Origin of the sequence: Clostridium hydrogenum, from assembly GCF_021432385.1 — a bacterium.
Classification (GTDB): Bacteria; Bacillota; Clostridia; order Clostridiales; family Clostridiaceae; genus Clostridium_S; species Clostridium_S hydrogenum.
Genome location: NZ_JAEACT010000003.1, coordinates 980,418 through 1,038,088, shown reverse-complemented (window position 1 = coordinate 1,038,088; position 57,671 = coordinate 980,418). Strand labels below are relative to the sequence as shown.

General features: G+C 30.8%; 41 protein-coding genes and 1 other annotated feature (1 of these 42 only partly in view). Of the genes, 38 read left to right on the top strand and 3 right to left on the bottom strand.

All coding sequences use genetic code 11. The annotated features are described in order from the left end of the window. The 27 genes from CUEA01_RS25195 to CUEA01_RS17645 all read left to right on the top strand — a co-directional run. Positions 1-227 carry the end of an O-antigen ligase family protein gene (locus CUEA01_RS25195; protein WP_234123165.1) on the top strand. The gene continues 1,021 nt to the left of window position 1, outside the view, so the window shows 227 of its 1,248 coding nt (coding positions 1,022-1,248); its start codon lies beyond the left edge, outside the window; the stop codon is at positions 225-227. 92 nt (positions 228-319) lie between these two features. Beyond that, the gene (locus CUEA01_RS17770) at positions 320-1,345 is read left to right on the top strand and encodes an acyltransferase family protein (RefSeq protein WP_234123164.1); all 1,026 of its coding nucleotides are present in this window, start codon (positions 320-322) and stop codon (positions 1,343-1,345) included. A 114-nt stretch (positions 1,346-1,459) separates the two neighbouring features. Continuing rightward, positions 1,460-2,788: an oligosaccharide flippase family protein gene (locus CUEA01_RS17765; protein WP_234123163.1), complete on the top strand. Its 1,329-nt coding sequence runs from the start codon at positions 1,460-1,462 to the stop codon at positions 2,786-2,788. Continuing rightward, on the top strand, positions 2,763-3,584 hold the full coding sequence (locus tag CUEA01_RS17760) for a hypothetical protein (protein WP_234123161.1): 822 nt from the start codon (positions 2,763-2,765) through the stop codon (positions 3,582-3,584). The genes CUEA01_RS17765 and CUEA01_RS17760 overlap by 26 nt, the downstream gene beginning before the upstream one ends. Before the next feature lie 23 nt (positions 3,585-3,607). Continuing rightward, positions 3,608-4,720 carry a glycosyltransferase family 4 protein gene (locus tag CUEA01_RS17755; protein WP_234123159.1) on the top strand — a complete coding sequence of 371 codons (1,113 nt, stop codon included), beginning with the start codon at positions 3,608-3,610 and terminating at the stop codon, positions 4,718-4,720. 7 nt (positions 4,721-4,727) lie between these two features. Next, positions 4,728-5,849, top strand: coding sequence for a glycosyltransferase family 4 protein (locus CUEA01_RS17750; RefSeq protein ID WP_234123158.1), 1,122 nt, complete (start codon positions 4,728-4,730; stop codon positions 5,847-5,849). Between the two features lie 45 nt (positions 5,850-5,894). Next, on the top strand, positions 5,895-6,824 hold the full coding sequence (locus CUEA01_RS17745) for a glycosyltransferase family protein (protein ID WP_234123156.1): 930 nt from the start codon (positions 5,895-5,897) through the stop codon (positions 6,822-6,824). Positions 6,825-7,030: 206 nt separating this feature from the next. After that, positions 7,031-7,897 carry a glucose-1-phosphate thymidylyltransferase RfbA gene (rfbA, locus tag CUEA01_RS17740; RefSeq protein WP_234123154.1) on the top strand — a complete coding sequence of 289 codons (867 nt, stop codon included), beginning with the start codon at positions 7,031-7,033 and terminating at the stop codon, positions 7,895-7,897. Between the two features lie 144 nt (positions 7,898-8,041). Next, positions 8,042-9,730 carry an ATP-binding protein gene (locus CUEA01_RS17735; RefSeq protein ID WP_234123152.1) on the top strand — a complete coding sequence of 563 codons (1,689 nt, stop codon included), beginning with the start codon at positions 8,042-8,044 and terminating at the stop codon, positions 9,728-9,730. Positions 9,731-10,244: 514 nt separating this feature from the next. Next, positions 10,245-11,297 (top strand): dTDP-glucose 4,6-dehydratase, encoded by a 1,053-nt coding sequence (gene rfbB / locus CUEA01_RS17730; protein WP_234123151.1) that lies wholly within the window; start codon positions 10,245-10,247, stop codon positions 11,295-11,297. A 235-nt stretch (positions 11,298-11,532) separates the two neighbouring features. Further along, positions 11,533-11,892 carry a four helix bundle protein gene (locus CUEA01_RS17725; RefSeq protein ID WP_234123149.1) on the top strand — a complete coding sequence of 120 codons (360 nt, stop codon included), beginning with the start codon at positions 11,533-11,535 and terminating at the stop codon, positions 11,890-11,892. Positions 11,893-12,100: 208 nt separating this feature from the next. After that, positions 12,101-13,000 carry a dTDP-4-dehydrorhamnose reductase gene (rfbD, locus tag CUEA01_RS17720; RefSeq protein WP_234123147.1) on the top strand — a complete coding sequence of 300 codons (900 nt, stop codon included), beginning with the start codon at positions 12,101-12,103 and terminating at the stop codon, positions 12,998-13,000. 214 nt (positions 13,001-13,214) lie between these two features. After that, positions 13,215-13,772, top strand: coding sequence for a dTDP-4-dehydrorhamnose 3,5-epimerase (rfbC, locus tag CUEA01_RS17715; RefSeq protein ID WP_234123145.1), 558 nt, complete (start codon positions 13,215-13,217; stop codon positions 13,770-13,772). A 198-nt stretch (positions 13,773-13,970) separates the two neighbouring features. Beyond that, positions 13,971-14,873 carry an Rpn family recombination-promoting nuclease/putative transposase gene (locus CUEA01_RS17710; protein WP_329604002.1) on the top strand — a complete coding sequence of 301 codons (903 nt, stop codon included), beginning with the start codon at positions 13,971-13,973 and terminating at the stop codon, positions 14,871-14,873. 807 nt (positions 14,874-15,680) lie between these two features. Further along, complete coding sequence (locus tag CUEA01_RS17705) at positions 15,681-15,965, top strand: hypothetical protein (RefSeq protein WP_234123144.1); 285 nt, start codon at positions 15,681-15,683, stop codon at positions 15,963-15,965. Beyond that, a complete protein-coding gene (locus CUEA01_RS17700) occupies positions 15,931-16,245 on the top strand; it encodes a DUF2442 domain-containing protein (RefSeq protein WP_234123143.1) in 315 nt (104 codons plus the stop codon). The genes CUEA01_RS17705 and CUEA01_RS17700 overlap by 35 nt, the downstream gene beginning before the upstream one ends. A 358-nt stretch (positions 16,246-16,603) precedes the next feature. After that, on the top strand, positions 16,604-16,834 hold the full coding sequence (locus tag CUEA01_RS17695) for a hypothetical protein (protein WP_234123142.1): 231 nt from the start codon (positions 16,604-16,606) through the stop codon (positions 16,832-16,834). A gap of 671 nt (positions 16,835-17,505) precedes the next feature. After that, on the top strand, positions 17,506-17,991 hold the full coding sequence (locus tag CUEA01_RS17690) for a VanZ family protein (protein WP_234123141.1): 486 nt from the start codon (positions 17,506-17,508) through the stop codon (positions 17,989-17,991). A gap of 13 nt (positions 17,992-18,004) precedes the next feature. Then, positions 18,005-19,099, top strand: a complete 1,095-nt coding sequence (locus CUEA01_RS17685; RefSeq protein WP_234123140.1) for a hypothetical protein — start codon at positions 18,005-18,007, stop codon at positions 19,097-19,099. A gap of 112 nt (positions 19,100-19,211) precedes the next feature. After that, the gene (locus tag CUEA01_RS17680) at positions 19,212-19,781 is read left to right on the top strand and encodes a hypothetical protein (protein ID WP_234123139.1); all 570 of its coding nucleotides are present in this window, start codon (positions 19,212-19,214) and stop codon (positions 19,779-19,781) included. A gap of 34 nt (positions 19,782-19,815) precedes the next feature. Beyond that, a complete protein-coding gene (locus CUEA01_RS17675; RefSeq protein ID WP_234123137.1) occupies positions 19,816-20,304 on the top strand; it encodes a hypothetical protein in 489 nt (162 codons plus the stop codon). Between the two features lie 15 nt (positions 20,305-20,319). Further along, complete coding sequence (locus CUEA01_RS17670) at positions 20,320-21,198, top strand: SLAP domain-containing protein (protein WP_234123135.1); 879 nt, start codon at positions 20,320-20,322, stop codon at positions 21,196-21,198. A 163-nt stretch (positions 21,199-21,361) separates the two neighbouring features. Then, a complete protein-coding gene (locus CUEA01_RS17665) occupies positions 21,362-22,933 on the top strand; it encodes a DUF5050 domain-containing protein (protein ID WP_234123133.1) in 1,572 nt (523 codons plus the stop codon). 16 nt (positions 22,934-22,949) lie between these two features. Next, positions 22,950-23,627 (top strand): Ig-like domain-containing protein, encoded by a 678-nt coding sequence (locus CUEA01_RS17660; RefSeq protein WP_234123132.1) that lies wholly within the window; start codon positions 22,950-22,952, stop codon positions 23,625-23,627. 17 nt (positions 23,628-23,644) lie between these two features. After that, positions 23,645-25,192 (top strand): leucine-rich repeat domain-containing protein, encoded by a 1,548-nt coding sequence (locus tag CUEA01_RS17655; protein WP_234123130.1) that lies wholly within the window; start codon positions 23,645-23,647, stop codon positions 25,190-25,192. 20 nt (positions 25,193-25,212) lie between these two features. After that, positions 25,213-29,052 carry a DUF5050 domain-containing protein gene (locus tag CUEA01_RS17650; RefSeq protein ID WP_234123129.1) on the top strand — a complete coding sequence of 1,280 codons (3,840 nt, stop codon included), beginning with the start codon at positions 25,213-25,215 and terminating at the stop codon, positions 29,050-29,052. A 301-nt stretch (positions 29,053-29,353) separates the two neighbouring features. Beyond that, positions 29,354-31,156 carry a penicillin-binding transpeptidase domain-containing protein gene (locus tag CUEA01_RS17645; protein WP_234123382.1) on the top strand — a complete coding sequence of 601 codons (1,803 nt, stop codon included), beginning with the start codon at positions 29,354-29,356 and terminating at the stop codon, positions 31,154-31,156. A 217-nt stretch (positions 31,157-31,373) separates the two neighbouring features. Here the strand turns inward: CUEA01_RS17645 and CUEA01_RS17640 are convergent, their stop codons facing one another. Together CUEA01_RS17640 and CUEA01_RS17635 are read right to left on the bottom strand one after the other, a co-directional pair. After that, positions 31,374-32,234: a polysaccharide deacetylase family protein gene (locus CUEA01_RS17640; RefSeq protein ID WP_234123117.1), complete on the bottom strand. Its 861-nt coding sequence runs from the start codon at positions 32,232-32,234 to the stop codon at positions 31,374-31,376. 17 nt (positions 32,235-32,251) lie between these two features. Then, complete coding sequence (locus CUEA01_RS17635) at positions 32,252-33,274, bottom strand: DUF5050 domain-containing protein (RefSeq protein ID WP_234123115.1); 1,023 nt, start codon at positions 33,272-33,274, stop codon at positions 32,252-32,254. 492 nt (positions 33,275-33,766) lie between these two features. Between CUEA01_RS17635 and CUEA01_RS17630 the strand changes: the two genes are divergently transcribed. The 3 genes from CUEA01_RS17630 (at position 33,767) to CUEA01_RS17620 (ending at position 40,845) form a co-directional block, all read left to right on the top strand. Next, positions 33,767-35,725, top strand: coding sequence for a transglutaminase domain-containing protein (locus tag CUEA01_RS17630; protein WP_234123113.1), 1,959 nt, complete (start codon positions 33,767-33,769; stop codon positions 35,723-35,725). A gap of 570 nt (positions 35,726-36,295) precedes the next feature. Then, positions 36,296-36,516 (top strand) — a binding site (T-box leader). A gap of 41 nt (positions 36,517-36,557) precedes the next feature. Then, positions 36,558-39,665, top strand: a complete 3,108-nt coding sequence (gene ileS, locus CUEA01_RS17625; RefSeq protein ID WP_234123112.1) for an isoleucine--tRNA ligase — start codon at positions 36,558-36,560, stop codon at positions 39,663-39,665. Positions 39,666-39,837: 172 nt separating this feature from the next. Then, entirely contained in the window at positions 39,838-40,845 is a 1,008-nt protein-coding gene (locus CUEA01_RS17620; RefSeq protein ID WP_234123110.1) for a LacI family DNA-binding transcriptional regulator, read from the top strand. Between the two features lie 114 nt (positions 40,846-40,959). On the opposite strand, the gene CUEA01_RS17615 is transcribed toward CUEA01_RS17620, so the two are convergent. Continuing rightward, on the bottom strand, positions 40,960-41,652 hold the full coding sequence (locus CUEA01_RS17615) for an HD-GYP domain-containing protein (protein ID WP_234123109.1): 693 nt from the start codon (positions 41,650-41,652) through the stop codon (positions 40,960-40,962). A 210-nt stretch (positions 41,653-41,862) separates the two neighbouring features. On the opposite strand from CUEA01_RS17615, the gene CUEA01_RS17610 reads away from it, so the two are divergent. The 8 genes from CUEA01_RS17610 (at position 41,863) to pepT (ending at position 57,280) form a co-directional block, all read left to right on the top strand. Then, the gene (locus CUEA01_RS17610) at positions 41,863-45,918 is read left to right on the top strand and encodes an AAA domain-containing protein (protein WP_234123108.1); all 4,056 of its coding nucleotides are present in this window, start codon (positions 41,863-41,865) and stop codon (positions 45,916-45,918) included. Between the two features lie 248 nt (positions 45,919-46,166). Beyond that, complete coding sequence (locus CUEA01_RS17605; protein ID WP_234123106.1) at positions 46,167-47,159, top strand: IS1595 family transposase; 993 nt, start codon at positions 46,167-46,169, stop codon at positions 47,157-47,159. Positions 47,160-47,566: 407 nt separating this feature from the next. Then, positions 47,567-48,127, top strand: a complete 561-nt coding sequence (locus tag CUEA01_RS17600) for a nucleotide exchange factor GrpE (RefSeq protein ID WP_234123104.1) — start codon at positions 47,567-47,569, stop codon at positions 48,125-48,127. Between the two features lie 21 nt (positions 48,128-48,148). Next, positions 48,149-49,804, top strand: a complete 1,656-nt coding sequence (locus CUEA01_RS17595; RefSeq protein WP_234123102.1) for an Hsp70 family protein — start codon at positions 48,149-48,151, stop codon at positions 49,802-49,804. Between the two features lie 20 nt (positions 49,805-49,824). Beyond that, positions 49,825-51,918: an Hsp70 family protein gene (locus tag CUEA01_RS17590; protein ID WP_234123100.1), complete on the top strand. Its 2,094-nt coding sequence runs from the start codon at positions 49,825-49,827 to the stop codon at positions 51,916-51,918. A 10-nt stretch (positions 51,919-51,928) separates the two neighbouring features. Beyond that, the gene (locus CUEA01_RS17585) at positions 51,929-54,868 is read left to right on the top strand and encodes a double zinc ribbon domain-containing protein (RefSeq protein WP_234123099.1); all 2,940 of its coding nucleotides are present in this window, start codon (positions 51,929-51,931) and stop codon (positions 54,866-54,868) included. A 7-nt stretch (positions 54,869-54,875) separates the two neighbouring features. Continuing rightward, on the top strand, positions 54,876-56,012 hold the full coding sequence (locus tag CUEA01_RS17580) for an HD-GYP domain-containing protein (protein WP_234123098.1): 1,137 nt from the start codon (positions 54,876-54,878) through the stop codon (positions 56,010-56,012). 41 nt (positions 56,013-56,053) lie between these two features. Then, positions 56,054-57,280 (top strand): peptidase T, encoded by a 1,227-nt coding sequence (pepT, locus tag CUEA01_RS17575; protein WP_234123097.1) that lies wholly within the window; start codon positions 56,054-56,056, stop codon positions 57,278-57,280. Positions 57,281-57,671 lie beyond the last annotated feature (391 nt).

Sequence of the window (57,671 nt, the reverse complement as noted above, 5' to 3'; positions counted from 1 at the left end):
TAGATATGGGAGTAATAGGTGTTCTCATTTTTTCTATATTTTTTGTTTATATTATATTTAATATTTTCAAAATAAAAAGTAGGTATAAAATGCCAGTTTTGGGATTTTGTATTGCTACTATAGTAATGACATTATTTACTCCTAATTTTATTTGGAGATTGGATGATGGCTTAAGTTTTGCAATTCTTATGGCTATAACATTTAGGTTTAAAACATTTAAAAGTTAGTGATTTTACCGTTTGCTAGAGCGAAATACAAAGTATATTAATGTGTTGTTTTAAATTAGTTTAACAAAATAATTATTATGGGGTTAAAAATTATGCAAAATAAAAGAATTGAGTGGATTGATGTTGCTAAAGGTATAGCTATGCTATTAGTAATACTTGGGCATACATCAATACCAAATAGTAATTTAAAGTTAATATTATCATTTCATATGCCATTATTTTTCTTTTTATCAGGATATACTTTTAAATTAAAAGGTAATTTTTTAACGTATTTAAAGAAAAAAATAAAGAGTCTTTTGATTCCTTATTTTGTGTTTTCAGTTTTGACATATATTTTTTGGGTAGTAGTAGAAAGAAGAATAATGAAAAATTCAATAGGAATAAATATATTTAAACCAATGTTAGGAATTTTTTATGCCAATAACATTCACAATTATATGATTTTTGATGGTGTACTATGGTTTATACCTTGTTTATTTGTTACTGAAATGTTGTTTTATTTCATAAGTAGATTCGTAAGGGGAAAGTTAGGACTTTTAGTAGTATTGTTAGCTTTTATATTTATTGGATTTATTGATAGTAAATATATGGTTTATATGTTGCCATGGGGAATCGATATTGCCTTTACTGCAATTATTTTTTATGGATTTGGTTACATAGTAAATGGATTAAAATATAATTTTGTTAATGCAAAGATTTTAACCAAAATAATAGTTGCGATAATAAGCTCGCTTTTGCTAATTTATACAAGCGAGGCAAATACAGTTGTGTATATGTATAATAATGAATATGGAAAGTATTTTTATTTTCTTATATCAGCTTTTAGTGGTATTATGGTATGTGTGCTTTTGGCTAATATTATAAATAAATCCACAATATTAAGTTATATAGGTGCTAATAGTTTCATAATATTGGCATTGCATCCCAAGACTTTAGAACTTTTAAAACTTATTTTTAATAAAATTTTTAAGATAAATACAAATACCTCTTTATTATGGGGATGTATATTTACTATTTTTAGTTTACTTATAATTATGCCGTTTATTTACATTATAAATAAATATTTTTCGTTTATATTAGGTAAACAAAAAACAATGCAACAGGATTTGAAACAATGAAATGAATTTTTTATTTTATCATACTAAAAAATTAAGTGCTATTAATAAACATTTATAATAACGTATTAATTATATAATGTTAACTATATTAATGATTAGATGAGGAAATGTAATATGAAAGTTATAAAAAATAAATACCTATTCAACACAGCACTTAACTTTGTTTTTAGATTAATAAATATGAGTATAACATATTTAACAATCCCATTAACTCTAAAATATTTAAATAACGAAAGGTATGGTATATGGCAAACTATCTTAACTATTATATCATGGGCGGCGTTATCTAATTTTGGAATAGGAAATGGATTGAGAAATAAAGTTACCAAATGTGTTACAGAAAATGATAATAAAAGATTAAAAGAATACATATCAAATGCATATATTTATATTACTGTAATATCTATTGTTATTTTCGTGGTCGGAATATTTGCAACATTTTTTATAAATACGAATGCAGTGTTTAGAGGTAACACTTTATCAAGATACGAGATAATAATTAGCTTAGTAATTGTTATAGTTAATTTTTGCATAAATTTCATTTTGGGCTTAAGTAGTTCAATTGCATTTGGAATACATAAAAGTTCATTAGTTAATTTATTTCAGACAATAACAAGTTTATTAACATTAGCAGGGTTAATAATATTAAGAAAATTTACAAATGCAAGTTTAATAAATATTGCTATTTTATATTTAGTAGCAAATTCATTTTCAAATATTGTTTTTACAGCTGTAATTGTAATAGATAAGAAATTTAGACCAAGTATTAAATATCACAACAAAGAGGTAGGTAGGGATCTTATAGGTATAGGGTTAGAATTTTTTATTTTACAGATTGCAACGTTGGTTTTATTTTCAACAGATAATTTTATCATATCAAGCTTTATAGGGGCAGAGAAAGTAACAGCATATTCAATAACAGCCAAACTATTTCAGGTTATTTCTACTATTTATTCAATTTTATTAATACAATTATGGTCTTCTGTGGCAGAAGCTACTATTAAAGAAAATTTTAATTGGATAAAAAATGCTATCTGCAAATTGCTATTTTTACTTATACCAACAGCTATTGTGATTATTGGTATATTGATTAAATTTAATCTTATAACTAAATTATGGCTTGGGAAAAACTTGGTTGTCGATAATAAGTTAATATATTTGTGTGCTTTTTATGCATGGTTAATATGCTTTAATGGAATATTTGTAAATGTACAGAATGGTATGGGAAAAATACGAATACAAACTATATCAGCTATAATATCATGTTTAGTAAATATACCATTAGCTATAATTCTAATTAAGGTGTTTAATTTAGGAACAATTGGAGTAATGCTTTCTAACATTATATGTTTATTGATAAGTACAGTAATGTGCTCGATTGATGTATATATAAAAATTAAAAGAAGGGTTAATAAAAATGAAAATTGCAATAAATTATGCTGATGATAAATTTAAAAAGCAACAAGATTACAATACAAAAACTGCTTATAAAAAAGGAAAAGTTGATTTAGTTATAGAATATTCCCCCAAAGATTTAGATGATGAGTTCAAGAAAAAGTATGAGCATATTCTATCACATAAAAGGGGTGGTGGTTACTGGCTTTGGAAACCTTATATCATTTTAAAAGCCCTTGACCAAGCTAAAGATGATGACTATATAGTATATTGTGATTCAGGTGCGTTTTATGTAGATAAAGTAGATAAACTTATACAAGCGATGGAAAAGAATAATGATGATATAATGGCATTTGAATTACCATTAATTGAAAAGCAATGGACTAAAAAGGAAGCATTTTTATTAATGGATTGCAATGAAGAGAGCTACTTTGAAAGTAATCAGATGTTAGCAACATATTTTGTAGTTAAAAAAAGTGAGTATACTGTTGAGTTTATAAATAAATATTTTGATTATTGTAAAGATGAAAAAATCCTTACTGATTTTATGGATAAAGAAAATCAAAATAAATGTTTTGTGGATCATAGGCATGATCAATCAATATTTAGTTTGCTGTGCAAAAAGGAAGGTATAGTGCCGTATAGAGATCCATCTCAATATGGGGATAGACCTTGGGAATATGCTGCATATGACAGATTAATAAGGTATAAAAAATATTTAAATTCTGATTATCCAAGAATAGTTATGTCTCAGAGAAAAGCTAGCCTTAAGAATTTTATTTTAAAAGAAGATATAAAGGATTTGTTGTTTAAGATAGGATTTGTTAAGCATAGAAGTCTTTAATTGGAAAGTAAGGGAGAGTGTATATGAAGGCTTTATTTTTTGATTTAAAAAATGATGGACACCATTTTTTTTATAATCATAATGTAATGAAATTACAAGGTGTTGATACAAAGTATTACGTTACAAGTAATTCTATAGAAAATGAAAAAGAAGAACTTCTTAATAATGATGGAGTTACTGTTGTTAAAATTAAGGCACTTGCAAGTAACAATAGAATTATTAGAATGTTTAGTGAATTATTGGTGTTATTTAAAATGAGAAAAATGATACATAAGCTAAATATTGATGTTGCTATATTGTTGTATTTAGATCATATAATAATACCATTATACATGCTTCAAGTATTTCTGCCAGTAAAAAGTAAATTGATTGCTACACTTCATTGGTTTCCAAATAGGAGTTCTAAATTAAAATTATTAAAAAAGCTTTCAGATAAGGGATTAAGGGTTATTGTTCACACTGAGGATGTAAAAAAAAGATTAGAAGCAGCAGGTATAAATAATGTTGAGTTAGTATATTATCCAACCCTAAAAACATCTAGTATAGATAAATTAACTGCAAAAAATAAATTAAACCTTAAATTAGTTAAAGAATATAAAACAATTTTATATTTTGGAGGAACTAGATTTGATAAGGGGGTAGATATACTTTTAGATGCTTTGGAAAAAGTAAATAGTTCAGCTAATATAATTATTGCAGGTCAAGAACAAACATTTAAAAGAGAGTTTATTGAAGAAAAATTATCGCATTTGGCAAATAAAAATGTAGTTTTAAATCTTGGTTATGTAAAAGATGAAGAGGTAGAATTATATTTTAAATCAAGTGATATTGTTGTTTTGCCATATAGAAAAATATTCAATGGAGAAAGTGGAATATTAACTGAAGCTATAAATAATAAAAATTTAGTTGTGGTACCAAATATAATACATTTTCCAAGTGTTGTAAGTAAATATTCAAATGGAGTTATATATGAAGCTGAAAACATTGTTGATTTAGGGGAAAAGCTTCAATATACAATTAAAAATATAGATGTATTTCAATCCGGAATTGATGAGGCTTTTGAAGATTATAAGGAAAAACATTCGATTAAAAATTTTATTAAAAACTATGAGAAAATTATTATAAAGGGAAAGTAGTGAGTGTATGAAAATAACTTTTGTTACAAATGCTAGAGCTCCATATAGAATGAAGCAATTAGAAAAAATATCAGAAGTTGATACATTTGACGTAACGGTATGTTATACGGATAAAAATCTTCAAGGGAGAGCTTGGAAGGTTGATGAGGCAAAAAAAATTAAAGAAAAGCAATTAAACGGTGTTTTATTAAGTAAAAAGTATGGTTATTTAAATTTTGGTTTGATAAAATTAATAAAAGAAGCTGATTATATAATATTAGGTGGATATGAACAACCAACATATATAGTATTATCAATTATATGTAGAATTATAAAAAAGCCATATTTATTATTTTTTGATGGCATATCTACAAATAGAATTTCAATGGAAGAAAATAAATTAAAAAAATTATTAAAGGGTTTAGTTATAAATAATAGCAAAGCAATTTGGGGAAACGGAACAGTAAGTAGAGAATATTTTGCTAAAAATTTTAACTATAATAGAAGTAAAATTGTAAATCAATGTTTAACTGTTGACATTGAAAGTATTAAAAAAATTATAAAAGATAAAAATACTATAAGAAGTGAATTAAGAAAAAAATATAATATACAAATGAATAAAAAAGTTATAATGTATTCTGGAAGATTAGTTGAAGTTAAGAATTTAAAAATTGTCATTGATGCTATTTCACAAGTTAAAGAGGAAATTGTATTTTTTATTGCTGGAGGCGGATTGCTCGAACAAGAAATAATAAATTATTCACAACAAAAAAATGTACATACAATAATTACTGGATTTATAAAAGATCAAAATGAATTATTTAAGAATTACTCAGTAGGAGATGTTTTTATACTTCCATCAATATATGAACCTTGGGGATTAGTAGTAAATGAGGCGATGGCAACAGGTTTACCAGTATTGGTGTCTGAAATATGTGGTTGCAGTATGGACTTGGTCAAAGAAGGTGAAAATGGGTATACGTTCAGTCCGTATAATTTAGATGATTTAATAGAAAAAATTAACCGTATATTAGGCAGTAATACAGAAGAAATGGGCAAAAATTCACAAAAGATAATTTCTGAGTGGAATTTTAATAGGTCAAGAGATAATTTTATAGAAGCAATTGAATTGGCTAAATACAGCAAATAGATTATAGCTATATTTATTACTCATTAATTGAAAGAAGGAATAGATATGGATTTAGCGCCAGTGGTGTTATTTGTTTACAACAGACCAGATCACACTAAAAAAACAGTAGAAGCTTTAAAAAATAATTATGAAGCTGAGAATACGGAATTATTTATATACGCAGATAATTGCAGGGAAAATGCAGCATATAAAAACAAATGTAAAGTAGAAGAAGTAAGAAAATATATAAGAACAATAAAAGGGTTTAAGGAAGTACATGTAATAGAGGCGCTAAAGAATAAGGGACTGGCAAATTCAGTTATATCAGGAGTTACAGAAGTAATAAATAAGTATGGAAAGGTTATAGTGTTAGAGGATGATCTTATAACTTCAAGAAGTTTTATAAAATATATGAATAAAGCCTTGGAAGTGTATAAGGATAAAGCTGATATATGGTCTATAAGTGGATATACTCCTCCAATAAATTTAAATGGATACGATAATGATATATATATCACTAAAAGAGGTTGTTCTTGGGGATGGGCTACATGGAAAGACAAATGGAGTACTGTAAACTGGAGTAAAGACTATTATGCGCAGGCAGTCAAAAATAGAAATGTAAGAAAAGCATTTAATGAAACAGGGTATGATATGTCATATATGCTAGAACTTCAAGGACAGGGGAAAATAGATTCATGGGCTATACGTTGGTGCTATAATCAGTTTGTCCAAAATAAATACACAGTATATCCAGCTAAGTCCTTTGTAAAAAACATAGGTACAGATAATTCAGGAACACATTCGGGTAACACAAAGAAATATGATGTTGATATATGTTTGAATGACGATATAAAAATGGATGACAATATAAGTGAAAATAAACAGGTAAATGAAAGCTTTAAAAAGTTTTATTCGCCAATTTTTAAGATAACTGTATCTAGGTATGCGAGGAAAATTGGAGTTTATAAATCTGTTAAAAAATTAATTAGTAAGTAATTTTTAGAATGCAATTAATAGTTCATAAAAAATTTAATTTATTTTAGAAAAAGTATTTAAAATATAAAGATAAATAACTATGTAATGCACTATATCAATATAGGTATGGTGTATTTTTTATATTGAGAACACCTGTTGATAATAAATATTTAAACAGCTATAATTAAAACTATAATAAAATATTATAGTATAAAAGGAGCCTAATCATGAAAGGAATAGTACTCGCCGGAGGTTCTGGCACAAGACTTTATCCAATAACAAAATCCGTATCAAAGCAGATACTTCCAGTATATGATAAACCTATGATATATTATCCTATTTCTGTTTTAATGCTTGCAGGAATAAGAGAAATATTAATAATTTCAACACCTAGGGATATGAACTGTTTTAAAGAATTATTGGGCGATGGAAGTCAAATTGGTGTTAAATTTGAATATGCAGTTCAAGCAGAACCAAGAGGACTTGCGGATGCCTTTATAGTTGGAGAGAAATTCATTGGAAATGACAGCGTTGCATTGGTTTTAGGAGATAATTTGTTCCATGGCTATAACCTAACAGAAAGGCTTCAAAATGCAGCAACAAGGAAAGAAGGGGCGACAATATTTGGATATCATGTAAGCAATCCAAAAGCTTTTGGTGTTGTTGAGTTTGATAAAGATAATAATGTAATATCTATAGAAGAAAAACCAGAAAATCCAAAATCAAATTACGCTGTTCCAGGACTTTATTTTTATGATAATGAAGTTGTAAATATATCAAAAAATATAAAGCCATCTGCTAGAGGTGAACTTGAAATAACAGAAGTAAATAACCAATATTTGAAAAAAGGAAAGCTTAAGGTCGAACTTTTTGGAAGAGGCATGGCATGGTTTGACAACGGAACTTGCAGCAGTCTTTTGGATGCGGCAAACTATGTAGAAGCTGTCCAAAAGCGCCAAGGACTTTATATAGCTTGCCTAGAGGAAATTGCATATACAAATGGATACATAAATAAAGACCAATTATTAAAATTAGCAGACCCTTTAGCTAAAACTGATTATGGTCAGTATCTTATTAATTTAGTGAATTTATAAAAATAGGCAATAGGGGTAAGAGACATTTAAGTTTCTTACCCCTATTTTTCATTGTGCATTGTGAACTGTGAATTGAAAAAAGTGATGAAGTAACAATGAAAATTGGATATAATAATGGTATAAGATAAAAAGTAGGTGGTTTAATTGAAGCGAGTGCCATATGGAATTTCAAATTTTGAAGTCCTAAGAAAAAAGAATTATTTATATGTAGATAAAACCTCATATATTGAAATACTTGATAGATACGCTCCATATCAGTTTTTTATAAGACCAAGAAGGTTTGGAAAAAGTTTATTTATATCAATGCTTGAGAATTATTATGACATAAATAAAAAAGATAAATTTCAAGAATTATTTGGAAATCTTTACATAGGAAAAAATCCAACAGAGGAGAGAAACAGTTTTCTCGTTTGGAAAATCAGCTTTGCAGGTATAGATGCAGGTCATGGAGAAGAAGAACTTAGAAATAGCTTTAATCAAAAGGTAGTTTTATCTGTACAGAAATTTATAAGTTACTATTCAAATTTACTTGGGGAGCAAATTATTCCAAAAGAAATAAAAAGTGCTGAAATTTTAGTGGAGTACATATCAATGTTGACAGCAAAAATAAATCGGCAAGTTTTTGTCCTTATAGATGAATACGATAATTTTGCTAATGAACTAATTACAGGAGGAAAGCAGAATACTTATAACACTATATTGCACGGAGAAGGTTTTGTTAAAGTTTTTTATAAAGCTCTAAAGGATGCTACTATGGACAACTTTACAAGAATATTTATGACAGGTGTAAGTCCTATAATGCTAGATGATTTAACCAGCGGCTTTAACATAACAAGAAATTACACCTTAGATGAAAAACTTAATTCCATGCTTGGTTTTACAAGGGATGAACTGTCATGGCTTATGGAGGAAGTAGGCTTAAAAGGTGTAGAACTTAAAAGTAAAATCTGCAAAGATATGACGGAATATTATAACGGCTATAAATTTAATGCAAATAGTAAATCTGTTTTTAATCCGGACATGGCAATGTATTTTCTTGATGGATATTTAGCTTATGATTGTTATCCAGAAGAAATGATAGACAACAATGTAAAAACAGATTACGGCAAGGTTAATCAATTAGCTCATAACTTTAATGATAATGAGGCTTTAAAGGAAATAATGTCCACTGGTGAAACCTCAACCATTTTAGTAGATAGATTTAATATAAATACTATGTACAGCGAAAAAGAAAACTTTAAATCTCTACTATTTTATCTAGGAATGCTTACTATAAAGGAAAAGGGGCCTAATGGTACCATACTTAAAGTGCCTAATTACGTAATCAAAACCATATATTGGGAACAGTACTTCCAAAAAGTGCGTGAGGATTATAATATCCAAATTCAAAAAGTAAGAACTGCGGTAACTGAGATGAGAATGAACGGAAACATTGAACTTTTAATAGAAATTGTAAAAGATTTATTAGAAAACTTATCTAACAGAGATCTTATACAAATGGATGAAAAAAATATTAAAATGATATTTCTCAGCCTCCTAGGCGTTGATGCAACATATTTCATAAAAAGCGAAGAAGAAAATAACAAAGGCTATGTAGATATCTTGTTAAAACGAAAAATCCAGCTAAAGGACATAACCAAATTTGAGTGGCTTATAGAGCTAAAATATATAAAAGAAAGTGAAAAAAATACTCTAGAAAAAGTAAAAGAGCAAGGCTTAAAACAACTTAAAAGCTATGGCGAAAGTAAACTGGTACAAGAAGAATTAGAAAGTAAAAATTTAAAGAAAGTATTGATTATTGTAGTCGGCAAAGGAACAATAAATTATTACTAAAATATTATGATTTAAAGAGATTTTTACAATTATTCTATAGTTGAAATTCACAGTCTTTAATGTTAGTATGAAGTATATAAGGCCTAGGTGGTGGAAACGTGGATAAAGAGACGAAGCAAATGTTTGAATTAATATTAAATAATTAAATTTTCATAAGAGTTGTAGCATGGAAAACACAGTAAGAATATTAACCTGCTGTGTTTTCATACATTATATAATTTTAATATCAATGGTGTTTATGGCACTAAAAACGTTCAATTGTAATTGATAAATATTAAGAACCGAGAAACAGAGTAAAGGTTAGGGAGTATAGTGAAGGACAATTTACCCTTTGTTTTACTCAAGTAAATCTTAAATTTAAATGTTGTAAGCTCCGCTGAGCGCCATATATGGTGCGATTTCGTAAGCAATCAAAAAATAAGTTTTAAGATTTTTCGTAGTGTAACGGAGAAAAATCATCCTTCACTGTACTCTGTACTTTGTACTTTGTACTCTGAAAAAAGGGAGTTTTATTATGAAAACATATTTAGTAACTGGTGGCGCAGGCTTTATAGGCTCAAATTTTGTCCACTATATGTTAAGAAAACATAAAGATATACACATAATTAATGTTGATAAATTAACTTATGCAGGAAACCTAGAAAATTTAAAAGACATTGAAAAAAATCCAAACTATACTTTTGTAAAAGCAGACATATGTGATAAGGAAGCTGTAGAAGCTTTATTTCAAAAATATGATGTAGATTATGTTGTAAACTTTGCAGCAGAATCACATGTAGATAGAAGTATAAGAGAACCAGAATTATTTGCAAAAACAAATGTTTTAGGTACAGTTACACTATTAAATGCAGCTAAAAATGCCTGGGAGACAGAAAATGGTTTTAAAGAAGGTAAAAAATATCTTCAAGTATCAACAGATGAGGTTTATGGTTCACTTGGAAAAGAAGGCTACTTCATGGAAACAACGCCTCTTGACCCACACAGCCCATATTCATCCTCAAAAGCATCAGCAGATTTAATGGTTAAAGCATATTATGATACATATAAAATGCCACTTAACATAACAAGATGCTCAAACAACTACGGACCATACCAATTTCCAGAAAAACTAATTCCACTTATCATAAACAACTGCGTCAATAAAAAACCACTACCTATCTACGGTGACGGCATGAATATAAGAGACTGGCTCTACGTAGACGACCACTGCAAAGCCATAGATATGGTCCTAGAAAAAGGAACAATCGGCCAGGTTTACAACGTAGGCGGACACAACGAAAGAAACAATATCTATATAGTTAAAACCATAATTTCATTTATTCACGACAATATAGATGCTACCGTAGACGAAACCCTAATAAAATACGTCGAAGATAGAAAAGGCCACGACAGAAGATACGGCATCGACCCACAAAAAATAAAAACCGACCTAGGCTGGTACCCAGAAACTACTTTTGAGATGGGCATCATAAAAACAATCAAATGGTACTTGCAAAATAAAGAATGGATGGAAAGACTAACTTCTGGAGAATACGAAAACTATTATAAAAACTATTATAAAATGTAAAAGCAAAGTACAGAGTATAAAGTACAAAGTACAAAGAATGATGATTTATCCTCCTCACGTCAGATAAATCTTAAAACTTAATAGTTCAGCGTAGCTGAACTATAATAAATGGTTTATAAGTTAAAAAATTTTTCTGCGACTAGCAGAAAAATTAACCTTCATTGTACTTTGTATTGAATATTCTTCTTGTAAGTGGTTAATATTTTAAATAACTATTTTATGAGGAGTGTTCAAAGTGGGTATAAATATAATGGAAGAAAAGTCATTTGCTTTTGCTATAGAAATAATAGGATTTTACAAGCAAATGCTTGGTGAAAGCAAAGATATGGTTTTAGCAAAGCAAATTTTAAGATCGGGAACAAGTATTGGAGCAAATGTAAAAGAGGGAGTAAGTGCACAAAGCAAACGAGATTTTTTAACTAAAATGAATATAGCACTTAAAGAGGCAGAAGAAACTGAATATTGGATTCAATTATTCATGGCAACAGGATATATAAAAGAACAACAACCACAAATTTTATATAAATGTAAAGAACTTTGCAGAATATTAAGTGCTACAGTTTCAACAACTAAGAGACACTTAAATTTAGAATAAACTCCAGATTACAAATACTAGAGTGTAAGGTGCGATGAGGTGTAATTTATTATTATCTAATGTAAATATATGAAATAATAAAAGTTCAACGCAGTTGAACTGAAATGTATCTATAAGTTTTTAAAATTTTTCTGCGAATAGCAGAAAAATTAACCTTCATTGTACTTTGTACTTTGTACTTTGTACTTTGGTTTCACGGGGTGATTAAATGCGATTATTAATTACTGGTTCCAATGGTCAACTTGGAGCCCAGCTAAAAAAAATCCTACAAGCTCAAAAGTCTGAACTAGGCGAAATAGACAACTCCTATTCCGATCTAGAAGTAAAGTATTTGAGTCATAGCGATTTTGACATAACCAATTTAAAGGAAGTCACAGATTACATTACTTCCTTTAAGCCTTATGCCATAATAAACTGTGCTGCCTACACAAATGTAGATAAATGTGAAACTGATATGGATGCAGCCTTTAAAGTAAACTCACTAGGTCCAAGAAACTTGGCAATTGTAGCTGAAAAAGTTAATGCCAAGTTGCTTCATGTTTCAACAGATTACGTATTTAACGGTCAAGGAAACATACCTTTTAAAGAATACGATATTCCTCACCCAGTAAGTGTATATGGAAAGACAAAGCTTTTAGGGGAGCAATACGTAAAAGAAAACTGCACTAGATATTTCATAGTTAGAACCGCATGGCTTTATGGCTACTACGGTAAAAATTTTGTATATACAATAATGAAAGCAGGAAAAGAAAAAGGTCATCTTGATGTTGTAGACGATCAAAGGGGCAACCCAACTAACGCAGAAGACCTAGCATATCACATATTAAAAATACTTCTAACAGAAGAATACGGAATATATCACTGTACAGGTAAAGGCGAATGTACCTGGTACGACTTTGCCCGGGAAATAATAACACTAAGCGGCATAAACTGCACCGTAACTCCAACAACTTCAGATAACCTAGCCAGAGCCGCCAAAAGACCAGCCTTCTCCTCACTAGACAACATGATGCTAAGATCAACTGTCGGCGACGAAATGCGAGACTGGAAAGAAGCCTTAAAATGCTTTATAGAAAACTTGGAAAAAAAGAGTAAAGATAACATATAACAGAGTACAGATGACAGAGTACAGAGTACAGAGTACAGTGAAGGATGATTTACCTTCCTCACGTCAGATAAATCTAAGAACTTAATAATTCAGCGCAGCTGAATTAAAAAATCATCTATAAGTTCAAAAATTTTTCTGCGGATAGCAGAAAAATTAACCTTCACTGTACTCTGTACTCTGTACTCCGTACTCTGTTTAAACGGAGGTAAACAAATTGAGTAAATTTAATTTTAACAAAACATCAATACCCGGTGTCTATATAATATCCCCTTCCCTTTTCGGTGATAATCGTGGATATTTCATGGAAACCTATAATTATAACGAATTCAAAGAAGCCGGTCTTGACATGATTTTTGTTCAAGACAATCAATCAAAATCAAAAAAGGGAGTTTTAAGAGGGCTTCACTTTCAAAAAGAACATATGCAAGGAAAGCTTGTACGTGTAATAAAAGGAGAAGTTTTTGATGTTGCAGTAGACCTCAGGAAAAATTCAGAAACCTATGGCAAATGGGTAGGTGTTACACTATCCGAAGAAAATAAAAAACAATTTTATGTGCCAACAGGTTTTGCACACGGCTTTTTAGTATTATCAGAGGAAGCAGAATTTTGCTACAAGTGTACAGAATTTTACCACCCAGAAAGCGAAGGAGGCATAATGTGGAATGATCCTGATATAAATGTAGAATGGCCTACAGAAGGCATAGACAACATTATACTGTCAGATAAAGATCAAAAACATCCAAGACTTTCAGAATGTAAAATAGAACTTTAAAAAATAGAGTTAAGAAATATGATTCATATTTCTTAACTCTATTTTTATTAAAAAGTTTTTGCATGTACCATCAAGAGAATAGCGATAGTTCTGAAAACTAAACTCATAACTGAAAAAATATAATGAAGTAGTGATTAAAATTGGATATAATAATACTATAGACCAATAATTAAATATATTATTGTAGGAGTTGGTAAAGTGGCTAGAACAAAAAGAAATGAGAAAATAAATAAAAAAGCAGAAGATGATAATTTCATAATGTCTCCTAAAATAGATTTTGCATTTAAATTATTATTTGGAGATTCAAAGAATATAGAGTTGTTAAAAGCTTTGTTATGTGCAATACTTAATGTAGAAGAATCTGCATTTAACGATTTGAGAATAATTAATAATGAATTGCCAAGACAGTTTGCTGAGGATAAAAAAGGAATTTTAGATGTAAGGGCTAAAACAAAAGATGATAAAGAGCTAGATATAGAAATTCAAATAATATCAACAGATTATATGGCTGAAAGAACGACTTTTTATTGGTCAAAAATGTACACCTCGCAAATAAAATCAGGAGATACATACGATAAACTGAAGAAATGTATAACAATAAATATATTAGATTTTGAATGTATACCACTAAATAAGTTGCATACAAGCTATCATATAACAGAGGATGAAACAAACTATAGATTGACAGAAACATTAGAAATCCACTATTTAGAATTACCTAAACTTAATAATAAAGATGTAGAGAAAGATGAAAATGCTGATATAACACAGTGGATGGAATTTATAGGTACAGAATCTAAGGGGGTGATGGAAATGCTAGCAGCTAAGAATAAAGAAATAAAAAAAGCTTACAATGAATTGCAAATAATAAGCAAAGATGAAAAAGCAAGAATGGCATACGAGGCTAGAGAGGCAGAAATCCATGACCAAAAGACGAAAATAAAGACAGCTAGAGAAGAGGGCATGAAGGAAGGTATAAAACGAGGTATAAAAGAGGGCAAAATTGATATTGCAAGAAATCTTTTGGACGTTCTAGATGATGAAACAATAGCCTTAAAGACAGGATTTTCTATTGAGGAGATAAAAAAGTTAAGAAAATAAGCTATTACTGGAAATTGTGCACTGAAAAAAAGTAATGGGTATCAATGAAACTTGGATATAGTGGCATTGTGATTCTAGAACTAAAAATGTCAATGCAATAAAAGTAATATTGATTGAAGATGTGATTAATTGCACAATTGGACTAAAGAATAAAAATAAATAGTTGATTTAATTTAGTAGTTAATCAGTTTTGTAATAGAGTTAAGAATGATTCGTATTTCTTAACTCTATTTTTGTTAAAAAGATTTTTCCGTATAGTCAGGATAACAGTCATTATTATGGAAACTAAACTTATAACTGAAAAAATATAATGAAGTAGTGATTAAAATTGGATATAATAATACTATAAAGATAAGACACTTGAAAATGCGTCGATAACTCAATGGATGGAATTTATAAAAGAAGAATACACATATGGAGGCTTGGGCTTTAGCCCATTAGTATCTCGAACCCAATACAATTAATTTCCACAGCAACAGCATAAAATTATAGTCTACTACGAAAAAATGCTGGAGGTTTGGGCTTTAGCCCATTAGTATCTTGAACCCAATATAATTAATTTCAACAGTAACAGCACAAAACAATATGTAATTACGAAAAGATGCCGGAGGTTTGGGCTTTAGCCCATTAGTATCTTGAACCTAATATAATTAATTTCAACAGCAACAGCACAAAGCAATAGGTAATTACGAAAAGATGCCGGAGGTTTGGGCTTTAGCCCATTAGTATCTTGAACCCAATATAATTGATTTCTACAGCAACAGCATAAATCAATAAAGAACTATGAAAAAGGCAGGAGGGATACCTATGGATGATTTTTTATCTGCGTTAGAAAGAAGAAAACAAACGGAAGCAGCTATAAAAAACAGGGATATTGACAAGCTGATTGAAAAATATATGAAGGATATTAATTTTTCTATAGATATATTTGCAAATCAAGGCAAAAGTGATACTTTATTTACAATATCAGAACCTGATTTATCAATAAATAGAATAATAGCAATTAAAGTTTGTAATTTCTTAGAAAATAAAGGTTTTGAAGTTCAACTGAAAGAAATTGAAACAAGATGCATATTACAAATTTCATGGTGATTATAGCAAAAGTGGTGAATTTATGAATCCAAGAGTAAAAGAAGTAGTACCTAATAATGATTTTTCAATTACTATAACATTTACTAATGATGAAGTAGGTATATTTGATGTAAAACCATACCTTGATACAGGTATATTTAAAGAATTAAAAGATTGGAATTTATTTAAAACTGTAAAATCTTTTACGGGTACGATACAGTGGATACATGAGCAAGATTTATGCCCAGATACAATATATTTAGAAAGTAAGAAAATAGGTAAGAAGAAATCTACAATTTAAAATTATTGCGAAGCATTAAACCAGAGTAGAGAGTATAGTGAAGGGGGATTTACCTTTCCTTACGTAAGGTAAATCTTAAACTTAAATGTTGTCAGCTTCGCTGAACAACATTGATAATATAGCTATTGCGTAAGCAATCAAAAAATAAGTTATAAGATTTTCTGTAGCAAGGCGGAAGAAAATCATCATTCACTGTACTCTGTACTCTGTCAGTTGTACTCTGAATAAGGGTTCGCAATATTTAAAGTTACGTATAAAATAATTCTTAGTGTAACGCCTAATTAGTGAAAACTTTCCTATTGAATCGCTAAATTATAAATGATAAAATAATAATACAAATTTAACGGCGGTGTAATTAATGGAAAATGAATTGTTATTAAAATCAATAGAAAACTTGCTTGATAAAAAGTTAGAACCTATCAATAAAAGATTAGATAATATAGAAAAAAACCAACAAGAAATTAAAGAAACCCAAAAAACTATTTTAAAATTTGTTACCGAGGCTGATTCTGAATTCATGAAATTAGAAGAAACAACAAAAGATGTACAAAAATTAAAAAAGCTAATAAATATTAGCAATGTTAAATAATGAAATTTTCAAATGTATAATCTAGAGTAGGGAATTTAGAAGGCAAAATTGATTCGATTTATGAGCATACAGCAAAGATAACAGAAGATATAAATCAAATAAATTCAAAAATTGATAAAACCTCAGAAGATGTTGAATTCCTTAAACATAAAGAGCATCAAACAGAAGAAGACTTATTTAAATTAAAAAAGGAATTTGAAAATTATAAAATAAAACCTAAAATTAGAGTACAGATTACGGAGTACAGAGTACAGTGAAGGATGATTTATCTTCCTAGCGTCAGATAAATCTAAAACTTACTTTAGTTCAGCTACGCTAAACTAAAGCATCTAGTAAGTTCAAAAATTTTTCTGAGAATAGCAGAAAAATTAACCTTCACTGTACTCTGTACTTTGTACTTTGTACTCTGTATTAAGTATTAAGCATTATAATTTTAACTGAATTGTAATAAATTTTTAAATGAATCATATTTTTTTATGTGTTATAATTAAAACATTATAGATGTACAACTTGGAACATTGAAATTGCACCACAAGTGGTGCTCAGCGAAGCTGGCATATATAAGTTCTAAGATTTACCTGACGTAAGGAAGGCAAATCATCCTTCACTGTACACTGTACTCTGTACTTTGTACTCTGTTTCAATGTGCATTGCCTAAAGGATGTGGTATCATGAAAAAGCTTATAGTGGCAGCAATTTGCTTACTTTGGCTTGGATTTATTTTCTTTAATTCCTCACAAAACGGGGACAAGTCAAACACAAGGAGCTTTAATATATTAAATAATATTAGAGAAGAATACAGAAGTATTAAAGGGGAAAACAAAAAGGATTATAGTAAACTTCCTGCAAGTTCAAGAGATGAAAAATTCAATTTATTTATAAGAAAGAATGCTCATGCTTTTGAATATTGTGTCCTTGCAGTGGTTATTACAATTTTGCTTTTTTGTTTTGGTTTAAAAGGAAAAGGAGCAATAGTTTACATACTTTTTATATGTCTTTTGTATGCAGTACTTGATGAATTTCATCAATTGTACGTGCCAGGAAGGACGTCACAGGTAAGTGATGTGCTTGTTGATTTTTTAGGGGCTAACCTTGGAATGTGGTTTAGCTATTTAATTTATTACTGTGTATTAAAGAGGAAAAATAAGAAAATTTAAGGAGAGAAATTAGATGTCTAGAAAAAAGATAAGAAAGTTGCCAGTGTTTTTAGCAATAGTTGTTATTATAATAGTCGCTTTTGGTGTTATGGTAAAATGGAATTCAGGTTATAGTGAAAATGTTTCTGGAAATCTTAATGCTTTTAATAGTCTTAAAAATGCAGTTTTGTATGGTGGAAATGTTGAGCTTACTAGTGATGATATAAATAGTTTATTTGCTAACTATTTAAAGGAACCTGTAAAACGTGGGCCAATTACCATAAAAAATATATACACTGGTTTTAAAAATAATGAGGCTGAGGTTAAAATACCTATAAGCTACAAAAATATTAATTTTTTAGTATCTTCACAAGGTAAAGTTTCTTTAAATGATAATTATATTATATATACACCTGATTATTTTAAGGTAGGGCTAATAACAGTGCCTAAATCTTTGGTATTAAATAAGCTTAAGGCTGCAAATAACGATAAGTTAAAGGTTGAAAATGGCAGCTTGTGCATAAGTACCTCACAATTGCCAGTTAAGATAAATTCCTTTGCTATAAAATCAGGAAAGTTAGTTGTAGGAGTAGATAAATTAAAGATAAATTTAAATAACAGCAACTTAGCAGATATAAGAGAAAAGTTAGTTAATGCTGCTGAAAATTTAAATGCAAATGAAAAAAGTGAAGTTGAGAATGTAATTAAATATATTGATAATAATCCAAATTCTCAAAATATAGTACAAGATGTAAAAAATAAATTAGGTAATGTTTCTAGTACTGAAGTTAAAAATATTGTAAATCAAATTAATTCACAGCAGAACAACAATGCTGGAGGCAGTAATCAAAATCAAAGTGGAAGTGGAACTAAAAAGGTTGATAGTGCATTAGCTAGCAAAGTGAGTGGTCAACTTGCAGCAGCTGCTGGCAGCTTATCTGACGGAGGGGCTAGAGCGGTAATAAGTGAAATGCAGTCACAGCTTGCTTCTGGAAATATTAATTCAGGTGCTGTAGTAGCTCAGTATAGAGCTTTAAGCCAATATCAAAAACTTTTAGTTCAAGCGGCAATTGCCAAGAATGTGAATATGCAAGAGGCAGAGGAATTGAAAAGTCAGTTTGGAATTTAAGTTAATATTTTGGAAAAATGCTTCCAATTTAAATCTAAATATATCTTTAAAAAAAATTATATTAATGTTATACTATAATTATAATTTTCTTTAAAATCTAAGGGGTGTTCTAATGAGAAGAAAGAAATTAACAGTCATTGTAGTAGTAGTTGTTGTAGTGGCGTTGATATTATCTATAGGTGGTTATTTAATAAGTGATTTTGGAAAGTCTTCTAGCACTAAAGATATTGCTAAAAAAGTTGATAGTAAAAAAATTGTGCAAGAAACCAATGTTAAAAAGGATAAGAGTGGAAACAAGAATGAAGTAGTTATAAAGAAAGATGCTAATGCAAATGATGTTGCTAAATTTACAAATGATTATTTAAGTAAAGTTGTTTCAGATTCTAACGATAAAGTAGTAAGGGTTTCTTTTGTTCAAAATAATAAACAAGTTCAAAATGCAGTGATTTATAAGGATTTAAAAAGTTCTAGTGGAAATGTAAAATATTCACTTAGAATTCAAAATGGATTTTTACCTATAAATAGGTTTATTGAGGTAATAGTAGATACAACTGATCCTTCAAAGAATACTGTCAGTGCATTTGGAAAAAATCTAAAGTATAGTAATGAAAAAAAATTGTTCTATGGTGTTGTTAATTCATCTGATGAACAAAAAATAAAAGATAGCATAATTGTTAAATAAAATTATAATGGTTAATTATAGGGAGGATTAAGTAATGAAAAAAGGTAAAATTACTATGGCAATTGCAGCTTTTTCTATTTGTGTTGGTTTAAGTGGGGTTCATACATTTGCAAAGGTAAATTCTATACTAATAAATGATACAACTGCACAAAAAATTTATGAGTATAACTATAATGATTTAAGTGATTCCTTTGAATCAGCAATGCTTGGAGATTCAAGTCCATTGTATACTGATTATTCTAGCAAAATGGGTACACTTGGTGTTTATGCTCTTTATGATGATACAAATAAATTCGTAGATTTTGCTCAAACAGAGGCAGCTTTTGAAGATGCTCAATTAAATTCAACACCTTTTGATATTAATGCATTTACAGAAAGCAGCAGTGCACCATTATTGAAAACTACACCAACAACTGTATATGATGTACAAGTTAGTGGAAATTCAGTTAATTATGTTAGCAAGAATGTAGGTGGAGGAACTACTCCTGTCAGCTCTGATTTTTCAGTAATCAGCATTGAATAATAAAGGGGATTTAAAATGTTTAATTCTATGAAAAAGAAGAATAAGACCAAGCAGAATAAGACCAGCGTAAAAGTTAAAAAAAGTGAAATAGAATTAAAATTAAATGAATATGAAAAAGGCATTATGTCTGATTTACAAAAGCAGTATCTTAAAGATGAACTTAATGAATTAAGTGATATAAAAGAAAATAATGTTGATATATCAGCAGTTTATTTTAGTTTTCAAGATAGGTGCTTAGAAGTTAAAGTATTCATAAGAAATAATTTTTTAGAGCCAGTGAATTTTGAAAATATACCACTTGAAGTTTATGATTCAAATGAAAACATTGTTGCTAGAAAAATGTTTAATTTAAGCAGTGTTGGAACGATAGAACCTAAAACTGCAAAGGTATATAAGTTATATTTTGAAGATAAATATATTATAAATAAAAATTTTGATTCTTCTAATTTAAAGCTGAAGTTTGAAAATAATATAAGGTGTTTTAAAAACGTAGAGGCTAAAATACAAAACTTACCGGAAGACACTGAACAAAGCCAGATTGAAAGGTATAACAAATTCATAGACAAGCTTCCTAAGCTTGAAGAAAATACCGTAAGCATGTCTGCTGCTGAACTTGTTAATTATGATAATGGAAACATTGGTGTTATTGTAATAATTAGAAATGGATATGCAGAAAAAGAAGTAAAGATGGAAAATATACCTGCAACTTTATTTGATAAAAGTGGAAAAATGGTTGCTACCGGTTCGTTTTCTAGCAGGATTTTTGATGTTAAGCCTTTAAGTGCTAGTATATATAACCTTGTGTTTTCTGGTTCACAGATAGTTGACAGAAATTATGATTTAACTCAATGGAATCTTATTTTTGAAAAGTTTAATACACCACAGGTAAGTTAGAAAAGTGGTTATAAAATACTGGTTAATTTCTATATCGAAGTTAGCTGGTATTTATTTTTTTATGTTATATCTAAAGATAAAGTATCATTCTATAAAGTACATTAAGTTTTTATATAAGTCTACGATAATATAACAAAATACATTTATTAATGGAGGAACTATAATGAACAAAAAATTGTTAGGTATGGTAGCAGCCGTTTCGGTAATGTTTTATGCATCATCAGTAAAAGCTATGGCAATACCAAGCCACTCTATAGTAATAGGCAATAAGGCTTATTCCATTGATTATATTGTTAAGCCAGCTAATTATGGAGAAATAAATTCAGCTATAATGGATGCTTCCAATATATATTATGTTGTAAATAGTAGTACGGTAAAGGATTTGTTTTTTAATACATATGTTTCTACAGATTTAATTGATTCCATACCAACTATTACTTATAAAGATGGAGATGGCGAAGTATATACAGCAACAAGTGGTTCTAGCACTTTACAGCCTGTTGCTAATCCGTTTATGTCTACAGCAAAGGTTGAAATAGGAAGTAGCTTTAATTTGATTAAGAAGATTACAGTTACTAATACAACTGTGCCAGATGCAAAATATTTTACAGTTGATGGTGGTTATATTAGGTCTGTTGGAACACCTATTCAAACGACTATTTCAGGCAGCAGTGTCAATGTATATTTTTATTCTGATTCAGCTGGCACTAATTTGGTGGCAACAGGAAAGCTTGATGTATCTTCTCCAAGCGGAGCAGTTGATAGACCAATTTCAAATCTTAGCTATGCAATGGGAAACAGTAGTGGAAATATAAACAATATGGGACTTGTTGCAGGGGATGATGATAATCAATGGATTTATTACAGAGGTACAGCAGGTGACTTATACAAAGTAAAAACTGATGGAGTGGACAGAACTCAGCTTACAACTGGACATGATGCTAAAGACATAAATGTAGTAGGTAATGAGGTTTATTATGTACATACAACTGCGGCAACTAAGACAGTACCAGCTTCAACTTCTGTGTACAGAATGAATGTTGATGGTTCAGATGCACAACCAATTGTATCAGGTGGAAAACAGGTAGGAACAATGGGAAATTTAGTTTTTGCATCAGCTAATCAACTCGACGATGTTATTGTTGCAGGAGATTGGATTTACTATATCAACCACACTGATGGAAGTCTTAATCGAGTAAATGTAAATGGATATGGTAATGTTACAATAAGTACGGACAAATATACGGATATAAATATTGTTAAAAATAACATTTATGCTATAAATATGTCTCAAGGCGGTAAGATTTATAAAATTGATATAAATGGATTTGCAGCATCAAAAGTAAGTGATGTACAAGCAAGACATTTAAATGTTACTGATAACTGGATATATTACAGAAATTATTCTGATAACGAAAAGTTGTATAGAATGAGCATAGACGGCATTGAAAATGATAAGCTTTGTGATGATATGGCATATAACATCAATGTATGCGGCGATACTGTATATTACAAAAACGGCTCAGATGGAAATAAACTTTATAAAATTGGTGCAGATGGTACAGGTGGTCAGCAGGTGCTTACTCCAGTTGCAAAAACACTTGGAAATAAGCTATCAAATGATGTAGTTGAGTATATAAATGTTGTTGATCCTACTGTTTACTATACACCTTTAAGTATGACTCCTTTAACATCTATAGTAAAAGACGGAAGCAACAAAACTACACTTAAATAGAATTGAGGGGAAAATCATGAGAAAATCTTTGAATGTTATAAAAATAATTGTTTCAATAGTAATATGTTTATTTGTGGTTTTACCTGGTAATCAGTCAATGCGCGTAGATGCTGCAACAAATTCAAGAAGTGGTATTTTACCAACTAAAGAGTGGAAGATAAATTTTAGCAAGAATGTTAACAGTGACTATGTTAATTCAAAGTATATATACGCAGCTGACGAGTATGGAAATCCAGTGGATATAACGTTAAGTGTTAATCCTTCAAATCCAAAGCAGGTTAGTGTAAAACCTAAGCTTGGGCAGTATGTTCTTGGAAAAACTTATATTTTAACTATAAGTAAGGATTTTTGTGATGAGAATGGCAATAAAATAGGACAAGATTATACAATGCAATTTTCAATAAAGAAGCAGTTAATTGATACAGCAGATTTTAAAGTTCAAGTTTACCAAGGTTTGGGTGTTGCTGTTGTGAGTATTAATTCTACTACTTCTCCAGATATAAAGTATTATAGCGTTGAAGGGCAGGATCCTAATGATGGTAATGTTAGTCTAACTGATGAAGCTGTTATATTTGGAAATTTGCAAGCAGCAACTGTGCATTTTTATGATGCTTCTGGCAATGAAATAGGAAATTGTTTAATAAACGTACAAAAGGCTTCTGATAGTCAGGTTGTCCAAATAACAAATGAATAAAAAGGGGGGAGAAAGTTTTGAAAAACATAAAACTAAAACTTTTATTGACATTTTTAATTGCATTTGCAGCAGTCTCTTCTTATTCAAACAAGGTATCTGCGGCAAAGCTTCTTGGTTGGTGTGATCGATATAAGACTTGGTATATTAATGTAAACAAGCCAATAGACAAAAATACTCTAACAGCTAAAAATGTGAAAGTCTTTGATGACAATAATAATGAAGTAAAAGTAAATCTAGATGTATATCAAAGTACAAGTATAAGAGTAACCGTCAATGATAAAGGTTATACACCAGGTCATACTTATTACATTAATTTGTCCTTAGGAATAAAGTCAATTTATGGTGATCCTTTAAATTTAGGTGCTTATGCATTAAATTATTTCATGGTAAATCCAGATACTGAGGCTGACATAAGTGATAGTACTTTACAAGCTGCGGTTAGAAAGGCAGCAAACAAACCTACAGGTACTTTAATGCAAAGTGATCTTGATAAGATAACAGCTTTAAGTATAAGTGATAATTATGGTGCTCGTAGTATAGACTTTACGGATATTACAAAGCTTCATAATTTAAGTAAAATAACTTTCTATAATAGCAGTTTTAAAAATTTATCAAATGTACAAAATTTATCAGCTTGCTTAAGATATATGAAATCTTTTAATACACTTGATTTATCTAATAATGTTATTGGTGCAAATGCAAGTGCATTACTTGATGATTTTTCAGTTGATTATATAAGTAATTTGGATTTAAGTAGTACAGGTATAACAGATATAAGTCATTTATATAAATTTAAAAATTTAAGTACCGTAGATTTAAGTAACAATAAGATAACAAATGTATATTCTATTGGAACACTTAATGTGAGTGATGTTAACCTTAGTAATAATGCTCTTGTAGATATTAGTGGCTTAAACTCAGATAATCAACTTACAAAGCTTAATTTAAGTAATAATAAAATAGTTGATTTATCGCCATTAAGCAGCTTACCAATTTTAAATACACTTGATGTTAGCAATAACAATAAACAAGTATCTGCTGGTGGCTATGATTTATCACCATTAGCAAATCTTGTAACTCTTGAAAACTTAAATTTGAGCAATGACAATGTAAAAGATATATCTGCATTAGAAAATTTAGATGCTATGGTAAATATAAATTTAAATTCAAATGTAATACAAGATATAACTGGACTTGAAAATATGTCTCTTTTACAGAATTTAAGTCTTGCAAATAATTACCTAATATCAGATATATCAGTAATTAAAAATCTCGAAAATGTAGAGTCTATAGATTTAAGTGGTAACAAGGTTAGAGATTTAAGTCCTTTAGCAAACTTAACAAATGTAACAAGTTTAAATCTTGGATACAACAATATATCGGATGTTACTCCGCTTCAAGATTTAACTCAGCTTGAGGAACTTGAACTTAATGATAATAGCATAACAAATGTGTATCCGTTAATGACACTTACTAATTTGAATACTTTGTATATTAAGGATAACGGAAATATTGATACCACACCGCTTGTAAATCTTGGAAACTTGTCACACAAGGATTTTTAATATGAAAGGGGGAAGGTTAGGTGAAGTCCTTTATAAAGGGGTTAATTGTAGCAGCGGCGGTATTCACTGGTTTATTTGTTTCTAAACCTTATTCTGTACATGCGGCTTCTACATATACTACTTATCAGGAGCAATTCAATGTTTCAGCTAGCAAGGTTTGGAAAATAAATTTTAGTGCTCCAGTAAATTTGTTTACTGCTCAAAATAGTGTTTATGTTTATGACAGTAAAGATAATCCTTTTCCAGTAACAGTTACTTTAGACAGTCTTAGTAATACTACATTAGTAGTGACACCAGTTAAAAATTATGACCTTGGCAAAAGGTATTATATGGTAGTAGGATCGGATACGAGTACACTGGATACATATAAGCATTTAAATAAAGATGTTAGAATGTATTTTAATATAAGTTCTAAACCTGATCCTATTAATAATCAAAATACAGATCCAAACGCTGGAGGCATTGTTATAGTAGGTAAGGATAGAGCATATTCAATAAATTATTTGCTTCAACATTCTGATATAGCAAATGATATAAACGGTGATCCTACAAAGAAGGTTTATTATGTTCCAGATTCCAGCAATATGTATTATCAAGATGTGCAGAACATATTTGGGGGGAACGTCTCTACTTATTTGAGTATGTCTGATCTTTATAAAAATGGTAGTCTCAGTGATACTATAGTTTACACGGATGGCTCAGGTAATAATTATACCTACGTATGGTCTGGAAATATTTATGTGCTTCAAAAGCCAAGTATAAGCGCAAGTGTAAATCTTACTTCAACTGTTGGTGCGGTAAGTCTTACAGTAAATAGTGTAATAGCGGTACCTGGTGCAACTTATTATAAGATTGATGGTACTAATGTTATAAGAAAAATAGGTGATACCGCAGTATTTACTTCTACACAAACCAGTCAGAAAATAGATATTTTGACTGTAAATCAAAGTGAAATGGGATATGCCTATGTTAATGTATCAACTGGTAGTGCGTATGCACTTTCTCCTGTTACAATAGAGCAAAATACAGGAGGAAATACAACTGGAAATAGCAATAATAATGGTTCGGCGGTTCTAGGTGATGATGGATATACGTATTATTTGAATTCTGGTGATAATGATACTATTTACAGAACAGATAATACAGGTATTTATAACATACAGATATCCCTTGATAGAGCACAATATATGAATGAAAGTAATGGATGGTTATATTACAGTAACTATTCTGATAACGAGAAAATATACAGAATAAGAACTGATGGTACTAGAAGAGAGAAAGTGTGTGATGATACTGCAGCTTACCTTGTTGTGTATGGCGATTGGATATATTACAGCAATCACTCTCAAGGTGGAAAACTATATAAAATAGGTGTTGCAGCAGGCGCAAGCACAAAGGATGATATGCAGCCAGATCCATCAACCTATACTCAAGATGCAGCAGGAATTCATGGTTTGCCTGTTGATAATATCGTAAGTTCTCAGGCAGTACAATTTGATGAAGTTGCATATATAAATGTTGTTGATAATTGGATTTATTATGTTAATAACTCTGATGATCACAAGATTTACAAAGTAGATTTGGATGGAAACTTTAGAACAAAGGTAAGTGACGATTGGGCAACTTGTCCACAGGTTGTTGATGGTGAAATTTATTATTGTTCTAATACTGGTGAAATAATGAAGATTGATACGAATGGAGACACTGCCCCTGTAGATTTAGGTGCACAAGTAAATCAATCTGATACAGATCAAAGCTTCCATATTAATGTAAGTGGTGATTGGATATACTACAGTAATAAGAGTGATAATAAGTATCTTTACAAGGTTAAAACTGATGGCAGTGGCGAAAAATATCAACTTACAAGTATGCCTATAAATTATGTTATAACAGCAGGCAATTACCTTTATATAGTTGCAAACAAAATGGAATATACACTTCCTATTGATACTACTGGCAGTGACCTTCCTACACCTGTAACTAAGACAAGTCCAGATAATGGAGTTGATAAGGTAAATGATTTAACAGTTGTTGTTAACTATGCAGATGTAAATCAAAACATTCAGTGGATTGAAGATAAATATCTTCCAGATAAGGTTTCAGGAGTTATGGTTGATGATACTATACAGGAACTTACTGTAAGTTGGGATAAAATCAACAAGACCTTTAGTAATGGTATTTACACATATACAGGAACTATTTTAGGCTATAATAAAACTGTTAAGTTGCAGCTTATTATACCTTCTGAAATGCTTAATGGTACAAATGATATAAAAGTTATAAACAATCCAGGTTCAAATGATATTGTTAAGATTAGCCCAGAAACAGTTCCAATTGATACTACTAAGCTTAATAATCCTAATTTGGCAGAAACACCTGCTAAACCTGGTGACATCATAAGAATATATGGAGATAATAGTAAAAATTATCTTCTAGGAAAAGGAACGGTTGGTACTAATAAAATAGTTACAATTTCGGGACTTGATCTTGATTCACATGGTGATGATTTCTATATTACAATACAAAGAGTTGGAAAGTATGAAAGTGATTTTACAAAGGTTGTTCAAATGGAGGCACCTGTAGTATTACAAAATACAAATACTAACGATACTAATAGGGCTGATGTTGATGCTAGAGATAATGACTCGGTTTGTGTTGGTGCTGACGGAAGAGACTTTACGATATATGGTTGGAATGAAGCTCATTGGGGCAGTGATGTAATTAATAGCGTTAATTATAATGCTAGCAATGACTATGATAGTATGTATATAATACAATCTAGTGCCTCACTTGATATGAGCAAAGCTACTCCTGTAAATGTAAAAGGAAGCCAGACTATGCCAATTAGCTCTACAACACAAATAATAACGCTTGATCAAACAGTAAAAGTAGACAGTTTAAAGCAGCAATTGAATAGTGGATATTACTCAATATATATATCAAGACATTATAGTGATCCTGATAATGATATATTTGTAACTGCAGATCCAAATGGAAGCAGACCTATGGTAACAGGAGATATTGCTACAATAAATCCAGCAGCAGAACAGGTTACTGCAGAGGGTATTCCAAATCAACCTATAATAACTGGACCTAGCAAGGCGAACCCTGCATATGCAAATGATATAATGGTAACTCATGGAGATTTAGTAACGCTTAGTCAGCCTATTTCAACTGATCAAGAAGTATGGTTTGTACCAAGTGGTGATAGCAGCTTGATTTCTAATATTAGAGCATGGCGTGCACAGGATCATATTGGTGATACAAGATATGACAATATGGACGATTTCTATGGAACTATTAATAAGAGTACAGATGGAAGCTCAAGAGGAATATTGAAGGTAGGCGGAAGTGTACAACAAAATAACTTCAATGTCGATAATATAGATCCATCAAATACCACTACCCAAACTGCATTGTCAGATGGAGTTAGCTACTATGTATTTGTTGTTAATAATGTTGGAGCATCATTAGAATCTACTAAATATATTACAGCAGATTATACAGCTCCTACGATTGCTTTAGTAAATCCATTAGCAGCAGGACAAACAGCTTATGGACCTACAGATACTATTAAAGTAAACTATACTGATGTTTATGGATCATATAAAGGAACTCCAGGAACTATATATGTACTTCCAGGAACATTAACAGGAGCTATGGATTTACAAACTATTCAATATAGTAAGTTAGTTTCTATACCTGTAACACCTAATAATAATGCGTCAATTAGTGTATCGCAATTAAGTACTAATGATTACACAATTTACGCCGTAGATGCAGCAGGAAACATTAGTAAGGTTCCTATTTACGTAAAAGTTGTTAACAATAACGGTGGTGGATATATACCAAGTAATTAAAACAGAGTACAAAGTACAGAGTACAGAGTACAGTTAAGGATGATTTACCTTTCCTTACGGTCAGGTAAATCTTAACTTAAAATTATTGTATTAAGTTGTTAGAAAATATTTATATATTTAAAGCAAAGATTTAATAGATTAATCAAATGGGCTGCCTCACAAAATTATTTTATGCAATAATTTTGTGCGGCAGCCCATTTTTATTTTAAATGTAGAATTATATTTTAAAATATGTTATATTTACAATTATTCTTAATAATTTTTTTGTAGTTAAATGCATTTATTATTTAAATTAGAAAGGATGGTTGCATTGAAAAAACAGTCGGATATTGAAAAGATAGCAAGATCAAAGAGGCTACTTCCAATACTTATTATGTTTGGGGTTGTATTTTTTGCATTAATTAGTAAACTATTTTTTGTTATGATAGTTAAAGGAAAATTGTACAAGGCAATGCAACTGGAGCAATCTGTTAGTGATATATCAATACCGGCTAAAAGGGGAAATATTCTTGATCGCAATAATAACTTGCTTGCATTTAGTATGGATGCATATAGAGTAGATATTGATATGAATGCGTTGAGAATAACCCTAAAAAATAAAGGGCTTTCTATACAAGCTTTGTCTGAAAAATTATCGCCTATATTGAATATGAAAAGCAGTGATATTACTAATATATTATATACAAAATCCCCAGATGGAAATCCTGTTAAATATGCTACACTTGCGAGACAAATTAATAAGAGTGAAGCAGATAAAATAAAGGCATTGAATATAAATGGCATCATAGTATCTGGAGATATTAAAAGGGATTATGTTAATAACAATTTCCTTAGTGGCACACTAGGCTTTGTAAATGCTGAAGGAAAAGGTGTTGCAGGGGTTGAAGAAAGTTATAATAATATATTATCAGGTACACCAGGAAAAGAGATTTTAGAAACAGATGATAAAAAAAATCAACTCCCATACGAAGAACCAAAATATACTGCACCTAAAGATGGTAAAAATGTTCAACTTACAATTGACGAACATATACAAGAATATGCGGAAACTTTAGCCCAAAAGGCACTTGTTGAAAATAAGGCAAAATCAGTTACTATAACAGTTATGAATCCTAAAAATGGAGAAATATTAGCTATGGTAAACAAGCCAGATTATAATCCTAATAATCCATCAGTTAACATAAGTGGTACAAGTACACCTATTGAAAATCTGTGGAAAAACAATGCAGTGGAAAATGCGTTTGAACCAGGTTCCATATTTAAGGTTATTACTTCATATGCGGCATTATCTGAAAATGTTGTAAATAATTCTACGATATTCTATGATCCTGGATACGTTATGGTTGATGGTGTACGTATTAATGAATGGCAATTATCAGGTTTTCCACCACAAACATTTCCTGATATAATAAAAAACTCAAGTAATGTTGGATTTGTAGATGTTGGTGCCAATTTATTGGGCAAAGAAAAATTAAACAAATACATAAATTTATTTAATTTCGGTAAAAAGACAGGCATTGATTTACCAGGAGAAACAAATGGTATGATAACTAATATTAACAAACAAAAAAAAGTAGATGTGGCTTTTATGGCTTTTGGACAAGAAATTTCAGTTAGTGCAGTACAATATTTGGCTGCATTTAATGCTGTGGCAAATGGCGGAACGTGGATTCGACCTCATGTAATGAAAGAAATACAAAATCCTAATGGTTCAATAGTTTCCCAATATAACAATTTAGGTGAAGAAAAGATACTTAATCCACAAATTTCCACTACATTAAGAGGATATTTGCGAAATGTTGTTGCACCTGGTCAAAATGGTGTTGGGGAAAATGCTGACGTACCAGGTTTGGATATTGCAGGAAAAACGGGCACAGCTCAAAAAGCAGACCCAAAAACAGGCAGATATGCACCGGGAAAATATATGGCTTCGTTTGCAGGCATGGCACCTTATACAGACCCTAAAATAACCGTACTTGTTTCTATTGATGAACCAGATCCATCAAAATATTACGCTGGTCAAGTAGCCGCCCCTGTAGCACATGATTTATTTAAGGAAATATTTGATTATCTTCAATTAACAGGAGATGCAGCACTAAAATAACAGAGTACAGATTACAGATTACGGAGTACAGTGAATGATGATTTTCTTCCGCTTTGCTACAGAAAATCTTAGAACTTATTTTTTTTGCTTACGCAATCGCGCCATATATGGCGCGATTGCAAAGCTGATATTATATAAGTTCTAAGATTTACCTGACGTAAGGAACGGTAAATCATCCTTAACTGTACTCTGTACTCTGTCATCTGTACTCTTAACTTTACTGTACTTCTCCAGTAATTTGCTTTTTGAAATAATCAACACTGTTTGCATTACTTACATAAACTCTATCTAAAGTAAACATACCTTGTGATTTGTTTGCTGGACCTTCATTAGTTGTAAATGCCATTTTGTATCCAAGGCTTTCTGCTAATTTTACTGTGTCACTATTATAACTGCCATAAGGGTAGGCAATGTAATTAATTTTTTTGTTTAAAAGTTTTTCAAGTTTTGTTTTTGAATCTCTTAGTTCTACAAGCTGCTTATCGTAACTTAGAGCGCTTAAATGAGGATGTGTTACGGTGTGACATTCAATATCTACTCCATTTGCTTCCATTTCTTTAAGCATTGCTGAGGTCATGAAATCTGTGCTATCATCAATTTGACAAGTTATTACAAAAGCACAGGCTTTAAAACCAAATTCCTTAAGTATAGGAAGTGCATTTTCGTAGTTGTCTTTATAACCATCATCAAAGGATATTATAAGTGGCTTTGGTGGTAATGCAGTTTCATTTGTAAAGTGTGAATAAAGATCGTCCAAAGTAATTGGCGTAAAGCCATTGTCTTTTATTACTTGCATTTCTTCTCTAAATTTTTCCTTTGGAACTCTTAATTCGTTATTTTTTTCATAAGCTATTGAGTGGTACATAAGTACTGGGATATTAACTGGGTTTGGGTCCTTAGGTACAGGTTTTTCTTTTGGTTTTTTACTTGTTGCTACTTTAGTTTTAGGCTTAGGCTTTTCAGCAGTTTTTTTATGGCTTACCAATGTAAATATTGCAGCAGCAGCAATTATTATTACAATTAAAACAGCAGCAAGTCCAAAATAATTTTTATGTGATTTTCTTTTTCTTCTTGTCATTAAAGTACCTCCAACTTTTATTTGAGAATGTTTCTATTACTTCCATCTAATCCAATAGTATAGTCTATAGTTTGATTATTCGTAGTGTCTTCATAAAAAATTTTATCATTTATTATGTTCATGCTTGTTGCTGTCCAAGCATTATTTGTGTTGATTATTGTTTTATTAGAACCGTCAATTTTAATTTTATAGAAGAAGTTTCTGTTTTCTGCACTGCAGTATATATAATCACCACTTAGGCTTAAGAAGTGAGCTGCATCTCCATTTATTTTTGTTCTTCCAGTTCCATCAGTTTTTATTTTGTATAGTGAGCTGTTATCCGAGTCGTTTGTGTAATATATCCAATCATCTTTTATATTTATGTAAACTGTTTTATCGTTGTTTAATCTTGTGTTTTGTGAGCCATCAGTTTTTATTTTATAAAGCGTATTGCCATCATCTTCATTTTCATAGTATATCCAACCATTAACTACAGCAATATATGAAGAATAAACATTGTTGAGTTTTTGCCTACCAGTTCCATCAATTTTGATTTTATACATTTTTCGACCATCTTCTTCATTTTGATAATAAATCCAATCGCCACATAAGTTTACGTAAAAAACATGATCATCTGAAATTTTAGTTTTTTCAGTTCCATCCTTTTTTATCTTATAAAGTTTTCCATTATCCGATACATTTCTATAGTAAATCCAATTATCATCAACATTTAAATAATATGCAGCGTCGGAATTCAGTTTGGTTTTACCTGTTCCATCATATTTCATCTTATATATTCCGGTATCCCCAGAGGTAAGACCATAATATATATAATTACTGTCTTCTGTTGCTATACCGTAATTTGCTATATTTTCAACAGTGTTTCCATTGCCAAAAGCTTCTTTTTTAAAATTGTTGTAGTAATCATCAGATTTTTGTGTAGTAGTATTTTTAATTATAGGTGTAGATGCTTTCTTGATATTGGGTTTAGGGGTATTTGATGTACAGCCAACAGAAACTACAAGTCCAAGCAAAATTAATATGCTTAGGGTTTTTTTCATAACTTCACCTCCAAATTATAGTTTATATATATATTTTATCACTAGTTTATTTTATACACAAAAATAAATATTGCGAATTAAATCAATTCACAATTCACGATGCACAATTCACAATGAAGGTAGATTTTCTTTAGCAAAGCTACAGAAAATCTTAAAACTTATTTTTTTATTGCTTACGCAATAGCACCATTTATGGTGCTAAGCGAAGCTTATAATTTAAGATTTACCTGACGAAAGGAAGGCAAATCCTCCTTCATTGTGAACTGTGAATTGTGAATTGATTAAATTAGTTCGCAATAATTTTAAGTTACGTATTAAATAATCCTAATGCGACAGCTACAAACAGAAAAGGAATACATTAGAAAAAATATTGCCGTTAAATGTAAAATTTAATTAAAATAAAAATGTATTGAAAAATGACCCTTAGTTTGATATGATGGATACATGAATTTAAATTTTAGGATAATGTTGTTAAAAGGATGGGATTGTTTTATGAGAAAATTAAAATTTAGAAAACTTATCATTGTAATTGCCGCATTGGCACTTATATTGAATTTCCCTGGAAATGTTCTTGCGTACAGTAATGCGACAAGTACTCAGCAGTTACTTACGGACAAAAAGTGGACAAACACTTTATATAAGTTAAGTAATTCGCCAAAATTAAGTGATTCATCTAAAGTTGTTAGAAGATATGCTACTACCAATTATGAAATATCATCATATGATGCTTTAAAAAGTGAAATAGCATATATACTTCAAAATAGGATTACCGATGTTAATTTGCATATAACATATTCATATGGTGATGATGTAAATACGTTGCAAAGCCAAATTGATGCATTATTAAACAATCCACCTGTTGATGATTATACATCTACATCTGTAACTAGTTGGGATAGAAGCGGAAGCGGATACGATGGTGATTTTAATATATCACTTAAATACACTTATGTTGAAACTAAAGATCAAGCTAATTATGTAGAAACTCAAGTTCAGCAAATTTTATCGCAAATTATAAAGCCTGGAATGAGTGACTTGGAAAAAGAAAAGGCAATACATGACTATATAATTTTAAATACAGCTTATGATGAAACTTCACCTGATACAGATATTAAGTACAGTGATTATAATGCAATTACAAAGCATATTGCTGTTTGTGAAGGATATGCACTTTTATGTTATAAGATGCTTACAGATGCTGGTATTGAGGCAAGAATAGTTGTAAGTGATAATCCACCAGATGAAGAGGGACATGCTTGGAATATGGCCAAAATAGGCGGCAATTGGTATCAATTAGATTGTACTTTTGATGATCCAGTTCCAGATGTAAAAGGCAGAGTAGAGTATAATTATTTTAACAAAACTGATTCTGAAATAGCTGCAGACGGTGATCATCATTGGGATGGAACTAAATATCCAGCAGCTACAACTAAATTTGATGCAAGCGCCTTTGAGAAGCCTAGCATAGATTCAGTAACTTTAAAAAATGCTGCAATAGATGTTGAAACTTCAAATATTAAAGATAATACAAGCATTAATTTTTCCTTGGTTCATGAAGATGGCAGCGATGCTTCAAAAAGTAATGGTGAAGATAGCCTTCTAATGTTAGATGATGATTCACAATTGATTGTTTCAGATGATGGTTATGCAGGATATTATATTATTCCAGAATATGTGCCAGAAGGAAATTATAAAATAAAAGTTTCTATAGGAGATCAAACAGCATATTCTAACGTTATATCAGTAAAAAGAGATTCTGTTATAACTGTTAATAACCTTACAGATGGTTATAGTGGCAACAATTTCCCTGGAACTTTAACAGGAAGTGCATCGGATAAAGATGGTATTAGCTATTTAACAGTTGATTTAGAAGATGCTAATGACAATTATATAGATTTAACTACAGGAGAAACTACAGATAGTGGTGTTAAAACAATTAAGCCAAATTCAGATGGAACTTTTTCTGAGGATATTCCTGCTTTTAATAAAATAAAGGATGGAAAATATACTATTACTTTAATGGCTTTTGATTCAAATGGAATTGAAACTTCAAAGGCAATAAATTTCACAAAGGATTCAAGTGCTTCTACTTATGATTGGCAAAAAGTATTAAATAGTAAGCCTTGGGAAACTAAATATAGTTCAGCAACAGAATTAAGTACCCTTATGGATGTTGCACCTAGCAAGAAATTCACTGTTAAATTTTCAAGTGATTTTGATTTTACTACATTAAATAGTTCAAATGTTCAAATTGTAGATGCTGAAAATGGACAGGTAGTTGCAAGTACTGTTACTAAAATTGACAGCACTACAGCACAAGTTGTGCCAACTTCAAATTTAACAGCTGGAAGAGTATATTATGTTGTAGTTAATAACAATACAATTAAATCTGCTAGCGGCAAAAACTTAAAAAATGTAGTTGTATGCCCAGTTAAGGTTGCAAGTAACTAGGGAGATATAAGGATATAACGCTCTGTTAAAGTATTGTGTTGATGATACTTTGATGGGGCACTATGGTATATATGTACAATTAAAAAGTTGAAATTGCAAATATTTGTTTATACTGATAAATTACAATTTTTAGAGCAGAGTACAAAGTACAAAGTACAGAGTACAATGAAGGATGATTTACCTTTCGTTTTACTCAGGTAAATCTTAAACTTAAATGGTGTCAGCTTCGCTGAGCGCCATCAATGGCGCGATTGCGCAGCAATAAAGAAAATAAGTTTTCAGATTTTTTCGCAGCGATAGCGGAGAAAAATCCTCCTTCATTGTACTTTGTACTCTGTACTTTGTACTTTGGCTTCTCCTCGACAAATTGTAATTTGACAGGATAGACTTAATATTTGCAATTTTTATTTTAAATGCCTATTCATAATATAATTGACATCAACATGTTACTTTAACAGAGCGATATGTCTAGAAATCCCTATTAGTGGGTACATATAATGAAGGGTTTTTTATAAAAGTGATTGACAAAATTATTACAATATAATACAATATAACTTAATAAAGATTGTTGAAATAGCTGAGAACGGGCAAAGTACTAAAAATTAAGAGTTAAAGAGAGCAGGAATTGGTGAGAACCTGTACTTAAGATTTTAAGAAAAATCCCCCGGGAGCTGATGGCTGAAACAATAGTAAGCTTATCCGTAATTCTGCGTTAAAGAATAGGGCATTGGTTGTGCTTGAAATTTGGAAAATTATTAGGTGGTATAGCGAATTTTAACTTCGTCCTATTTGGGCGGAGTTTTTTTATTTTTTGAAGAAAGGGAGTTTCTTTATGTACAAAAAAGTTGATTCAGAAAAATCCTTTGTGGATATGGAAAGAGACACACTTAAAATGTGGTCAGAAAAAAATATTGTAAAGAAGAGCTTTAATCTTAATGAGGACGGAGAATATTTTACTTTTTATGATGGACCTCCAACAGCAAATGGTAAGCCTCATGTTGGTCACGTGCTAACAAGAGTTATGAAGGATTTAATCCCTAGATACAAGGTTATGAGAGGCTACAAAGTTTTAAGAAAAGCAGGTTGGGATACTCACGGACTTCCTGTAGAACTTGAAATAGAAAAGAAGGTTGGAATTTCAGGTAAACCCCAAATAGAAGAATATGGTGTTGAAAAATTTGTTAAAGAATGTAAAGAAAGCGTATTTTCATATGTTAGTCTTTGGAAAGACATGTCTGAAAAATTAGGCTTTTGGGTTGATATGGAAAATCCATATGTAACTTACGATAACAAATATATAGAATCAGTATGGTGGGCACTAAAACAAATGTGGGATAAAGACTTATTATATAAAGGTCATAAGATAGTTCCATATTGCCCAAGATGCGGAACAGCACTTGCATCACACGAAGTTGCTCAAGGTTATAAAGATGTTAAGGAAGCTACTGCATTTGTAAAGTTTAAAGTAAAAGGTGAAGAAAATAAATATATACTAGCATGGACTACTACACCATGGACACTTCCAAGTAACGTAGCACTTGCAGTAAACAAGGCTTATGATTATGTAGAGGTTATAAACAATGGAGACCACCTAATACTTGCAAAAGCACTTTTAAGCGTACTTGAAGGTGAATATGAAGTAGTAGAGGAATTCAAAGGTGATAAGCTTCTTGGAATCGAATATGAGCAGTTATTTAAATTTGCTAAAGTTGATAAAAAGGCATTTTATGTTGTTCATGGAGATTTCGTAACTCTTTCAGATGGTACTGGAATAGTTCATATAGCACCAGCTTATGGTGAAGACGATAATTTACTTGGTAAGAAAAATGATTTGCCACTTGTAAATTTAGTTGATGCTGAAGGTAAATTTGTAGAAGCAGTAGAACCTTGGAAGGGCTTATTTGTTAAAAAGGCTGATCCTAAGATTCTTGAATACATGAAAGAAAATGGAACTTTATATAAATCAGAAAAGTTCACTCACTCATATCCTCACTGCTGGAGATGTGATACACCATTATTATATTATCCTAGAGACAGTTGGTTTGTAAGAATGACTTCACTTAGAGATAAGCTTGTTGAAAACAACAACAAAATTCACTGGTATCCTGACAATATTAGAACAGGAAGATTTGGAAAGTTTGTTGAAAATGTAATAGATTGGGGTATAAGCAGAGACAGATACTGGGGTACTCCACTTCCAATTTGGGAATGTGAATGTGGTCACAGGGAATGTATTGGAAGCGTTGAAGAACTTAAGGAAAAGGGAATCAATGTTCCAGATGGAATAGAACTTCATAAACCATATATAGATGAAGTTAAGCTTAAATGTCCAAAGTGCGGAAAGCCAATGACAAGACAACGTGAAGTTATAGACTGTTGGTTTGATTCTGGTTCAATGCCTTTTGCACAACATCATTATCCATTTGAAAACAAAGAAGTATTTGATAAAACTTTCCCTGCACAATTTATTTCAGAAGCTGTTGACCAGACAAGAGGTTGGTTCTACACAATGCTTGCGATATCAACTGCAATCTTTGATAAAAGTGCTTATGAAAACTGTATAGTTTTAGGTCACGTACTTGATAAAAATGGTCTTAAGATGTCAAAGCATAAGGGAAATGTTGTAGATCCATTTACAGTACTTGATAATGAAGGTGGAGACGCAAGTAGATGGCATTTCTATACTGCTAGTGCACCATGGCTTCCAACAAGATTTTCAGAGGAAGATGTAGCAGAAACTCAAAGAAAGTTCATAGGAACTCTTTGGAATGTTTATTCTTTCTACGTTTTATATGCTGAAATAGATCAATTTAATCCATTGAAGTACAAGGATTTTGTTTCTGAAAATGTAATGGATAAATGGATAATATCAAAATTAAACACTTTAATAGCTGACGTAAGCAAAAATCTTGATGGATATGGAATAACTCAAGCGGCTCTTGCAATAGAAGATTTTGTTGATACGCTTTCAAACTGGTATGTAAGAAGAAACAGAGCAAGATATTGGTCTACAGAGCTTACAGATGATAAGATTGGAGCATATGTAACACTTTATAATGTTCTTGTAACTTTATCAAAGGTTTTATCACCATTTACACCATTTATAACAGAAGAACTTTATCAAAGTCTTGTAGTAAGCCTTGATAATACTGCTATTGAAAGTGTTCATCTTTGCAAATGGCCAGAAGTTAATGAAAAACTTGTTGATAAAGAACTTGAAGCTCACATGGATCTTGCATATAATATTGTTAAGCTTGGAAGAAGTGCTAGAAACGGAGCTAATATTAAGAACAGACAGCCTTTAGGTGAAATGCTTGTAAGCACAAAAGCTCTTCCAGATTATTATGGAGATATCATAAAAGATGAGCTTAATATTAAAAAGGTAGAGTTTGGAGCAGATCTTTCAAAATATGTTGAATTTGAAATAAAACCTAACTTACCTGTACTTGGAAAGGCATATGGAAGATTTATTCCTGCAATTAAAAAGGAGCTTGCTTCTAGAGACCAGATGGAACTTGCTCAAACTATAAATTCAGGTAAAACTGTCAAAGCTGATTTAAATGGAACTGAAATAGAATTTAACAGCAGCAATTTACTTGTTACAATGAAAGGTCTTGAAGGTTTTGCATTTGCAGGCCAAGGAGAAATTGGAGTTGTACTTGAAACTACAATAACTGAAGAACTTAAAGCTGAAGGATTTGTAAGAGAAATATTAAGTAAAGTACAAAACATGAGAAAAGAAAGTGGCTTTGAAGTATCAGATAAGATAAATCTTTATGTTTCAGGAAATACTATGCTTGAGGAATTAATAAAGAAAAATGAAGACTCTATTAAAAAGGAAACTTTGGCTATAGAAGTTGTTTATGATTCCGATAAAGCTGCTACAGAATGCTCAATTAATGGAGAAAAACTTAACGTTTTTGTTGAAAGAAAACTTTAAAATAAGAGTAAAGAGTAGAGTGTTCGTAGAGAAACGGAGAAAAATCATCCATAACTCTACTCTCTACTCTTTACTCTCTACTCTGATTAAAGACTTGCATTTCGACAAAAAGTATGTTACATTCAAGGTATTATAAATATTTACAGTAAATAAATAGGAGTTGATAGTTAATATGGCTGCCTCTATTAAAGATGTTGCAAGAGAAGCAGGAGTGTCAATAGCTACTGTTTCAAGAGTACTTAACGATGTAGACGTTGTAAATGAAGAAACTAAAAAAAAGGTTACAGAAGCAATAAAAAAATTAGATTATAGACCTAATATAGTTGCAAGAAGTCTGAAAACACAAAGAACTAGAACTATTGGTATAGTAATTCCTGATATATCAAGTCAGTTTTATCCAGAAATAGTAAGAGGTGCTGAAGACGTTTCAAATATATATAATTATAATGTAATATTATGTAATACAGATTTAGATATGGATAAGGAAAAAGAATATATAAGAGTTTTAAAGGAGAAAATGGTAGATGGAGTTATATATATGAGTAACTCACTTGCACCAGAGATATTAAGTCTTCTTCAAAATTTAAAACTTCCTACAGTATTAGTTGAAACTAGTGAAAGAGGAACTTCCGATTCTGAATTTTGCAGCGTAACAATAGACAATGAAAAGGCTGCGTATGATGCAGTTAGTTACTTAATTAAAAAGGGAAATAAAAAAGTAGCGTTTATAGGAGTAAATCCTAAAGTTGCTAATGCTAGTGCTCTTAGATATGAAGGATATAAAAGAGCATTAGAAGAAAACGGATTGAAGCTAGATGAAGATTTAGTTCAATTTGGAGGACTTAAGGCTGTAGATGGGGACGATGGAATTTCAGCTATATTAAAAAAGAAGGCAAAGTTTGATGCTGTCTTCTGTGCTGGTGATGAAATTGCCATGGGTGCCATAAATGCGCTTAGAGATAAGAAGATTAAGGTTCCAAGTGAAGTAGATGTTGTCGGATTTGATAACATATATACATCTTCAATTTTTTATCCAAAATTGACTACAGTTGAACAGCCTACTTATGATATGGGATCTGTAGCAATGAGAATGCTTATAAAGATTATAAATAAAAAAGATGTGGAACAAAAGCATTATGTGCTTGAACATACACTAATCGAAAGAGATTCATGTAAATAAAGATATACAGTGCGAAACTTCAAAATTAATTTGTATCAAAATGCCGTTTTCTGGGCATTATGATGCAAATTGATTTTGCTAGTTGAGCCTGTATATCTACGTGAAAAAGATGGACTATTGTCCATCTTTTTTTATTCTTGAATTCATAATATCTTTTATTTCATTATCCTTCATTAGTATATCTATAAAAACGTCTACCATATTACCATCAAAGTGTGACCATTTGCATTTTTTTAGTTCGTCAGCTGCTGTTTCAATGGAACTTGGAGTTTTATATGGTCTATTAGAGGTAATTACATCGAAGCTATCGGCAATAGTAATTATTTTTGAAAGATAAGGTATTTCATCTCCTGCAAGACCATTTGGATAGCCACTTCCATCATATTTTTCGTGGTGACAAAGAATTAATTTTGCTATTGGCTCTAGTTCTTTTGAACCTTTTAAAATATCATAACCTTTTTGTGGGTGATTTTTAATTATTTCAAATTCTCTGTCAGTTAATTTGTCAGGTTTATTTAAAATATTATCTGGTATACCAAGCTTTCCTATATCATGCAATAGAGCGGCTTGTTTTAAAAGCATAAGATTTTTTTTTGACAAGTTAAGAGCTTTGCCTAATTTTAAGGCATAAAGACATACTCTTTCTGTATGCATATAGGTTACTGGAGATTTTGCTTCAATGGTATTTATAAGACAGTTTACTACATATAAGAGATTTTCATATTTTTTGTATATTTTATTGTTCATGTAGGTAACAACTAAATATGCTGCAAAAAATATCAATACTAGACTTACTAAAATCCACATATAAACACTCCTACTTGAGTTTATTTTGTAAAGATTTTACACGAATTTATTAGAGTTAACATTTTGCAAATCTATTCATAAGCAATATATATTATATATTCATGATATATAAAAAGCAACTTAATATTTTATTTGATTAAATGTAAATATATGGTATAATATTATAAGAATTGGTAAAACAAGCGTAATTCTTTAAATGGGGGAGTTTACATGGATATGAAAGCTAAGGTTAAGGAGTTATTCTCTTACCTGCTAAGCGTAAAAAGCATGGATGAAGAAGTAATAAGAGATATAAGCCAGTATGATAAATTATATTGGCAGTTTGAACTTGAAAAAAAGGAAGGTGTAAATGTTAAAAATGATGAATTGGATGATAAATGGCTAGAAGTTGGAAAAGAAAATAAAAAATTGTACGATTCTTTTTTTCAACTGTATTTACTTATACAAAAGAGCAGCGAGAATATGGAAATAGTATGGGGACATCATATTTTGGGATGGAATAAGGACGGAAAGAAAATTATGCATCCTCTTTTTACTACAAAGATGGAATTAAGTTTTGATGCTGAAAAGGGAAAGTTTATATTAAAACCATATAATAATAGAACTAACATGGAACTTGATATATTTGGTGGAATAATTATACCTAATATTGATGAAATAGTTAAATTAAAAAGAAATTTTGAAAAGAAAAATCCAGATGTCAGATATATTGAAAATATGCAGGAGATTTTATACAAAGTTGCTCATTATTTAAGTTCTGAAATAAATCCAAATGGCGAAATACAGAATAATGTAAAAAGTTCTAGTGATATAAAAATTTCTGAATACCCTGTTTTTTATAATGCGCCTTTAATTATAGTGAGAAAAACTGACAATAGACTTTGGAATAAGGAATTAAATAATATTTTAAAAGCTATTGATGATGAATATCCTATACCTGCACCAATAAAGGCTTTAGTTGATACCGCCAGTATTGAGGAAAGTGAAAGAGAAATTCAAAGCTGGAAAATGGTTGGAGAAAATTTGCTGTTTCCGCTGCCAGCCAATGAAGATCAAAAGGAAATCGTAAAAAAGTTATCTGAGAATTTCGGGGTTGTTATTCAAGGCCCTCCAGGTACAGGTAAAAGTCATACCATAGTAAATTTAATATGTCATTTACTTGCTCATGGTAAAAGAGTGCTTGTTACGAGCCAAACTGGACGAGCCCTTAGAATTCTTTCTGATAAGGTTCCAAAGGAAATTAAGCCGCTTTGCATGAGTATTCTTGGAGATGATATAAGCTCTTTAAAATATTTAGATGAGGCTGTAAGAAAAATAACAGAAAATTTATCTCTAAATCCTGAGGATATAAATAAAGAGGTTATTCCATTAACTAAAGAACTTGAGTTTTGCAGAAAAAGGCAAAAGGATTTATATAATAAAATTAAAGAAGCAGAGTGTATAGAAAATAAAAAGTTTAATATTAAGGGCGAGATATATACACTTATGGATATGGCAAAGTTGGTTAGAAAAAATGAAAAGGAATGTAACTGGATTGATGATGAAATCACTATGGAGGTTGATTGCCCGCTTACTGATCAACAGTTTGCTCATTTAATATATTTGTTGAATAATGTAAATACCAAGGATATAGGTAGAGTAAATAGTGCCTTAAAAGTTTTTTCTGAAATACCTCAATGTGAAGAAGTATGCAGCACTGTTGAGGATTATGTAGAGCTTGAGAAAGGGTATACTGAGAATAGGAATAATTTAAAGGGATGGTCTCTTCCTTATGATGAAAATGTAGATTATGATAAGATACTTAATATACTAGATACAGCAATAGAGAAAATGTATTTTATAGAGAAGAGTTGGCTTAAAAATTTAATGAAGTGTTACTATTCAAGTGAGGTGGAAAGGCCAGAGATAAAGCATCTGTATGTTAAGGCTTCTGAGTACATACGACGTCTGGCCGATATACAAAGCAGAATTGTCTCACATAAGATAGTAATTTGTGAGGAGATTCCTTTTGATAAATTTTCAACGGATTTTAAGAAGGTATATTCTCATGTTAAGGCTAAAGGTAGATTAGGTAAGGCATACAGAGCTTTTCATAGGGAATATAATTACATTTTTAAAGGATGTACCGTTGATAATAATCCTATTGAATGTGGTGAGCAGGTGGAAATAATCAAGGCTTATGTAGACAATAAGAATATTGAGAATGACCTTATGGAGCTTTGGAATAGCAATGTTAAGAAGTTTGGTGGAGAAGAAATTAATTCCTTTGATGCTAATACTTTTATGAAGCTTGAGAAAGAAATTAAAAATCTTTATGAAGTTGTAAATTGGAATATGAATATTAGAAGTAAGATTGTTGATAGTCTTGGGGATATAAAATTTTTAAATAATATAGACTGGTACAAAAAGGAAACTTATCTTGAATTAAAGAGTGGAATTATAAGTCTTAGAAATATTAAAAATTATGAGGAAGAAAAAGCTTATCTCACTGGAGTTAGTAAATTGTCTAGAGGCAATTATGGAATTGAGTGTTTAACAGAAGGTCTTGATAAGAAGGATACTCAAAGAATAAAAAAAGCTTATTCTGAAATTCAAAGGTTAAAGGAACTTGTACCAATGGTTAAAGAGATAGATATATTTAAAAATAAGCTTGAAGCTTTGGCACCACTTTTTACTAGTAAGCTTTTAAAAAGTGGTAAAAGAGAGAATTATAAAGAGCTGACAAAGGCATGGAAATGGAAGCAGATGAATGGTTTTTTGAAAAAAGCTCATAATCTTAGAGTGGATATCTTAGAAAAGGATATTGAAAATGAAAAGATAAAGGAAAAGGTTCTTATAAAAGAAATAGTGGCAAAGAAAGCTTGGTATAATCAAATTATAAATACAACTGATATTCAAAAGAGAAGTTTATATGCATGGCTTCAAGCGGTTAAGAGAATTGGCAGGGGCACTGGAAAGTTTGCTGTTAAATATAGAAATATGGCTCAAACGGAAATGGAGAAATGCAAAGATTGTATCCCAGTATGGATAATGCCTCTAAATAAGGTTATAGAAAATATAAATTTAAATAAAAATCTTTTTGATGTTGTAATATTTGATGAAAGCAGCCAAAGCGATATCTTGGGAATAAGTGCTCTTTTTAGGGGTAAGAGGGCTGTGATTGTTGGTGATGATAAGCAGATAAGTCCACAGGCAGTTGGGGTTAGTGAGGAAAATATTGATGATTTAATTGATAGATATTTAAAGGAAATACCTCACTCGGAGTGGTTTGATTTGCAGACCAGCCTTTATAATACTGCACTTAGAGTATTTCCGGACAGGCTCCTTTTAAGAGAACATTTTAGATGTGCACCAGAAATAATAGGTTTCAGCAATAATTTAAGTTATTCCGGTGAAATGATTCCGCTAAGGTATCCAAGGGGAAATGAAGCTTTTGATTATCCTATAAAAACTGTTAAGGTTAAAAACGGAAATAAGGACAACATAAGTCAAGTTAATATAAATGAAGCTAAAGCCATAGTGGATCAAATAGTAAAATGTTGTGATGATCCTAGATATAATAATATGACTATGGGGGTTATTTCTCTTTTAGGTGATCAGCAGGCGGAAAAAATTGAAGAGCTTTTAAGGCATAGAATTGGGGAAAATGAAATTTTAAAGCGTAAACTTTTATGCGGTGATGCTTATTCCTTTCAGGGGGACGAGAGGGATGTTATGTTTATATCACTTGTTGTTGCGGATAATTGTAAGGTTATGTCTCTAACTCGTGAAGCTGATTTTAGAAGATTTAATGTGGCTGCAAGTAGAGCGAGAAATCAAATGTGGGTATTTTACTCCATCGACGTGGACAAGCTAAGCAATAATTGTGTGAGGACCAAATTCCTTAGATATTGTTTGGATCCAACTATAGCATCAGCTGTGCACAATAAAAATGAAATGGTTTTAGCAGGTGATTTTGAAAAGGATGTATTTGAAGCAATTAAGAAAAAGGGATATGATATTAAGCCTTTTGCAAAGCTTGGAAAGTACAAGGTTGACTTTATAATTGAGGATGAGAACAACAGAATTGCAGTGGAATGTGATGGTGGCAGCTGGAGTAATATTGATGACTGGGAAAAGCAGCGAGAAAGGCAAATGTCACTTGAAAGAGTTGGATGGACTTTTTATAGGATTAGGGGCAGTGAATTTTACAGAAATCAGGAGAGGACTATAAATGGTCTTTTAGCTAAGTTAAATGAAGTGGGGATAAAAAAGATAACAGCTTAAAAAATGAGCAACCTACCAAGGAAGAATTGGGTGTAGGTTGCTCATTTTCTACAAAATAGGCAATGACATAACTAGTCTATGTAGTTAAAGTAAGGTTTATACATATAATGCTCTGTTAAAGTAACATGTTGATGTAGAAAATATTGGGATTATTGTATAAATAACTAATATATGGTTAGAATTTAAGATAATATACTTTGTGCATATATATGAATTGCTTTTATATTCAATGGCAAGGAGATTATATTATGAATTTTAACTTTAGTGATATTATTACAAGTAATTTAAAAGATCAACATGAAGAACTGGATTTAAAATCAATAACCTTAGATGATGAATTAATTAATAAAATAAGAAGTTTAAAATATGTAAATGGAATGGGATGCCCACACTGCGGAGGTACATATATAGTTAAGTATGGTAAGCATAGAAATCATCAAAGATATAAATGCAAAAATTGTAATAAAACATTTACAGATTTTACTTTTAGCCCGCTCAATGGGACTCATTATATTGAAAAATGGTCTCTATTTATATATTGTATGATAAAAGGATATTCACTTAGGAAAGCCCAAGAAATTTTAAAGGTTACCTGGGTTAGTTTATTTTACTGGAGACATAAGATTCTTACTGCATTAAAGCAGATAAATGTTCAAAAGTTTCAAGGAATTGTAGAAATGGATGATATATATTTTCCATATTCAGAAAAAGGCAGCAGACATATTGGAAATAGAAGCCCAAGGGAAAGAGGAGAGGGGTATAAAAATACTATTGATTTAGAAGAAAATAAGGTGTGTGTGCTTGCTGCAAGAGATAGGCAAAAAAATACCTTTTCCAAGGTTACTTGTCTTGGCAAGATATTAAAGGATACAATAGATAAAACAATTGGAAACAAGTTGTGTGAAAAAAATCAATTGTGCACGGATAATTGGAGGGAATATAAAGGTTATGCTAGAAAAAAAGGCATAAGTCATCATGTAGTAAATTCAGTGTATTGTGGAGATAAAAACTATCATATAAGGAACATTAATAATTATAATATGGAATTTTCATTATGGTTAGAAAGATTTAGAGGAGTGGCATCTAAATACCTAAATAATTATTTATCGTGGTTTAAAATACTTGATAGTACTGAATTTAAAGATAATGAAGAAAATGTGCTAAATATATTTATAAAATCATGCGGTTATAAAGTTGATGAAACCTTTGACTCACTAAGGACTTCAGGATTTTCAATATAAAATTCTTTATAAAAAATATATCGTTTTAACAAATAGTGTAGGATATAGGGGGGTGTAAAAAATAATGATATCCTTTTTATGAGCCGCTCATAAAGCTTCATTTGTAGTATAGCGAAAAATATAGAATATCTTTTTTCACAACCTCATATATTCCATCAACACAATACTTTAACAGAGCAATATGTCACGAAACCTTAATAACCACACATATATAATTACACTATTAACAAAATATAAAATTACATATATAATTAAGTTAGTAAACTGACAAGTTATTGGATATAGATATACTATTTCAACTACCAAAATCAATTTGCATCATAATGCCAAGAAACCGGCATTTTGATACAAATTAATTTTTAAGTTTCAAGAGGTATATCCCTAAAAAGGAGAATGGAGAGTAAGTTATGTGCGATAATACTAATGATAATATTGTTGAAAATAATGTCGTGGAAGATAATCCTAAAAACATAGAAGATGAAATAAAGAAACTAAGCGATGGAATTAATGAAATTAAAGAGGAATTTGAAAGTAAAGTTAAATATGATAAGCATAAAGACAAAATTATTGATGAACTTCACGCTGAACTTCAACAATATAAAGATGATTTAATTCATAAGCTAATTAGACCCATAATTACAGATATAATCTACACTATCGATAATAATAATAAGACTATAGAAGCGTTTAGAAAGAAGGAAACTAAAGAACTCGATGCCGATAAGCTGCTTCAAGTTGTAGAAGGCTTGTCAGAAGATCTTGAAGATATATTGTACAGGCAGGGAGTAGAAGAATTTACATATGTTGTGCCTGAGTTTGACCCTAAAAGACAGAAAATTGCTAAAACAGTTGAAACGGAAGATAAGGAAAGAGACAGGACAGTTGCCAAAAGCGTAAAGAAAGGATATATGCTGGGAGATAGGGTAATACGACATGAACTTGTTGAGGTATATGTATATAAGGAATAGTAATTAGGAGGGCAAGAGAGAATGAATAAGGTTTACGGAATAGATTTAGGAACTACATACTCATGCATATCGTATGTAGATGAATATGGAAGACCAGTTGTTGTACCAAATGCTGAAAATGAAAGAATAACTCCATCAGTAGTGTTTTTTGATGCGGATAATGTCATAGTTGGAGATGTAGCAAAAGAAAATTCAAAAATGTACCCTGAAGATGTAGTTTCATTTGTAAAAAGATCTATGGGCGACGAAAATTTTTACTTTGAACACGAAGGAAAATCTTATCATGCAGAAGAAATATCCAGTTTTATACTTAGAAAACTTGCTTTAGATGCAGAAAATATTTTAGGAGAAAAAATAACAGATGTCGTAGTGACATGTCCGGCTTATTTTGGGATTAATGAAAGGGAAGCAACAAGACTTGCAGGAGAAATAGCAGGACTAAATGTTAGAGGAATACTAAATGAGCCAACGGCAGCAGCAATTGCTTATGGCATGGATTCGGAAGAAAATAAAGTTGTCTTAGTGTACGACCTTGGAGGAGGTACCTTTGACGTAACTATGATAGATATAAATAAAGATTCAATAAAAGTAATATGTACAGGTGGAGATCACAATCTTGGTGGTAAAGACTGGGATGATGCACTTATAGCATATATGGCAAACCAGTATAAAGAAATAACAGGAAAAGATGAAGATATCCTTGAAGATAAAGAAACTTGTCAGGAACTTCAGTTATTAGCTGAGAAAGTAAAGAAAACACTCTCACAAAGAGAAAAGGCACCTATATCTATAAATTATGAAGGTGAAAGAGCTAAAATAGAAATTACAAGAGAAAAATTTGATGAATTGACATATGATTTGCTTCAAAGAACTATAAGTCTCACAGATGAAATGCTTGAAGAAGCTAAAAAGAAAAATTATTCAAATTTTGATGAAATACTTTTAGTTGGCGGATCAACACGTATGCCTCAAGTAGAAAATAAGATAAAAGAAAAATACGGTGTAGAGGTAAAAGTTTTTGATCCAGATGAAGCAGTATCAAAGGGAGCAGCCTTATATGGTTGGAAACTTTCAGTAAATGATGAACTTATAAAGAAGATTTCAATGGAAACTGGGGAAACTATTGAGGATGTAAAGCAAAGTATTGATGAAAATAAAATATCAGAAAATATAGTTGAGAAGGCAGCAAAGCAAGTAGCAGATGATACAGGATATACTTTGTCATCAGTTAAGGCATCAAATATGAGGGTTGTCAATGTTGTGAGCAAAAGCTTTGGAGTTGTTACTTATAATAATGAAGGAAGAGAAGTAATATACAACTTAATATTGAAAAACTCAGAAGTGCCAGCAGAGTTTACTGAAAGATTTGGAACACATGATGAAAATCAAGAAAACGTACTTGTAAGAGTTGTTGAAGATGAATTAAATGATAGAGTTATAGAAAAAGAGTATGGACAAGAAATAGGAAAGGCAGAATTGGAACTCCCAGAAAATTTACCAGCAAACTCACCTATAGATATAACCTTTAAGCTAAATGCAGAAGGAAGACTTGAGATTACAGCAGTAGAGGCAGTTGAAAAAAGAGAAGTGAAAACTTCAATAGAGACAAGCTCTGTAATTAAAGGTGAAGAACTAGAAGAAGCAAAGAAAAGAAATAAAAACATAGAAGTATCGTAAAAAAGAGTCGAGGTAGGAAGATGAAATATAGTTTAGGAATAGATCTTGGAACAACCTTTTCAGTAATGTCTGTTATTGATGAAAAAGGAGTTCCAAAAGTTCTAAAAAATAGCGAAGGAAAAACTTTGACACCATCAGTAATCTATTTTGATGAAGCTGATATTGTAGTGGGCGATGAGGCAAAAGAGCAGCAGGCAATGGGAGATTTAAATGTAGCCGCTTTTTTCAAAAGAAACATAGGTGATGAATATTTTAGCTTAAATTTTGGCGAAAAATATTATTCTGCAGAAGACCTGTCTACAATAATGCTTAAAAAATTAAAAAAAGATGCAGAAACTGAATTAAACACGGAAATAAAGGACGCAGTAATAACAGTACCAGCATATTTTAATAACTCACAGAGAGAAGCTACAATAAACGCGGGAAAAGCTGCTGGATTTAACGTTTTAAGTATAATAAATGAACCAACAGCAGCAGCTATAGCCTACGGAATTAAAAAAGATGATGAGGAAAAGAACCTTCTTGTTTACGATCTTGGCGGAGGAACCTTTGATGTTACGCTGGTACACATAGATAAAGAAAGTATAAAGGTTCTTGGTACAGATGGAGACCATGAACTTGGCGGAAAAGATTGGGACGATAGAATAGCAGTTTATCTAGGAGAGAAATTTGCTGAAAAGTTTGGCATAAATCCACTTGAGGATATAGAATTTTACAATGATATCCTTGTAAAAGCTGAAAATGCAAAAAAACAGCTTTCAGCTAGAGAAAAAGCAGAAGTAACTATATGCTGCAATGAATTCAAAGGAAAATTTGAAATAACAAGAAAAATATTTGAAAGCATTACAGGAGACTTACTTGAGAGAACAAGAAGATTAAGTGAAGACGTTCTTCAAGGTGCAGGAATTTCTTTTGCGGATTTAAGTGGTGTGCTTCCTGTTGGAGGATCAACAAGAATGCCAATGGTTTTAAACTTTGTAAAAGAAGTGAGCGGCAAAGAAGTTATTACAGGTATAAATGTTGATGAAGCAGTTTCAATTGGAGCAGCTATAGAAGCATCAAGTCAAGCAAAAGACCAAGGAAAGCCAGTATTTACATTAGGTAGCTATAAGAAAACTGAAGATGTAATGAGTCACAGCCTTGGTATGGCCGCAATTAGCAAGGACGGAACAAAATATATAAATAGTATCATAATACCTAAAAATAAAAAGATACCTTGCACAGAAAAAAGACCGTATGCCATAAGGACAGGAAGAAATAGAGATAATTCACTTGATGTATATATGCTTCAGGGAGAAAGTGAAGATATATCAAATTCAAGTATTCTTGGTAAGTACACCTTCTACGATATAACCCATGTAAGAGGAAAGCAGGCAGTTATAGATATAGAATATGCCTATAATAAAAATGGTGTAGTAACAGTAGCAGCAGCAGAAAGGGAAACTGGGAAAGTACTACCTTTAAGGATAGAAAAGTGCGAAGAAAATTTATCCTGGCTTTATGAAACACCAAAGGAAGAAGAAGAAACCATACATAGAAATATAATACTTGCCATAGATTTATCTGGAAGTATGAGAGGAAAGCCTTTGGAACAAGCTATTAACGCAGCTAGAAATTTTATTTCTGAAATAGATATAAAGAATTCATCTGTTGGACTTGTAGCCTTTGCAGATAAAGTGGAAAGTGTATGCGAATTGAAAGATAATGCCTCTGAAATACTTGAGGCTATAGATAACTTAAAACAAGTAAAAGTAGGAACATCAACTACCTCAGAGCCATTTACAAAAGCGCAGGAAATGTTTAAAAATGCTGATGGAGATTGCTTTATACTGGTACTTACAGATGGACAATGGTATGGAAAAACAGATGTAATTGGAATAGCAGAAGAATGTAAAAAAGAAGGAATAGAAATTTCAGCAATAGGCCTTGGAAGTGCTAAAAAAGAATTTTTAGATAAAATAGCCAGTTGCAGGGAGAATGCAATACTTACAGAAGCAATTAATTTAAAACAATCCTTCTCAAAAATCGCAAGGGTAATATCTGAATCTTATGGAAGCCTTAAAATGTTTCAAGGCTATGGGCAAAAATCTGATGCATTACAAATTTTAAAGTGAGGTAATTTACTTGCAGGATAGAGAAAACTTTTATGTTCTTTTGGGACTTTCTATAGAACCACAGGAACAGGATGAAGAAAAAATAAGAAAAGCCATAAATAAAAAAAGAAGTGAATGGTCACAACTTAGAAATCATCCAACAAAAGCGGTTAAGGCAAAATTTTACTTAAGCATGCTTCCTGAAATTAACAAGGTCATGCTTGAGAGCCCATATACAAGAAAAGAAGAATGGAAGCAAGCAGTAAGGGCACAGAAGGAAGAAGAAAAGGTTAAATTTGAATTTCTAGATGAATGTGTAGAATTCTTGTGCTCAAAGGGCTGCATTTTTGAAGATGAAATTAAAGCACTTCAAGATAAATTCAACATTTTTTCAAAAGAGGAAATAATGAAGAGAATTAAAGTGCCAGTTCATTTATCAAAAAATAATGCTTTAAATAAAATAGAAAATATAAAACAGATAGATGTAACAATAATAAATAAAATAAAAGCAAATCTTGAAATAGTTAAAGCTAAATCACTTTATGAATTCTTAGAGGTTTCAAAAGCATCACCAATTAGTGTGTTAAAAATGGCCTCAAAATACAAATATGGTCAAATCAGAAAAATAGCTTCAAAGGATGCTGTAACTACTGCGCAAACAATACTTCAGGGGTTGTGCGATGATATTTTTAAGGATGAAGAAAGTAAAAAAAGCTATGATGAAGCACTAAAAAAAGAAAAATTAGAATATATCACAGTGGCGTTAAGTGTGGCAGCGGCTAAAGGATATGTATCTAGCGAAGAATTTGATAATTTAGTTGTAAAACTTGTAGAGCAGGGATTCACAAAAATAGAAGCTGAGGATTACATAAAAAAAGTATGCGCAAAAAAAGGTATATCACTTCAAGTTCCTAAAAGCTTAGCTATGAATCTTATGGAAAAATGCAGTGTTTGCGGCAGTGTAAACTACAAAAGCTCTAAATTTTGCTTTAATTGTGGATTTCCAATTAAAATATCATGTCCTAAATGTCATAGAATAGTCAGTACTTCAAATAAAAATTGCAATAACTGCGGCTTTAGTATTAAAAATATGGTTATGGCATCAGAATGTATAAGAAATGCAGAAATGTATGTGGAAACTGGAAGGGTTGAAAAGGCATATTTGCTACTAACTGAAGCACAAGCCTTGTGGCCAGAAAATCAAAAAGCAGCTGAAATTATGAAAAGTGTTAAAACTAGAAGAATTATAGTAGCAGAAAGAGAAGCTAAAATTCAGGAACTTGTTTTAAAAAATCAATACTACACAGCAATGAAAGAATTAATTGCTTTAAAAAGAATGGCGTATTCAGAATTTATAGATGTATATGAAAATATAATTGGAATAAAAATAGCAGAAGCGCAAAAGTATATTGAAAAAGCTAGTAAAACTGAAGATGAAGCTGTGCTAACAGATGTATATAGTAAAGTACTCAATATATGCAGTGACTGTGATGAGGCATTAAAATGGCTGTCAAAATATCCACCAAAGCCACCAGTATTTTTAGAATACAGTTTAATAGGTGATGCCATAAATATTACGTGGGATAAAAATGGAGCAGACAAAAACGTTTGCTATAGAATTATAAGAAAAATGAGATCGGAGCCTAAATCAATTGAAGATGGAAAGTTCATTGGAGATACCTTTGAAAATAAAATGGTCGATTATACTGCTGAAGCAGGTCAAAATTATTATTATGCGATTTTTGCGTGCAGGGGAAGCATATACTCCAAAACTTTTTCTGTACTTGGACCAGTTATGAGAATAGCTGATGTTGATGATGTAGAGGTTGAAGCTAAATGTGGAAGAATTATTCTATCCTGGAGCACTGAAACTAAAACTAAGAAAGTTGAGGTTTGGAGAAAAACTGGAGCACTTCCAGAGAGAAGGGGGGACGGAACTAAACTCGAGGACGTCTCACTTTTTGGAGTGGAGGATGAAAATCTTGTTAATGGTCAAAACTATGGCTACAGGATAATTGCAATATATAAAGATAGTAAGGATAGAGAAGTTGCAGCAGAAGGAATAACTTGTTTTGGAAAACCAATGGAACCGCCAGAGGTTATTACAAAAGTAAAATTACTATGCATTAATGGTGGAGTAAAAGTCAACTTCGAAAGAGAAAATGTTCAGGGAAAAGTGTATATACTATATTCAAATGAACCCTTTGAATTTGAGGAAGGCCAGATTATAACAAGAGACAAAATAAACAAGATAAGAAATAAAGTTGTAGTAAAAAAAGAAGGGGAATGTGAAATAAAAGATATTGATGAAGGAGTTTTATTTGTACTCCCCGTTGCAGCGGATGGGGATGTTGTTTCTGTTGGAAAACAGCAGCACATATCTTTCTTAAATGATGTTGAAGATTTAAATGGTTATATTCTAAATAAAAAATTATACTTGCAGTGGAAATGGCCAGCAAATGCAAAGCAGGTCTTGATTGCCTGGAAATTTAATGATTTTTGTAAAACCATAAATGATAGCACAGCTAACTACAAGTATATTACATATGAGGAATATATTAAGGAATCAGCTTTTATAATCGATAATTTAAATGAAATAAATTACTTCTTTACCGTTTTTAATATTTTACAAAATAGCTATGAAATAAAATATTCTTATGGTAATAAGTGCAAAGTAAGAAATGCAGGATTTTATGAGATTTTTTATGAGGTAAAAATATCTAAAGGTATATTTGGAATGAGTAGGGGAGCAAGTTTTATATTAAAGAATAAAGGCATGAATGCAGAAATTCCAGAATATATACTTGTTTCAAATTCCAATAGAGAACCAAGGACAGTACAGGATGGAAATATAGTTTATAGTGGTAATGATGATAGAGTTTTTATTAGTTCTGTTGAAGATAAAGAATTTTTGAGACCATTTTTTAAGTCAAACAGGGAAAATGAGAAATATAAATTTGTTATGGTATAAGTTATTTATGTATATAGATAAATCAGTTCAACTACAAATTAATATTGAAGTTTCAAGTGGTTTATCTCTAAAAGGGGTAGTGGAATTTATGAAAATGGTATTTGTTAGAGATTTGAAGACAGAGGTTATAATTGGTAAAAGTATCTATAATAATGCTGGAAAGCTTTTGATTAAATCAGGTACAAAAACAAGTAAAGAAAATATAGCATTTCTTAAAAAAAATATGGTGTTTATTGTTTATGTTGAAGACGAAAAGCTTGAAGATGTTAAAATTGATGATGAACTTGATGAAATTAAAAGCAATACTTTAGAAAAAATGCCGGAAATATTTAATAATTTGTGTTCAGGTGATAGAGAAAGTGCAAGAGAAGCATTGGAAAATATGAATAATTTGGTTGATTATATTTCATCTGAAGGAGATGTAAATATAAATCTATATGAACTTAAAACATATGATCAGTATACGTATATTCATTGCATTGATACAGGGATAATGGCATGTTTTTTAGGAAAACGAATGGGATACAATAAAGAAAAACTAAAAAAGCTTGCAATTTCTGCACTATTGCATGATGTTGGAAAAACTAAAATTCCAAACGAACTTATAAACAAAGCAGGAAAATTAACGGATGAAGAATTTAAAATTTTAAGATTTCATCCTGGGTATGGTAAGGAGATTTTAGATCAGTTAGGGGGACTAGAGGAAGATGTAGTAAATGGCGTTTATCAGCACCACGAAAAATATGATGGAACAGGATATCCAGCTGGTCTAAAAAAAGATGATATAAGTGAATTTGCACGTATAATAAGTGTATGTGATGTTTTTACAGCAGTTAGTGCAAATAGAGCATACAGAAAAAGATTTGATCCCAATGAAGCCTATGAGTTAATACTTTCTGGAAGTGGTACTATGTTTGACCCCAGCATAGTGGAAAGGTTTAGAAGAACTTTTTTTGTTTATCCCTTGGGAGCATGTGTTAAACTATCTAATGGGATAGAAGGATATGTGGTAAAACAAAATGAAAACTTTCCAGACAGACCAATTGTAAGGGTTACATATGATATAAAGGCAGATAAGCCAATATCACCATATGAGATTGATTTAGTTGAAAAATACAATATAGTAATATCAGGGGTTATATAGTAGAATTATAAAGAAAACAAAATATGAAAGAAGGAATATAAGTGTCAGAAGTGGTAGAAAGATTACTTAAATATGTTAAATTTGACACATGTTCAGATGAAGATTCTGAAACCGTGCCTAGCTCAAAGAAACAATTAATTCTTGCAAATGAATTAGTTAAAGAACTGCAAGAAATAGGCTTATCAAATGTAAGCGTAGATGATAATGGATATGTTATGGCAACCTTACCATCAAATATGGATAAAAAGGTTACTGAAATTGGTTTTATAGCACATATGGATACAAGTCCTGAAGTCAGTGGCAAGGATGTAAAACCTCAAATAGTAGAAAATTATGATGGAAAAGATATTGTACTTAATAAACAAAATAATGTTGTTCTATCTCCAAGTGAGTTCCCAGAACTTTTAAATTATAAAGGAAAAACACTTATTACAACTGATGGAACAACACTTTTAGGAGCAGATGATAAGGCTGGTATTGCAGAAATAGTTTCAGCAGTAAGTTATCTTGTAGCTCATCCAGAAATTAAACATGGAACAGTTCATGTTGCATTTACTCCTGATGAAGAAATTGGACGTGGTGCAGATTATTTTGATGTTAAAAAATTTGGAGCTGAGGTTGCGTACACTGTAGATGGAGGCCCTATAGGTGAGCTTGAATATGAAAACTTTAATGCGGCAGGTGTTAAAGTTCATATAAGTGGAAGAAATGTTCACCCAGGAACTGCAAAAAATAAAATGATAAATGCCGTGACTATAGCAGCTGAATTCATGAATATGCTTCCACAAAATGAAGCACCAGAATATACAGAGAAATATGAAGGCTTCTATCATGTAATAAGCATAAATGGTGGCATTGAGGAAACTCAAATACAATATATAATAAGAGATTTTGATAAAACTAGTTTTGAAAACAGAAAGAAACTAATAGTTGAAATAGGCGAATTTATAAATAAAAAATATGGCAGAGATATTGTAAAAGTTGAAGTAAAAGACCAGTATTATAACATGAAAGAAAAAATAGAACCCGTAAAATATGTTGTTGATGTAGCTTACAAGGCAATGGAAGAAGTAGAAGTAGTACCTATAGTAAACCCTATAAGAGGCGGTACTGATGGAGCAAGACTTTCCTTCATGGGACTTCCAACTCCAAATTTATTTACTGGTGGCTTAAACTTTCATGGCAAATACGAATATATCCCAACCTTTGCAATGGAAAAATCAGTAGAAGTAATACTTAAAATAATTGAATTATATGCGGGAAAATAGGAAGTTTGGAGATAGAGTAGAGAGTAAAGAGTAGAGAGTAGAGTGAAGGTGGATTTACCTTTCGCGATGCTCAGGTAAATCTTAAAACTTATATATTGCTCAGCTTCGCTGAATAGCATTTACTCCAAATCTATAGCATATCATTTTTACGTTCCTATAAGGAGAAAATCGGTAGTAGAAATTATAAACTACCGATTTTTTTATTTGGCTATGTTTTGTTTTAACATAGTCGTTTATTTTAACAACAATATAATATTGAGGTAATGGGAATGTGGTATACTTTAAGGTAAAAAAGACTTGTTTAGAGTACAAAGTACAGAGTACAGAGTACAGTGAAGGAGGATTTATCTTCCTTACGTCAGATAAATCTTAAAACTTATAGAAACAAGAT

What these genes read in the sequence shown, in the direction of transcription:
- CUEA01_RS17770 (WP_234123164.1), top strand. Translation starts at nt 320, where the DNA reads ATGCAAAATAAAAGAATTGAGTGGATTGATGTTGCTAAAGGTATAGCT.
- CUEA01_RS17765 (WP_234123163.1), top strand. Translation starts at nt 1,460, where the DNA reads ATGAAAGTTATAAAAAATAAATACCTATTCAACACAGCACTTAACTTT.
- CUEA01_RS17760 (WP_234123161.1), top strand. Translation starts at nt 2,763, where the DNA reads ATGAAAATTGCAATAAATTATGCTGATGATAAATTTAAAAAGCAACAA.
- CUEA01_RS17755 (WP_234123159.1), top strand. Translation starts at nt 3,608, where the DNA reads ATGAAGGCTTTATTTTTTGATTTAAAAAATGATGGACACCATTTTTTT.
- CUEA01_RS17750 (WP_234123158.1), top strand. Translation starts at nt 4,728, where the DNA reads ATGAAAATAACTTTTGTTACAAATGCTAGAGCTCCATATAGAATGAAG.
- CUEA01_RS17745 (WP_234123156.1), top strand. Translation starts at nt 5,895, where the DNA reads ATGGATTTAGCGCCAGTGGTGTTATTTGTTTACAACAGACCAGATCAC.
- rfbA (WP_234123154.1), top strand. Translation starts at nt 7,031, where the DNA reads ATGAAAGGAATAGTACTCGCCGGAGGTTCTGGCACAAGACTTTATCCA.
- rfbB (WP_234123151.1), top strand. Translation starts at nt 10,245, where the DNA reads ATGAAAACATATTTAGTAACTGGTGGCGCAGGCTTTATAGGCTCAAAT.
- rfbD (WP_234123147.1), top strand. Translation starts at nt 12,101, where the DNA reads ATGCGATTATTAATTACTGGTTCCAATGGTCAACTTGGAGCCCAGCTA.
- CUEA01_RS17705 (WP_234123144.1), top strand. Translation starts at nt 15,681, where the DNA reads ATGGATGATTTTTTATCTGCGTTAGAAAGAAGAAAACAAACGGAAGCA.
- CUEA01_RS17695 (WP_234123142.1), top strand. Translation starts at nt 16,604, where the DNA reads ATGGAAAATGAATTGTTATTAAAATCAATAGAAAACTTGCTTGATAAA.
- CUEA01_RS17690 (WP_234123141.1), top strand. Translation starts at nt 17,506, where the DNA reads ATGAAAAAGCTTATAGTGGCAGCAATTTGCTTACTTTGGCTTGGATTT.
- CUEA01_RS17685 (WP_234123140.1), top strand. Translation starts at nt 18,005, where the DNA reads ATGTCTAGAAAAAAGATAAGAAAGTTGCCAGTGTTTTTAGCAATAGTT.
- CUEA01_RS17680 (WP_234123139.1), top strand. Translation starts at nt 19,212, where the DNA reads ATGAGAAGAAAGAAATTAACAGTCATTGTAGTAGTAGTTGTTGTAGTG.
- CUEA01_RS17675 (WP_234123137.1), top strand. Translation starts at nt 19,816, where the DNA reads ATGAAAAAAGGTAAAATTACTATGGCAATTGCAGCTTTTTCTATTTGT.
- CUEA01_RS17670 (WP_234123135.1), top strand. Translation starts at nt 20,320, where the DNA reads ATGTTTAATTCTATGAAAAAGAAGAATAAGACCAAGCAGAATAAGACC.
- CUEA01_RS17665 (WP_234123133.1), top strand. Translation starts at nt 21,362, where the DNA reads ATGAACAAAAAATTGTTAGGTATGGTAGCAGCCGTTTCGGTAATGTTT.
- CUEA01_RS17660 (WP_234123132.1), top strand. Translation starts at nt 22,950, where the DNA reads ATGAGAAAATCTTTGAATGTTATAAAAATAATTGTTTCAATAGTAATA.
- CUEA01_RS17645 (WP_234123382.1), top strand. Translation starts at nt 29,354, where the DNA reads ATGGTTGCATTGAAAAAACAGTCGGATATTGAAAAGATAGCAAGATCA.
- CUEA01_RS17640 (WP_234123117.1), bottom strand. Translation starts at nt 32,234, where the DNA reads ATGACAAGAAGAAAAAGAAAATCACATAAAAATTATTTTGGACTTGCT.
- CUEA01_RS17635 (WP_234123115.1), bottom strand. Translation starts at nt 33,274, where the DNA reads ATGAAAAAAACCCTAAGCATATTAATTTTGCTTGGACTTGTAGTTTCT.
- CUEA01_RS17630 (WP_234123113.1), top strand. Translation starts at nt 33,767, where the DNA reads ATGAGAAAATTAAAATTTAGAAAACTTATCATTGTAATTGCCGCATTG.
- ileS (WP_234123112.1), top strand. Translation starts at nt 36,558, where the DNA reads ATGTACAAAAAAGTTGATTCAGAAAAATCCTTTGTGGATATGGAAAGA.
- CUEA01_RS17620 (WP_234123110.1), top strand. Translation starts at nt 39,838, where the DNA reads ATGGCTGCCTCTATTAAAGATGTTGCAAGAGAAGCAGGAGTGTCAATA.
- CUEA01_RS17615 (WP_234123109.1), bottom strand. Translation starts at nt 41,652, where the DNA reads ATGTGGATTTTAGTAAGTCTAGTATTGATATTTTTTGCAGCATATTTA.
- CUEA01_RS17610 (WP_234123108.1), top strand. Translation starts at nt 41,863, where the DNA reads ATGGATATGAAAGCTAAGGTTAAGGAGTTATTCTCTTACCTGCTAAGC.
- CUEA01_RS17605 (WP_234123106.1), top strand. Translation starts at nt 46,167, where the DNA reads ATGAATTTTAACTTTAGTGATATTATTACAAGTAATTTAAAAGATCAA.
- CUEA01_RS17600 (WP_234123104.1), top strand. Translation starts at nt 47,567, where the DNA reads ATGTGCGATAATACTAATGATAATATTGTTGAAAATAATGTCGTGGAA.
- CUEA01_RS17595 (WP_234123102.1), top strand. Translation starts at nt 48,149, where the DNA reads ATGAATAAGGTTTACGGAATAGATTTAGGAACTACATACTCATGCATA.
- CUEA01_RS17590 (WP_234123100.1), top strand. Translation starts at nt 49,825, where the DNA reads ATGAAATATAGTTTAGGAATAGATCTTGGAACAACCTTTTCAGTAATG.
- CUEA01_RS17580 (WP_234123098.1), top strand. Translation starts at nt 54,876, where the DNA reads ATGTATATAGATAAATCAGTTCAACTACAAATTAATATTGAAGTTTCA.